This window comes from Aestuariivirga sp., assembly GCF_020252395.1.
Classification (GTDB): domain Bacteria; phylum Pseudomonadota; class Alphaproteobacteria; order Rhizobiales; family Aestuariivirgaceae; genus Aestuariivirga.
On the sequence record NZ_JADCDB010000001.1, the window covers coordinates 1 to 54559 of the forward strand.

Here is a 54559-nt window from a genome sequence, read left to right on the forward strand (position 1 = left end):
CGGCCAAAAACGCTCATGAACTTCATCATTCGCACAACCCTTCGGGCTTCCGTCCGGCTCATGCTGACCCCCAAAAAAGGGCCAGCCTACCGGACAGATCGTGTGCTACTTAAACCGGTCATATCGTGTGCTACCGACAGTCATGGCCCCCGTTCTAGCCGCTCGCGCGGCGGACTGCTATAGAGCCGGCATGGCCTCCCCCACCGACATCGAAGCCGCCGCACGGGCCCTGCGCGAGGGCCAGCTCGTCGCCTTCCCCACAGAGACCGTTTATGGCCTGGGAGCCGATGCCACCAATGGCGAGGCCGTGGCCCGCGTCTATGCCGCCAAGGGCCGCCCGAGCTTCAACCCGCTCATCGCCCATGTGCCCGATGCGGAGGCCGCCTTCGCACTGGGGGCCTTCAGCCCGGAAGCAAAGGCACTGGCATCGGCCTTCTGGCCGGGGCCTGTGAGCCTCGTCGTGCCGCGGGCCGCCGATTGCCCCGTCTCGCTGCTGGCCAGCGCCGGCCTCGACTCGATCGCCATCCGCGTGCCCTCCCACCCCGTGGCGCTGGAGCTGCTGAAAGCCACGGGCCGCCCCGTGGTGGCGCCCAGCGCCAATCCCTCCGGCAAGATCAGCCCCACCACGGCGGAGCATGTGCGCCGCCACCTCAAGGATAAAGTGGCCGTGGTGCTGGACGGTGGGCACTGCAAGGTGGGAGTCGAATCGACGGTGGTCAGCTTCCTCGCGGACGGACCGAGGCTGCTGCGCCACGGCGGCGTGCCGAAGGCCGAGATCGAGAAGGTGCTGGGCCACGCCATCGCGGCCCAATCCCACTCCGCCCGCCCCCACGCGCCGGGCCAGCTCCTGAGCCACTATGCACCCCACGCCGAACTCCGCCTCAATGCGCAAGCCCCGCGTGAGGGCGAGGCCTATCTGGGATTTGGCCCGCTGCACGCCTACGGTCCGTGGACGCTCTCGGCCACGGGCGACCTTGTGGAAGCCGCCGCCAGCCTGTTCCGCCTGCTGCACGAGATTGACGCCACCGGGGTCGCGCGCATCGCGGTGGCCCCTATTCCGCACCAGGGCCTGGGAGAGGCCATCAATGACCGGCTGATGCGCGCCGCTGCACCGAGGACGGCATGAGTGACGCTCTGAACCGGCTCGCCGCCGTGGCCGGCGAAAGATACGCAATCCGCGACCCCGCCCAGATGGACGGTTACATGCGCGAGTGGCGGCAGATCTGGACCGGCCGCTCGCCCCTCGTGCTGCGCCCAGGTTCGACCGAGGAGGTGAGCCACATCCTCGCCATCGCCAATGAGACGCGCACGCCCATCGTGCCGCAGGCCGGCAACACCGGGCTGTGCGGCGGGCAGATTCCCACCGAGGCCGGCAATGAGGTGGTGCTGTCGCTGGACCGCATGACCCGCATCCTCGACGTCGACCGGAACAACAACACGATCACCGTCCAGGCCGGCGCGGTGCTCAAGTCGGTGCAGGAGGCGGCGGATAAGGAGGACCGGCTGTTCCCCTTGAGCCTCGCCTCCGAAGGGTCCTGCCGCATCGGCGGCAATCTGTCGACCAATGCCGGCGGGCTCAACGTTCTCGCCTATGGCAATATGCGCGATCTCTGCTTGGGGCTGGAGGTTGTGCTGGCCGATGGCCGCATCTGGGACGGCCTCAGGCGGCTGCGCAAGGACAATACGGGCTATGACCTGCGCGACCTGTTCATCGGGGCGGAGGGCACGCTCGGCGTCATCACCGCCGCAGTGCTGAAGCTGTTCCCCAAGCCCAAGACCGTGGAGACGGCCTTCATCGCCGTTCCGTCGCCGCAAGCTGCAGTGGACGTGCTCTCGCTGGCGCAGGAGAAGAGCGGCAACCGCGTGGTGGCCTGCGAGTTGATCGCCAATATTGCCCTGCAGTTTGCCATCCGCCACGCCGGCGTGCGCCATCCGCTGGAAGAGGACTCACCGTGGTACGTGCTCATGGAGCTGGCCGACCCGCCACCCGGCGTCCTGATGGAGATTTTCGAGTCCGCCCTCGAAGAACGAATCATCTCCGATGGCGTGGTGGCCCACACGGAGGCGCAGCGCGCCGAATTCTGGGCGGCGCGCGAGCTGATCTCCGATTCCCAGAAGCCCGAGGGCGGCTCAATCAAGCATGACGTGTCGGTGCCGGTGTCAGAGGTGTCACGCTTCCTTGCCGAAGCGGACCGGGCCGTCGCGGACTTCATTCCGGGCGCGCGCTTCGTCACCTTCGGGCACCTCGGCGACGGCAACATCCACTATAATATCTCGCAGCCCGAGGGCACGGACAAGCAGGAATTCCTCGGCATGTGGGACGATGTGAACGACGTGGTCTTCGAGATCGTCCGGCGCTTCAACGGCTCGATCAGCGCCGAGCATGGCATCGGGCGGCTCAAGGCCCATCGCATGCCGGAAATCAAGTCGGATGTTGAACTCGACATGATGCGCGGGCTGAAGCGCATGCTGGACCCCAACAACATCCTGAACCCCGGCCGCGTCCTGCCAGAATGACGGGGTTTCGCGAGATTGCCGATGCGGATGTCGAGTCTGTCATCGCGCTGTGGCAGGCCTGCGGGCTCACCCGGCCGTGGAATGATCCGTATAAGGATATTTCCTTCGCCCGGGAGTCGGAAACCTCCACCGTGCTCGTAATGGAAAGGGACGGCCGCATCATTGCGAGCGTAATGGCAGGGCACGATGGGCACCGCGGCATGCTCTACTACGTCGCCGTCGATCCCTCGCAGCAGCGCCAGGGCCTCGGCAAGGCCGCAGTGCGCGCCGCGGAGGAATGGCTGGGGCAACGCGGTGCGTGGAAAGTGAACCTGCTGGTGCGCACCGAGAATGCCGCCGTGAAGGGCTTCTACGAGGCGCTGGGCTATGAGGTGAGCCCGGTGCTGTGCATGGCGCGGAAGATCGCGCCAGCTTAGAACAAACTCATCTGGTCCGGCTTCTTGCGGGGCGGCTTGGGGGCGGCGGCACGGCCAATCACCGTCGGCTCCATGACGAAGCTGCCATCCGGCGCGGGGCGGATCAGCTTCGCTGCGTCCTCGATCTCGCCTGTCAACCAGGTTTCGTAATCCTCCGGCGCGACGATGACCGGCATGCGGTCATGGATGGTGGCGAGTTCCGCATTTGGCGCGATGGTCATCAGCGTGGCGGTTTCGAGTTCGGAGCCGTCCGCCCCCATCCAGTGCTCCCACAATCCGGCGAACGCAAAGAGGCCCTTGTCCGGCCGCTGCACGAAGAACGGCGCCTTGCGGCCCTCCGCCCCCGACCATTCGTAATAGCCGTCAGCGGGCACGAGGCAGCGGCGGCGGCGCATGGCGTTCTTGAAGGAGGGCTTCTCCATCACCGTTTCGCCGCGCGCGTTGATCAGGGGCTTGCCCGGCTTCACCTCCTTGACCCAGGAGGGGATGAAGCCCCAGCGCACCAATGCGAAATGCCGCGCACCATTCTCCATTCGCACCACGGCGATGGGCTGGCCCGGCGCCACATGAGCGCGCGGCGGAAACTCCTCGTCTTCCGGGTATCCGAACCAGGCTTTGGTTTCCCGCGGGGTCTTCGACAGGCTATAAAGTCCGCACATGGGGCGGAGATAATCACGAATGGCGGGTGAGCAACAATGGCCGAAGCTCGGCGTCTCGGCCTCCGTCTGGCGCGGCGGCAAGGTGCTGCTGGTGGAGCGCGCGAAACCGCCCAGGGGCCTCTGGGCCTTTCCCGGCGGCCATGTGGAGCCGGGCGAGACGCTCGCAGAGGCCGCCGCCCGCGAGCTGCGCGAGGAGACCGGCATGAGCGCCAGTTTCCGCGGCTTGCTGGGCCTTTATGACGTGATCCGCAGGGACGACAGCGGTCTTCTCACGGCGCATTACGTGATCGCCTCCTACCTGGGCATTGCCGGCCCCGGAGAGCCCTTACCTGCGAGCGATGCGGCGGCGGTGACCTGGGCAGACCCGGAGCGGCTCGGCGGCTTCACGCTGGCTCCCAACATGCACGAGGCCATTGCCAGGGCGCGCCAAATGCTTAACGGCGATCAAGAACTGCCCCGCGGGGGTTAACCCTCCTTTAAGGAATGGCTGGCCCGTGCCGGACCGCTCGCTATTGTCGCTTCGGAGAGCGGCGTGATGCCGCGTGACGCTGGACAGCATGCTGAAGAATTCATCCCGCCCGATCGATGCCGGCGCCGCAGCCGAGAAGCAGCTGGCGCTGCAATTTCTGCGCGATGCCTGGGAAGAAGCTGCCTATGAAGGCGTGGACCGGGACTGCATCGCCACTGCCGCGATCTTCGCCGCGCTGTCCGAACTCGTCTCCACCTATGGCGAGGAGCCGGTGGCGGAGATGTGCGGGCGCCTGCCGGAGCGCGTGCGCAGCGGCGAGTTCTCGCTCGTCCGCGCCCGCCAATAAGTCAGACGAGCGCCTCCATCAGCAGCGAAGCCGAAGGCGGCGATCGGCGGCCGCGGCATAACGCACGTCCGCCGCCTCCAGGCCGACGAGAAAGGCCACGCCGAATCCGCGCCGGATCGCGTTGCGGATGACGAGGATGTTGACGGGCCCCAGCGGTGCGGTCACCGCCAGGCCAATGGCCACACCCATCAGGAGAAGAGTCAAGTCCATCGCTCAGGCAATGTCGACGACGACGCGGCCCTTCACCTTGCCGGCCACGATGTCGGCGGCGACCTGCGGCACGTCCTCCAGCTTCACATGCGTTGTGAGAGCATGGAGCTTCGAGAGGTCGAGGTCCTTCACCAGCCGCTCCCACACCTTCAGGCGGCGCGGCATGGGGGTCGACACCGAGTTCACACCGACCAGTTTGACGCCGCGCAGGATGAAGGGGGCGACATTGGTGGGAAGATCCATTCCCTGGGCATTGCCACAGGCGGCCACCGTGCCATCCGGGTTCATCTGCGAGATGACATTGGCCAGCGTGGTGGAGCCGACCGAATCGATGCAGCCCGCCCAGCGCGACTTGGCCAGCGCCTTCACCGGGCCGTTGAACTCGTTGCGGTCGACGATGCCTGTGGCGCCGAGGCTCTTGAGGAAGGGCTCCTCCGAGACGCGGCCCGTCGAGGCGATGACGCGATAGCCGAGCTTGGCGAGAATGACGATCGCCGTGGTGCCGACACCACCCGCAGCACCCGTGACGAGGATGTCGCCATCCGGCGGCTTCACACCCTGCTCTTCCAGCGCCATGACGCAGAGCATGGCGGTGTAGCCCGCAACACCCACCGACATGCAGTCGGCCGCCGTCCAGCCCTTCGGGACAGGAACCAGCCAGTCGCCGTTGAGGCGGGCCACTTCCGAGAAGCCGCCATGATGGCTTTCGCCCACGCCATAGCCGTTCAGCACCACATGGTCGCCCGCCTTCCAGCGCGGATGGGTGGAGGAGCGCACGACGCCGGCGAAGTCGATGCCGGGGATCAGCGGATAACGCCGCGCGATGGGCGCCTTGCCGGTGATGTTGAGGCCGTCCTTGTAGTTGACGGAGGAGTGCGTGACGTCGACGGTGACGTCGCCCTCCATCAGGCCGGACTCCTCGAGGCGCGTGAGTTCAGCCTTCTGACCGGCGTCGGTCTTGGTGATGAGAATGGCACGGAAGGACATGTCGTTTCCTCTTTAAAGAGCTTCCACGAAGCGGATGGGCTGGCCGTGGGCCTCCCCGATGATTTCGTCGTTCCACATCACCAGGCGGCCGCGGATCATGGTGCCGGCGGGCCAGCCGGTGACTGTGCGCCCGTCATGCGGCGTCCACTTGCAGCGGCTCTCGATCCAGCGATTGGTGATGGTGCGTTTCTTCTTCAGGTCGACGATGGTGAAGTCAGCGTCATAGCCCTCGGCGATGCGGCCCTTGGCCGCGAGCCCGAAGATGCGGTTGGGGCCATGCGAGGTGAGGTCGGCGAAGCGTTCGATGGTGAGGAGACCTTTGTTCACGCAGTCGAGCATGACGGGCACCAGTGTCTGCACGCCGGGCATGCCAGAGGGCGAGGCGGGATAGGGCTTGGCCTTCTCCTCCAGCGTATGCGGCGCATGATCGGAACCCAGCACGTCGACGAGACCGGACTGCAGGGCTTTCCAGATGCCCTGCTTGTGATGCGGCTCACGCATCGGCGGGTTCATCTGCAACAGATTGCCAAGCCGGGCGTAATCCTCAGAGGTGAAGACGAGGTGGTTGGGCGTCACCTCGACGGTCGCCACATCGCGCGCGCCCGCGAGAATCGGGAACTCGTCGGCAGTCGAAATGTGCAGCACATGGATGCGCTTGTGGGCCTCGCGCGCGAGGCGCACGAGACGCTCTGTGCAGAGCCGTGCGGCTTCCGCATCGCGCCAGACATAGTGGCTGGAGGGGTCGCCCTCGACGCGCAGGTGTTTCCGTTCGTTCAGCCGGTCCTCGTCCTCCGAGTGGAAGGCGGCGCGGCGGCGGATATTGGCGAGGATGCGGGCCACACCCTTGTCATCGTCGACCAGCAGCGAGCCCGTAGAGGAGCCCATGAAGACCTTGATGCCGGCGCAGCCGGGAAGGAGTTCGAGCTCGCCCAGCTGGTGGGCGTTCTCGCGCGTGCCGCCCATGTAGAAGGCGAAGTCACAATACATACGGTTGGTGGCGCGGGCCACCTTGTCGGCCAGCGCCTCGGCCGTGGTGGTGAGCGGGCTGGTGTTGGGCATTTCGAAGACGCCGGTGACGCCGCCCATCACAGCGGCGCGGCCGCCGGTCTCGAGGTCTTCCTTGTGCTCGGCGCCGGGTTCGCGCAAGTGCACCTGACTGTCGATGACGCCCGGCAGGATGTGGAGGCCGGTGCAGTCGATGGTCTCGCCGGCCTGCGACTTGTCGAAAGAGCCGATGGCGGCGATGCGGCCCCCGGAAACGGCGATATCGCGCTGGCCCACACCGTCATGGTTGACGACGGCGCCGCCCTTCAGGATCAATTCGGCGTTGAATGCCATGGTTTGGACCGGCTTTCCTTGAAGGTTGTTCCCGGTCTTCGTAAATGTGGAACGGGAACGAAGCAACAGCGATGCGTGACATTGAATTTCAGGCAGGAACCCTCCCCGGCCGGGCCGTGATTGCGGTCCGCGGGCCGGAGGCTGGCCATTTCCTGCACAACCTGCTGACGGCGGACATCGACCGCCTGGCCGAAGGCGAGGCCGCCTATGCGGCCCTTCTCACGCCCCAGGGCAAGATCCTGTTCGATATGCTGGTTCTCAGAGGGGCCGACAGCTACCTGATCGACTGCGCGGCGGGCCAGCGGGCGGACCTCCTGAAGCGGCTTTCCATGTACAAGCTCCGCGCCAAGGTGGAGATCGCGGCGCGTGACGACCTTGCGGCCGGCGCCTCGCCCATCGAACTGGCGGGCGGCTATCGCGACCCGCGCAGCCCGGGGATCGGCTGGCGCGTGATCGGCGCGCCGCAGGCCGAGGCCCGGGGCTATGACGCGGCGCGCATCGCGGCGGGGCTTGCCGATTCAGAAGCCGATCTCGGTTCGGGTGAGTTCTTCCCGCATGAGGCCAATCTCGACCAGTTGGGTGGCGTGAACTTCCGGAAGGGCTGCTATGTCGGCCAGGAAGTGGTCTCGCGGATGGAGCACCGAGGCACGGCGCGGAGCCGCATCCTGCCGGTCACGGTCGACGGCACCATGCCGCCCAAGGGCACCGAGATCCGCGCCGGCGAAAAGCAGGTTGGGACGCTCCTCTCATCGGCAGGCCAGAAGGCGCTTGCCCTCATCCGCCTCGACCGGCTGGCGGACGCCACTGCGCCGCTTGTGGCCGATGGTGCTACAGTGACGGTCAAGAAGCCCGCATGGGCGACATACGAGGTTCCAGGGGCGGCATGAGTGCTATGAAACACGAAGATGGCCTGTGCCGCTGCCACTGGTGCGGCACGGACCCACTCTATGTCGCTTATCACGACACCGAGTGGGGTGTGCCCGAACATGACTCGCGCGCGTTGTTCGAGAAGCTGCTGCTCGACGGCTTCCAGGCGGGCCTGTCCTGGATCACCATCCTCAGGAAGCGCGACAATTTCCGCAAGGCCTTCGACGGCTTCGATCCTGAGAAGATGGCGCGCTACAAGCCCGCGAAACTCGACAAGCTGATGCAGGACGCCGGCATCGTGCGGAACCGTCTCAAGATCGAGGCCAGCGTCACCAACGCCCAGGCCTATCTCGCGATCCCCGATTTCTCGGCCTACCTCTGGGACTTCCTCGATGGCGTGCCGCTTGACGGCAAACTCCGCAGCATGAAGGACATTCCTGCCAAGACGCCGCTTGCCGGGAAGATGTCGAAGGACTTGCAGAAGCGCGGCTTCCGCTTCGTCGGCCCCACCATCGTCTATGCCTTCATGCAGGCCTGCGGGATGGTGAACGACCATCTCGTCGACTGCCACCGGCATGAGGCGGTGAAGCGTGCCGCGCGCCGCTGAACCGCGCGCCTGGCAGCGCATGCTGTCCGGGCGCAGGCTCGATTTGCTCAACCCCTCGCCGCTCGACATCGAGGTAGAGGACATCGCGCACGGCCTGGCGCGCGTGGCGCGGTGGAACGGGCAGACCAAAGGCGACCATGCCTTTTCGGTGGCGCAGCATTGCGTGCTGGTGGAGGAGCTGGCGCTTCACCTGGAGCCGGCGCTCGACCGCAAGGCGCGGCTTGCCGCCTTGCTGCATGATGCGCCGGAATATGTGGTGGGCGACATGATCTCGCCCTTCAAGGCGGCGCTGGGTCTCGACTACAAGGCCTTCGAGCACCGGCTGCTGAGCGCCATCCACATTCGTTTCGGCTTGCCAGCGCAAGGCGCACAGATGCTCGAGGTGTTCATCAAGAAATGCGACCGACTCGCCGCCTATCTGGAGGCGACACAGCTTGCGGGCTTCGCGGTGGCGGAAGCGGAGAAATTCTTCGGCAAGCCGAAAGGACTCACGGGCGGCACCGCGCAGCGCTTCTTCCGGCTCAAGCCCCTGGAGCCCAATGATGCCGCGGCACTCTATCTCAAGACATTCAGGAAGCTCGCACCATGATCATCGTCGGCCCGCTCAACAAGGTTCAGCCCCTCATCGACCAGCATGGGGCGACGCACGTGGTGACGCTGCTGGCGCCCGGCACGCCGCATGATGCGCCGCAGGGCATTGCGCCGGAGCGGCACCTCAAGCTCTATTTTCACGACATCGTGCAGCCGATGGATGGCCATGTGCCGCCACGTGCGGCGGATGCCGGGAGGCTGATCGCGTTTTTCCAGGACTGGGACCGCAAGGACCCGATGCTGGTGCATTGCTGGGCCGGCATCAGCCGCTCCACGGCGGCGGCCTTTATCGCGCTGTGCATGTTTCGTCCGCAGGCGGATGAAGAAGAGCTGGCCTTCGAGCTGCGCGCCGCCTCGCCGTCCGCCACGCCGAACCGGCTGATCGTGTCGCTGGCCGACGAGGTGCTGGGGCGCAACGGGCGCATGGTGAAGGCGGTCGAAAAGATCGGGCGCGGCGCGGATGCGTTTGAAGGCACGCCGTTTGTGTTGCGGCCGTGAGCACGGACGTCATCTTCTCCCGCTTCAGCGGGAGAAGACCCCCGTTGCGCCAGCAACGGGGAGATGAGGGGGAGTCAGAGGACACGCGGTTCTGACTTCCCCTCACCTACCCCAACTTCGTTGGGGGCCCCTCCTCTCCCGCTGAAGCGGGAGAGGACGATATTCTTACTTCCCCGCCAGCGCATAGTCCCAGTACAGATCCCGCGCCTTCTGCATGATGGGGCCGGGCTGCAGGCTCTTGTGTTCGACCCGTGTGATGGGCGACACCTTGGAATAATTGCCGGTGGAGAAGACCTCGTCGGCCTCGAGGAACTCGCTCCACCTGATCGAGCGCTCATGCACCGTAATGCCGGCGTCGCGCAGGAGCTTCGCCACGCGCTGGCGGGTGACGCCGTTGAGGAAAGTGCCGTTGGGAATGGGCGTGTGGGCCTCGCCGTCCCTGGCGTACCAGATATTGGCGGTGGCGAGTTCCGCAACATGGCCCAGCGCATCGAGCATCACCGCATTGTCGAAGCCCCTCGACTTCGCCTCGCGGATGGCGCGGGCCGAGTTGGGATAGTGGCAGGCCGCCTTGGCGTCCGTCGGCGCATATTCATAGGACGGGCGGCGGAAGGGCGAGCAGGTGACCGAGAAGCCGGTGGGCTTGGGCAGCGGCGCGTCATAGACCGAGACCGAGAACTGGGTGGAGTCCGGGTCGACATCGACAAAGCCGTCCTCGGCCCAGAACATGGGGCGGAGATAGAGTTCCGCGTCACCGGGGAACTTGGCGATGCCCTCGCGGATCAGCGCCTCGATCTCGGGCGCGGTCTTGACGATCCTGAGGCCGAAGCTTTCGGCCGAGCGCACAATGCGCTGGCAGTGCCGGTCGAGGTCCGGCGCCACGCCTGCGAAGGCGCGCGCCCCGTCGAACACGCAGGAGCCGAGCCACGGCGCATGGGTCATGGTGCCCATCACCTGCGGGTTGCCCTTGTGCCACTCACCCTTGTACCAGGTCCAGGCGGCGCCGGTGGTTTCCTTCCAGCCCATCGTCGAATGCTCCAGTTATGGGCGTCATCCTAGCCAGCGTGAGCGGAAACACAAAGGGCGCCCGGAGGCGCCCTGCCGGACCCTGCCATGCGCGACGATCACCCCTCTTCATAGAAGACGTGGCGCCCGATCTTGATAAGCCGCTTCATGCTCTTGGCCCACTTCGGATTTACATAATCCGCGTGATAATTGGTGGCGGAGCCGATGGCGGCCACCTTGGCGTCGCCCGACATGGCCATCTGCGCGACGCGCTTGGCATTGGCCCAGGCGGCGGCACTGCGCACATCGTCCGGCAGGCCGTCGCAGGCGAAGGAGAACTGACAGGAGTTGCGCCTGCCCGAGCCCTGATAGACCACGCCGCAGATCGACTTCGGATATTCCGGATCCTTGACACGGTTGAGAATGACCTTGGCGACCGCCAGCTGGCCCAGCTGCGACTCCGAGCGTGCCTCGAAATAGACCGCGCGGGCGAGGCAGTTTTCCTCGGCCGCCTGAAATCGGCGCATGGCGATGGCTTTCTGCGCCGCCCGGTCGGCCGGCTTCCGGCTGGCGGTGACGGTGCGCTTGAGATGGATGCCTTGCACCACCTTCTGCGGCGACGGGCCCTTGACGATGACACTGGGGGTCTGCGTGTCGTCCTCGCTCATGTTGACGGAGGCGGGAACGATCCGGACCTGCTGCTTTTCGACGATGGTGGCTTGGAGGACGGCCGGGCGGTCGCCCTTGCCGTCGGAGGCGACCGTCTGCTCCGCATTGGCGAGCTGGGAGGAGAAAGCGGTCTTGTTGACGATCTCGATGGTGGAGACGCCCGGAACCAGCGATCCCTTGGCGAGTATGTTGGTGGCCGGGCCCGACAGGCTTTCGATCACGTCGCCGGGGTCGGCATTATGGGCCACGGCATTCTGGCCCATATAGTGACCAGCAAAGGCGAAGGCCAGAACCAGCATCACGCCGCCGGCAACCATCGGACCATAATCCGCGAAGAAGCTCGGCTCCTTCGATGTGGCGTGGTTCTCGATTTCCCAGAAGCTGACAGGCCCTGCTTTTTTTCGAAGCGCTTTTCTCTTCACTTCCCCTCGACACACCGTGGGCCGCAATTCTTACGGCGTTGTTAAGTTCGCGGTAGTCTAACGGGGTGACGTTTAACATAGGTTAACCATGCGGGCAACCCGGAAAGGCCTTTTCTGTGCCGGATTCGTGACACGGTGAAGACCTGGTTAACCCCTTGCCAAAATTCGAAAAACCTAGCGTTTCGAGAGGCTTGCCTGGGCTGCCGCAAGGCGGGCAATGGGCACCCGGAAGGGCGAGCATGACACATAGTCCAAGTTGACGGTTTCGCAGAAGGCGATGGAGGCCGGGTCGCCGCCATGTTCGCCACAGATTCCTGCCTTGAGTCCCGGCTTCACCCGCCGGCCCCGCTCGGTGGCGATGCGGATCAGCTCGCCCACCCCTTCGATATCGAGCGAGATGAAGGGGTCGGTCTTGAACACGCCCCTGGACGTATATTCGCCGATGAAACGCGCCGCATCGTCGCGGCTGATGCCGAAGGTGGTCTGAGTGAGGTCGTTGGTGCCGAAGGAGAAGAAATCCGCCGATTCGGCGATCTCGGCGGCGCGCAGCGCGGCGCGCGGCAACTCGATCATGGTGCCGACGGAATACTCGATGGTCACCCCAGTCTCCCTGGCGACCTGCTGGGCCACCGCCACGATCCGCTCCTTCACCAGGTCCAGCTCGTTGCGGGAGGCCACCAGCGGCACCATGACCTCCGGGATCGGCGCCTGGCCGGTGCGGCGGTGGATTTCGGCCGCCGCTTCGAAGATGGCGCGGGACTGCATCTCGGCAATTTCGGGATAGGAGATGAGGAGCCGCACGCCGCGGTGGCCCAGCATGGGGTTGAACTCCTTGAGCTCCGCCACGCGGGCGCGCAGCTGGTCCGGGTTCGCCCCCATCTGGTCCGCCACCTCCTCGATTTCATGCTCGGCCTGCGGCAGGAACTCATGGAGCGGCGGGTCGAGCAGGCGGATCGTCACTGGGAGCCCCGCCATGATCTCGAACAGCTCGATGAAGTCGTTGCGCTGCATCGGCAGGATCTTGGCGAGTGCGGCGCGGCGGGCCTCCAGCTTGTCGGCGATGATCATCTCGCGCACCGCCACGATGCGCTCGGAATCGAAGAACATGTGTTCGGTGCGGCACAGGCCGATGCCCTCCGCGCCGAAGTCGCGCGCCGTGCGGGCATCGAGCGGGGTTTCGGCATTGGCGCGGACACCCATGCGGCGGAAGCCATCCGCCCAGGCCATCAGTGTGGCGAAGTCGCCCGACAGCTCCGGCTTGATGGTGGCCACCTCGCCCTTCATCACCTGGCCGGTGGAGCCGTCGACCGTGATGGTCTCGCCCTTCTTGAGCGTGACGCCCATGACAGCAAGGGTGCCCGCGGCGTAGTCGATCCTCAGCGCACCCGCGCCCGAGACGCAGGGCTTGCCCATGCCGCGCGCCACGACGGCCGCATGGGACGTCATGCCGCCGCGCGTGGTGAGAATGCCCTCGGCGGCGTGCATGCCGTGAATGTCCTCCGGGCTCGTCTCGATGCGCACCAGAATGACGCGGCGATTGAGCGATTTGAGCCGCTCCGCCTCGTCGGCATCGAACACGATTTCACCGGAGGCGGCGCCGGGCGAGGCCGGCAAGCCGGTGGCGATCACGTCGCGCCTGGCCTTGGGGTCCAACGTGGGGTGCAGAAGCTGGTCGAGCGAGGCCGGGTCGATGCGCTGCACGGCTTCAGCCCTGGTGATCAGGCCTTCGGCGGCCATGTCCACCGCGATTTTGAGCGCGGCCTTGGCGGTGCGCTTGCCGGTCCTCGTCTGCAGCATCCAGAGCTTGCTGTCCTGGATGGTGAATTCCATGTCCTGCATGTCGCGGTAATGGCGCTCCAGCAGGTCGAAATTGGCCTGCAGCTCCCGGAACGTTTCCGGCATGATGTGCTCAAGCGAGGGGGCCTCGGAGTGCGCCTCGATGCGGGCCCTTTCGGTGATGTTCTGTGGCGTGCGGATGCCGGCCACCACATCCTCGCCCTGGGCGTTCACCAGGAACTCGCCATAGAGCTCCTTCGCCCCCGTCGCCGGGTTGCGGGTGAAAGCGACGCCAGTCGCCGAGGTTTCGCCCATGTTGCCGAACACCATGGCCTGCACGTTGACCGCCGTGCCCCAGTCTTCCGGAATGTTGTTGAGCTTGCGGTAGGTGATGGCGCGCGCGCCGTTCCACGACTTGAACACAGCGCCGATCGCGCCCCACAGCTGCTCATTGGGGTCCTGCGGAAAGGGCTTGCCCGCCGCCTCCTCGACGAACGCCTTGTAGCGCGCGATGAGGCCCTGCCACTCCTCCGCCGTCACTTCCGTGTCGAGCGTGTAGTTCCGCTGTTCCTTGAAGCCGCCGAGAATGTCCTCGAACTCGGCATGGTCGACGCCCAGCACCACGCCGGAATACATCGAGATGAAACGGCGGTAGCTGTCGAAGGCGAAGCGCCGGTCGCCTGAGCGCGTGGCGAGGCCTTCCACCGTCATGTCGTTGAGGCCGAGGTTCAGCACCGTGTCCATCATGCCGGGCATCGAGGCGCGCGCGCCGGAGCGCACCGAGACGAGCAGCGGGTTGGCGGCATTGCCGAACTCGGCGCCCGCGATCTTTTCGACGGTGGCCAGCGCCGAACGGATCTGCGCGTCGAGGCCTTGCGGATAGGCGCGGTTGTTCTTGTAGAAGGCGGTGCAGACTTCGGTCGAAATGGTGAAGCCGGGGGGAACCGGCAGGCCGAGATTGGCCATCTCGGCGAGGTTCGCGCCCTTGCCGCCCAGGAGCGCCTTCATTTCGGCGCGGCCCTCCGCCGAACCGCCACCGAAGGAATAGACGAACTTCGCGCTATCAGCCGCCATAACGGAATCTTCCCATGCTTGCGTTGTTCTTGTGAAAGCGTGTAGCGGGGTGTAGCGGGCGGCGGCCCGCGCACTAGACAATCACAGGACCGTGATGCGTGCAATGCAATATCGCACATGCGACATTGCGGCGGATGCTCGCCTCAGGCGACTGCCGGGGTCAGCGAGGGGCGGTGCGGGCGGCGGACATAGAGGATCCACAGCGCGATCGACAGGTTCAGAACGTTCCAGGCCACGCCATTGAGGAAGGCCATAGTGTAGGAGCCCGTCCAGTCATAGATCTCGCCGGACATCCAGCCGCCCAGCGCCATGCCGAAGACGGTGGCGGTGAGCACGGTGGAAATGCGCGTGCCCGCCTGGCGCGCCGGGAAGTGGTCGCGGATAATGAGCGCATAGCTCGGCACGATGCCGCCCTGGCTCAGGCCGAAGATGGCGGAGACGACATAGAGCGAGGCGAGGCCATCGAAGGGAATATAGGCAAGCAGCGCCAGCATCTGCATGGCGGAGCCGGCGATGAGCGTCGTCAGGCCGCCCAACTTGTCGGCGACGAGGCCGGAGACGAGGCGGCTCAGCACGCCGAAGCCCAGCATGATCGACAGCATCTCGGCCCCACGTGCCGGACCGTAACCCAAATCGGCGCAATAGGCGACGATGTGTACCTGCGGCATCGACATGGCCACACAGCAGGACAGGCCCGCCAGCACCAGAGCCGGAAACAGCAAGCGGTGCGTCGGCAGCAGGCCTTTCTGGCCGGCGCTGCGGCTGGCCGGGCTTGCCGTGTCATGGAAATGCGGGCGCTTCCTGAGGAACTGCGCCAGAGGGACCATCACCACGGCGCAGAGCACGCCGATCGCCATATAGGTCCAGCGCCAGCCGTAGCTCTGGATCGCGGCCTGCATGAAGGGTGGCCAGAGTGTGCCAGCGATGTAATTGCCGCTGGCCACGATGGCAATCGCAATGCCGCGGCGCTTGAGGAACCACTGCGAGGCATCGGCCACCAGCGGCCCGAAGGTGGCGGCGCTCCCAAGGAAACCGATGAAGACCGCCTGCACGACGACGAACTGCCAATAGCTCGCCGACCAGGCCGCGAGAAAGAAGCCGATGCCGAGAGAGACGCCCGCGATGGTGATGGGAACGGTGATGCCGAACTTGTCCGCCATTTTGCCCATCGCGAAGCCGCCGGCCGCGAAGCCGAGGAAAGTGGCGGTATAGGGGAAGGAAGCGCCCGCGCGGTCCACCCCGAACTCCGCCTGAATGGTCGGCAGCACCACGACGGCGAGCCACAGCCCGATGCCGCCGACGACGGCGAGGACGAGCGAGATGATCAAGCGGATCCAGGCATAGCGGCTGTCAGGGGTGTAGGCGGAAGCAGCGGTCATGGGACCTCCTTAGGCGGCATCGGCGCGCCGGTCAAAATGGCACCCATGCAAAATCGCAGGGTCCAGCCTGCGCCGGGCGTCCGGCCCTTCAGCCCGGCGGCCCGTGCGCCAGCAGATGGGCGCGGAAGGCGGCGGCGATGGGCGAAAGGTGCTTGGCCCGCGGGTGCACCACGTGCCAGCGCGACGAGATGGGGAAGCCCTCTACCGGCAACTCGCGCACGCCGCGGGCGCCCTGCAGCGCATGGCGCGATACGACGCCGATGCCGAGCCCGCCGGCCACCGCCTCCTTGATCGCCTCGTTGCTGCCGAGTTGAAGCCGCACGTCCGGTTTGAAACGGTGGCGGGCGAAGTGGCGGTCGGTGGCCATGCGGGTGCCCGAGCCTGGCTCGCGGAGGATGAAGCGCTGGTCCCGGAGCTGGGCCAGGGTCACCCGTGAGCCGAGCTTCGCTCCGCGCGCCGCGATCACCACCAGGGGGTTTTCCATGAACACGGCATCCTCAAGGTCAAGCTCGGGCGGCATGGACATGATGTAAATGTCATCGCGGTTGTCGCGCAGCCGTTCCACCACGCCATCGCGGTTCAAGACCTCGAGCGCCACGTCAATTTGCGGATGGAGCCGGCAGAAGCTGCCGACGAGACGGGGGATGAAATACTTCGCGGTGCTGACCGCCGCCACGCGCAGCCGCCCGCGCGACAGGCCCTTGACCAGGCCGACGTGCTGTTCGAAAGCTTCCCACTCGGCCAGCATGGCGCGCGCCGTCTGCGCCAGCTGGCGGCCCGCGTCGGTCAAATGCACGCGCTTCGAAATCACCTCGTAGAGCGGCAGGCCCACGGCCTCCGTCACTTCCTTCAGCTGGGCGGAGGCGGTGGGCTGAGTCACATGCATCGCGGCGGCCGCCTTGCTCACGCTGCCGGTGTCGGCGAGGGAGAGGAAGAGGCGCAGCTGACGGAATGTGACGTTCATAGATTTCAGTCTATGGATTATTGCCGAAAAATCAATTTTTATCAATTTATGGAGGCGGCTAGCAATCGGCCGGAGGAGGCAACCATGCAAAACTTCGTCGACCCCGCGATTCTGTTCTTCGTCTTCGGCGTCCTGGCCGGGGCGCTGCGCTCAAACCTGGAGATTCCCAAATCCATCGCCAAGTTCCTGTCGCTTTACCTGCTGATGGCGCTGGGACTCAAGGGCGGCTTCGCGCTGGCGCAGTCGGGCTTCACCGCCACGATCGCGCTGAGCCTGGGCGCCGCGCTGCTGATGGCCTTCATCGTTCCGACGATCGGCTATGCCTTTCTCAAGAACCGTGTGTCGCGCTTCGATGCCGCGGCGGTGGCGGCGGCCTATGGCTCGGTCAGCGCCGTCACCTTCGTGACCGCCATGCAGTACCTCGACAGCGCGGGGCTGGAGCCCGGCGGCCACATGGCGGTGGCCATGGTGATCATGGAATCGCCCGCCATCATCATGGCCGTGCTGCTGGCCAGTTCGATCCGCCACATGCAGGGCCTGGCCACCGCGTCCGGCACGCCGCGCAGTGCGGGTGCAGCCGCCGCACCGGCCATCGCCGCAGCGCCGCCGTCACTGGGCAAGATCCTGCATGAATCCTTCACCGACGGCGCGCATCTGCTCCTCCTCGGCTCCATGGCCGTGGGCTTCATCAGCGGCGAGGCGGGCAAGACCATGATGCAGCCCTTCTCGGGCGACCTGTTCAAGGGCATGCTGGCCTTCTTCCTGCTCGACATGGGCCTGATGGTGGCGAAGAATTTCCGCGACGCCGTGAAGGCCTCGCCGGCGCTGATCGGCTATGCGGCGGTAGGCCCCTCCGTGCATGCCGGCATTGCGCTCGCCCTGTCGATGCTGCTGGGGCTGCCGGTGGCGGATGCGGCCCTGCTGATGGTGCTGTCAGCGAGCGCCTCCTATATCGTGGTTCCCGCGGTGCTGCGCTATGCGATCCCCGAGGCCAACCCGGCCATCTATTTCGGGCTCAGCCTCGGCGTCACCTTCCCGATCAACATCCTGATCGGCATTCCGCTCTACACGGCCATGGCGGAGCGGTTCATTGCCGCGGGCTAAAGTGAGAGCCGCCTGCGCCCTTCAGCCCTCGATCTTCGAGAAGTCCGCCACCTCCGCTGTCGCGGCGCGCATGTGGTTGAGGAGGCGCAGGCGGTTTTCGCGGAAGGTGGCGTCCTTGTCGTTCACCGTCACGCGCTCGAAGAAGGCATCGACCGGCGCGCGCAGCTTGGCGATCGCCGTCATCGCCGCCTCGAAATCCTCCTCGCGCAGCGCGCGGCGCACCTGGCCCACGGCCTGGGTGATCGCCGTGTGCAGCGCCTTCTCCTCGCCCTTGATGAGCTGCGAGATGTTGACGTCGCCATCGTAAGAGCGGCCGTCCTTCTTCTCCTCAATCTTCAGAATATTGGAGGCACGCTTGACGCCGGCGAGCAGGTTCTTGCCGTCATCGGTTTCGAGGAACTTCGAGAGCGCCTCGACGCGCTTCGTGACCATGAGCAGGTCGTCCTGGTTGCCGAGCGCGAAGACGGCATCGATCAAGTCGTGGCGCTTGCCCTGTTCCTTCAGGTGCACTTTCAGGCGGTCGGCGAAGAAGGCGAGCAGGTCGCTACTACGGTTCATTTCCCACTCTTGCGGGGGGATGCTTTCCGGAGATTGCTCACGAAGAAGTTCTATGGCCTTCGCAGAATTTGCCGCGTTCTTAGAGATTGCTCCTTCAGTGTTTAAGTCTCCCGTCAGTCTTAGAAACTCGAGCCGACGATCGATTGGTTCCACTGCCTTTGAAAGTTGATCGGCCATAATGGAGCGCCCGGCGACTATTGCAATTCTCTTCAAAGGAATGCGAGCTTGAGTCTCAAGGATCATTCTGATTATGCCCAGAGCCGCACGACGCAAGGCATATGGATCTTTTGATCCCGTGGGCTTCTCATCAAGGGCCCAAAAGCCTACCAGCGTGTCGAGCTTGTCCGCGAGAGCCACGGCTCGGCCGGCTGTCGAAACCGGAATGGTGTCGGTCGGGCCCACGGGCTTGTAATGATCGCGTATCGCATCGGCGACCTCCGGATCGACTCCCTGATCCAACGCATAGTATCGCCCCATAAGACCCTGCAGCTCGGGGAACTCGCCCACCATGCCGGTGACGAGATCGGCCTTGGCGAGGCGCGCGGCGAGCTTGGCCTTCTCGACATCCGCGCCAATCGTCCTGGCGATTTCGGCGGCGAGCCGTTCGATCCGCTGCACGCGCTCGCCCTGGCTGCCGAGCTTGGCATGGAAGGTGATGGCGTCGAGCTTCTTCGCCCACTCTTCCAGCTTCACCTTGCGGTCCTGGTCCCAGAAGAACTTGGCATCCGACAGGCGCGCGGCGATGACCTTGTTGTTGCCGGCAACGATGGTCTTGCCGCCGTCCCTGGCGACGAGGTTCGACACCAGCAGATAGCGGTTGGCGAGTTTGCCCGTCGTGGCGTGGCGCAGCGCGAAGCACTTCTGGTGGGTCTTGATCGAGGTGGCGATCACTTCGGGCGGAACCGAGAGGAAGCTCTCGTCAAAACTCCCCATCAGCACCACGGGCCATTCGACCAGACCGGCCGTCTCCTTCAGCAGGCCCTCGTCCTCGATCAGTTCAAGGCCTTGGGCGAAGCTCAGGTTGCGGGCTTCGGCGCGGATCGTCTCGATGCGGGCATGGGCATCGACGATCACGAATTCCTTGTGCAGCTTCCGGGCATAATCCTCGAAGCGGCGCACCTCGATAGCTTGCGCGCCCATGACGCGGTGGCCGCGGGTGACGTTGCCGCTCTTGATGCCGTCGATCTCGAAGGGCACCACTTCGCCATCGAAGGTGCAGACGATCGAATGCAGCGGGCGCACCCAGCGCAGGGTGCCGGAGCCCCAGCGCATCGACTTGGGCCAGGGGAACTTGCGCACGATGTCCGGCACGGCGTCGGCGATCACCTCGGTCGCCGCGCGGCCGGTCCGCCGGATGACGGCGAGATAGAACTGCCCCTTCTTGTCGTCCTGCACCTTGAGTTCGCCGAGACTGAGGCCCGTGGATTTGAGGAAGCCCTCGATGGCCTGCTGCGGGGCATCGACGCGGGGGCCTTTGCGCTCCTCGTTGATGTCCGCCGCCTTGGCATCGAGACCTTCGACAGAGAGCACCAGGCGCCGCGCGCCGCCATGGGCCTGGGCGCCCTCATAGGTCAGCCCCGCCTCGACCAGCGCATTGGTCACCATCTGGCGCAGGTTCTCCGCCGCCCTGGCCTGCATGCCGGCGGGGATTTCCTCGGAAAACAGTTCGATCAGAAGTTCAGGCATCGGGCACTCCGGGCGGGACCGCCGATTAGCAGCCCCGTCCCGGCTTGTCATCCCTGAGGGTCAGAGCGCCTTGTGGCTGCCGTCGCAGAACACCGGGTTCTTGGTGTGCTTGCAGGCGCAGAAGAACTTGCGGCCCGAGGCCTCCGCTGTCCACTTCACCGGCGTGAATGACGAGCCCTTGTGGCTGCCGTCGCAGAAAGGCTGATTCTTGGACTGGCCGCAGGAGCACCACCAGTAATCCTTGCCGGCCTCAACCTCGACGGGGATCGGCGATTTCTGGGCGATGGCGGGTTCGGACATGGGATACTCCTGATTTGGTAATATGATAAGTTACAGTATATCCGCGCTTCGCAAGCCTGAGTCAACCGAGAGCAACTACGCGGTTGCGCCGCCGCCTGCCGTCTTGCTCCACGCTTCGCAGCAGCCTTTGGCAAGCTCCCGCACCCTCAGAATATAGGCCTGGCGCTCGGTGACCGAGATGACGCCGCGGGCGTCCAGAAGGTTGAAGAGGTGCGAGGCCTTGATGCACTGGTCGTAGGCGGGAAGCGCCAGAAGGTGGCGGCCTTCGGCGCCGCCGGCCTGCAGCAGCGCCTGGCATTCGGCCTCGGCGTCCGCGAAGTGGCGGAGCAGCGCCGCGGTGTCCGCGTGCTCGAAGTTATAGCGCGAATATTCCTGCTCGGCCTGGAGGAACACATCGCCATAGGAGATGCGCCGCGCGCCCTCCTGGCCGTTGAAGTTCAGCTCATAGACATTGTCGACGCCCTGCACATACATGGCCAGGCGTTCGAGACCATAAGTGAGTTCGCCCGAGACCGGCGCGCAATCGAGGCCGCCGACCTGCTGGAAATAGGTGAACTGCGAGACTTCCATGCCGTCGCACCAGACTTCCCAGCCCAGGCCCCAGGCGCCCAGCGTGGGGCTTTCCCAGTCGTCCTCGACGAAGCGGATGTCGTGCAGCGCGCGGTCGATGCCGATGGCTTCGAGCGACCCCAGATAGAGCTCCTGCAGGTCCGGCGGCGAGGGCTTGATGATGACCTGATACTGGTAATAGTGCTGCAGGCGGTTGGGGTTTTCGCCATAGCGGCCGTCCCTGGGGCGGCGCGAGGGCTGCACATAGGCGGCGGCCCACGGCTTCGGCCCCACCGAACGCAGCGTGGTGGCGGGGTGGAAGGTGCCGGCCCCCACCTCCATGTCATAGGGCTGCAAAATGACGCAGCCCTGGCGGCCCCAATATTCATGGAGCGTCAGGATCAGGTCCTGGAAGGAGCGGGAGGGATTCAATGCCATTCGGTCCGCCTCGGAAAAACGCGGCGGACCCTAGGGATGCTGACCCCGCGGGTCAACCCTCGGGGTAGTAAATGCCGGTGCGCGGGTCCTGGCGCAAGCGGCGCATCTGCTGGGGCTGGCGGTTCGAACGGTTCGCCTTGACCCGAACGGGTTGCAGATTGCGAACCATCAACATCTTGATGACAACGAACGACAGCACGGCCGCAGCGAGCAGTGACAAGAGCTTCAAGACAAGCATCGGGACCTCCAACGAGCCTCCATAGATACGATCATAAGCCGAAACGGGACCACAATGCACGCGTTTCGAGAACATCCATGGTGTTTTCAGCAATATCAGTTACTTCAATGCCAAAACCGAGCCTTTTGAGGCCCCAGCCTTGAGACGGCGTCACGTTCTTAACGACAAGTTTATCGCCGAAGCGGTCCTTGAGCACCTGGTGGAGGTGGCCAATGCCATCGACCAGGCCGCGGGCCAGCGCCTGGCGCCCGGCCCAGAAGGCGCCGGAGAAGATGTCCGGATCATCGGTCTTCAGCCTGGCGCCGCGCCGCGCCTTCACCAGGGTCTTGAAGGCGTCATGGATCTCGGCCTGAAGCGACTTCAAATGCTCAACGTCTTCAATGCGTTCGGGCTTGAAGGGGTCGAGGATTGACTTGTTTTCGCCCGCCGTGTGAACACGGCGCTCGATGCCGAGCTTGGCGATCGCGTCAACATAGCCGAAGCCTGCGTAGATGACGCCGATCGAGCCCACCACCGAACTTTCATCGGCATAAATCTGATCGCCCGCGCAGGCCAGCCAATAGCCGCCCGAGGCCGCAACGTCCTCGCAGAAGACCAGGACGGGAAGCTTCTTCTCCCCGGCAAGCTGCCGGATTCGCGTGTGAATCAGCGCCGACTGCACGGCCGAGCCGCCGGGCGAATTGACCGAGATGGCAACCGCACTGATGCCCTTCCTGCCGAAGGCGCGTTCGAGCGTGTCATTCACCGACTTGAGCGTCAGGGCTGGGCGCATGGGCGTGCCGATGCCGATGGCGCCATCGAGCCGCACATGGGTGACCACCGGCACCGATTTGCGGAATCGAAGCGGGATGATGGCGTCGAGAAAGCCGGAGCTGACCATAAACTCCAGATAGGTGTGCGGATGCCCTGAGACAAGGCGCGGATCACCTCAGGATGAAGGGCGCCCCACTCCGCAGCATGGCATTGGCCTCTCTCGTGAATTCGCTTCCGTCGCCATGCAGGACGAGGCCCGGCAAGATCTGCAGCGGCGCCTTCGAGCCCTTGATGCCCTGGACGAGAATGCGCGAGGCGGGCAGGCCTGGGCGGGGAAAGAGCGGTGCGATGTGGATGTCGCCGAAGCGGTTTTCCAGGGCCGCGAGGATCTGGCCGAGCGAATCCGGGCGATGCACCAGGGTGATGCTGCCGCGGGGGCTGAGCATGGCGTAAACAAGCTTGACCCAGAGATCGAGGTCCTCCGGCCCGAAAGCGTGGGCCTGGGACTTGAGCAGGTTCGGCGAGGACGTCGATTTCGCCTCGTCGAAGAAGGGCGGATTTAGCATGGCGTGGGCGAAGCCGCCGGGGGCCGGCATGCTGATATGGTCACGCCGCAGGGCGTCGCGCACGTCGGCATGGATGACGCGAAGCCGGTTCTGCATGCCGTTCCGTCTGGCATTTTCCTCGCAGATCATGACATAGCGCGCGGCGACCTCGATGCCGGTCACCTGCACCTCCGGGTTGCGGAAGAGCAGGCAGAGGGCGGCGACGCCGGGACCGATCCCCGCCTCGAACACGCTATCGCCGGGTTCGCAGGGGATGGCGGCGGCGAGAAGCACCGAATCGACGCCGGCGCGGAAGCCCTTCTCGGGCTGGAGGATACGGAGGCGGCCGCCGAGGAACTCATCCTCGGTGAGAGACGGCGGGACGGAATGGGAATCAGGGATCTGCATAAGGCGATTGTTGCTAGGTCCGGGTTAGCGTAGCGTTACCAAGGCTGAGACGGGCGCGGGCCAAATCCTCCGCCAGCACCATGATGCGGCGGGGTATGGCCCCGACAGAGCCCTCCAGAGCCGCCATGTGGCCGTCGAGCTGCAGGAAATCGATCCCCTCTTCCGACAGCACGTGGCGGACGAAGGACAGATAGACCGGGTCGTTGCTGCGCAGCAGTTCTTCCATACCGCAAGATTGCCGGATCGGAGGGTGGCGGGCAAGGGCGGGCGTGGCGTTGCGTCATATTGGCCTCGTGGACCCACTGTGCTTTAAGGGCGCAAAGAATGAACGAATGTTGGAAGGCAGGCAGCCCCGATGGGAGTCGTCATTCCGCTCGACGGAGCGGGCAACAAGAAGCGCGCCAGCATCGAACCGCTGGTGAAGCTCACCCAGGCCGATATGGAGCGGGTGAACGAAGCGATCCTCAGCCATGCGCGGAGCCACGTGGAGCTGATCCCCGAGATCGCCAACCACCTGATCAATTCCGGCGGCAAGCGCATCCGCCCGATGCTCACGCTGGCCGCGGCCCGCATGGCGGGCTATGAGGGCGATCATCACCTGAAACTCGCAACCGCGGTGGAATTCATGCACACCGCAACCCTGCTCCATGACGACGTGGTCGACGAGAGCGACCTGCGGCGCGGCAAGCAGGCGGCCCGCGTTATCTGGGGCAATCAGGCCAGCGTGCTGGTGGGCGACTATCTACTCGGCCAGGCCTTCAAGATGATGGTGGAGACAGGCTCGCTCGACGCGCTGCGGATTCTCTCCAATGCCGCCTGCGTCATCGCCGAGGGCGAGGTGCTGCAGCTCTCCGTGTCGCAGGACACCTCGACCACCGAGGACGCCTATATGCAGGTGATCGTGGCCAAAACGGCGGCTCTGTTCTCGGCCGCGGCGGAGGTAGGCGCGGTGGTGGCGAAGCGTCCCTCCAGCGAACAGGCGGCGCTCGAATCCTATGGCCGCAACCTCGGCGTCGCCTTCCAGCTGATCGACGATGCGCTGGACTATTCGGGCTCGACCGAGAAGCTGGGCAAGGGCGTCGGCGACGACTTCCGCGAGCGCAAGATCACGCTGCCTGTAGTTCTGTCCTACCGGCGCGGCGCTGTGGAAGAACGGAACTTCTGGAAGCGCACGCTGGAGGACGGCGATCAGACAGCGGACGATTTCACCTACGCCAGGAGGCTGATGGAACGCCACGGCGCGCTAAAGGACACCATCGACCGCGCCAACCACTATGGCGACATCGCCCGCGATGCACTGGCGATTTTTCCGGGTTCGAGCCTGAAGGACGCGCTGCTGGAAGCCGTGGAATTCTGCGTGGCGCGGGCTTATTAGCAACAGACCCGCAGGGACGGTTTTCCTAAGACAGCACCGTTCGGGCAACCCACCAGGCCGGATCGAGGTCGGGTGCGACGTGCTCGTCCCTGCACAGGGCCACGCATGTGGCGCCGGAGCCGGACATGAAGGCTCTGGTAACGCCGGGCGTGGCTGCAAGGCGTTCGAGGACCTCGCCGATCGATGGCGCGAGGGCGATGGCCGGAGCTGCGAGATCGTTACGCCAGAGCGCGGGGTCGCGGGCATCGGCGATGGGGGCGCCGCAGGACTGGCCCTTGTCCAGCGCAAGGCCCCTGAAAACCGCAGCCGTGGAGACTTCGACCAGCGGATTGACGAGAATCGCCGGGAGCGGCGCAAAACCGGCAATCGGCGCGATGCGTTCGCCCACGCCCCGCATGCGGCAGGCAACGCCGGAGAGACAGACCGGGACGTCGGCGCCGATGGCAAGACCGGCGGCGGCGATCTCCCGATTGATCCCGTCGATCCCCGCGAGGCTGAGGAAGCCTTTCAATGCCGCCGCGGCATTGGCGGAGCCGCCGCCGATGCCGGAGGCGACCGGCAGATTCTTCTCGAGATGCACGCTGACGGCCGGCAGCGCCCTGCCCCGGGTCCGCGCGATGGCCTGTGCGGCAACCCATGACTTGGCGATGATATTGTCCGCGGCCTGCGGCAGGGCCGCCGCGAAGGGGCCGCTGGCGGCGATGGAAAATTCATCCGCGGGGGTGAAGGTGAGACGGTCGCCGACATCGGCGAAGGCGACAATCGAATCGAGTTCGTGATAGCCGTCCGCCCGGCGCCCCAGCACGTGGAGCGCCAGGTTCACCTTGGCGGGCGCGAAGAGCGAGAGAGGCCGCATAATGCGCTCTGGCGCGTCAGCCGTTGGTTTTGGGCGCGGCGGTCTGCGCGGGTGTCACCGGCTCGACCGGCGGCAGGCCGTTCTTGAGCTTCTCCTCGATCTTCCTGAGGTCCTCGGGCTCGGGCTTGTTGTCCTTGGCGTGCTGCCACTGGAACTTCGCTTCGAGCGTGCGGCCGACGCGCCAATAGGCATCGCCCAGATGATCGGCAATGGTGGGGTCCGCCGGGAGCAGCTCCACCGCCTTCTCGCAATAGGCGACGGCCTGCTCATAGTCGCCAAGCTGGTAATAGGCCCAGCCGAGGCTGTCGGTGATGTAACCGTCGTTGGGCTTCAGCTCGACGGCCTTTTTCACCATCTCGAGGGCTTCCTGAAGATTGATCTTCTTCTCGATCATCGAGTAGCCGAGATAGTTGAGAACGCTCGGCTCGTTGGGCGAAAGCTCCAGCGCCTTGCGAAACTGTTTTTCGGCCGCGTCCCACTGCTTCAGGCGCTCGTGCGAGATGCCGTCGAAATAGAAGACGCGCCAATCGGAGGGGCCGGGCTTTTCGATGAGCGCGATGGCCTGATCATAGCTGGCGGCGGCATTGGCGAAGTCCTCGTTGGCGCGGTAGAGGTTGCCGAGCGTGACGATTGCGTCATAGTTCTTCGGGTCCGCCGCGACGATGGCCCTGAGCTTGGCCAGCGCCTCGTCCTTGCGGCCGAGCTGCTGCAGCGAGACGGCCTCCTCCACCTCGGCATTGACGCGGAGCGGCGAGGAGGCCGCCACCTTCAGATAGGCTGCAAGCGCCTTGTCATAGCGCTTCATGCTCTCGTAGGTGTCGCCCAGCAGCGTGTACATGATGTCGGAATCCGCGCCGAGCGAAATGCCTAGCTGGATATAGAGCAGCGCCACATCGATCGACTGCTCGCCGTTCATCGAGGTGGCGAGCGAGAACAACGCTTCCGCCGCGCCATCGGCGGGAGACGAAATGAAGGGCTGCGGCGCCCGGCCCTTCAGCGAGGATTCGAGCGCGGCCTGGATCAGCGGGTTATCGTCGCCTTCGAGATAGCCCCGGTAAAGCGCATGGGCCTCGGCGGCACGGCCGTGACGCTCGAGGAAATTGCCGTAGGCCTGGACGATGCGCAGCGAGTTTCCCGCGGCCTCATAGGCTTTCTTGAAGGCGCCCTCGGCGCGCATCGCGTTGCCGAGATAGTCGGCGATCAGCGCCTCGTGGAAGGTCTTGAAGTTGGCGAAGCTCTCGTTCGAGTCCAGCCGGTCCAGCGTCTTGAGCGCGGGGTTGAGATCGCCCTCGCCGGCATGCGACCAGGCGGTGAGGAGCCATGAGGTGAGCTCGCCCACCGGCGTATAGGCCGACTGCTCGAAGTTCCTGCGGGCCGCCCCGTATTGGCGGGCCTTGAAGTCCTTGAGGCCGAGCACGATGCGGGCCATGCGCTGCTGGCTGTTGAACTTCAGCACTTCCGTGGCGAATTCTTCCGCCCTCGGCATGTTGCCTTCGGAGAGTTCGAGCAGGAAGATCTTTTCGGTGAGGACAGGGTTGCCGGTATCGAACTTCAGCGCATTGCTGAGATAGCCCGATGCCATGTCATTGTCGCGCAGCTTGGCGGCCGAGCGGCCCGCCAGATAATTGCCCGAGACCGAGGCCGAGGGATCATAGGCAAGTGCGGCGGTGGCGGGGATGGAGGCGAGCAGAAGCGAAGTGAGTGCGGTGCGCAGAAGTGCCGTCATCATCGTCCATTTCAGCAGGCTGGCGAAAAGCGCCCGCCCACGTTTCGGTATGATTTGGTTGTTGCCGCAAAATGCGGTGTTTTTTGGATGAGGGCAAGGGCGGCGGTGGACGGCGGGAATTGCGGGAGCAAGCCCTCATCCGGCTTGCCGGCCACGAGCCCGGTCACAGCACGCCCAGCGCCGCCAGTTGCCGGCGCAGTGCTTCCGGCGTGGTGAAGTGAACGCCCTTCATCCCCACCGTTCTCGCACCCTCGACATTCTTTGCGCTGTCGTCGATGAACACGCAGTCCGCTGCCGCAAGTCCGTTCCGCTCCAGCAGCAGACGGTAGATCGCGCCGTCCGGCTTCAGCACCCGCTCGTCGCCGGAGACGACGATATCGCGGAAGGCCGAAAGGAAGGCAAAGCGCTGCAGCGTTTCCCGGAACTTGTGCTGGTTGAAGTTGGTGATGGAATAAAGCGGCACGCCTGCCGCGCGCAGCTCCTCGAGGATTGCCACGCTCCCGTCGATCGGCCCCAACACCGTCTCGTGCCAGCGCAGGTCATAGGCCGCAATCGCCTCGGCATGCTCGGGAAAGCGCGCGGTGAGCGCGGCAACACCCTCGGCGAAGCTGCGGCCGCGGTCCTGCTCCAGGTTCCAGTCATGGGTGCAGACATTGGCGAGGAACCACGCGGCCTCCGTCTCGCTTGAAAAGATCTTGCGGTAGAGGGCGCGCGGATCCCATTGGACCAACACATTGCCGATGTCGAAGACAACGTTCATGGCGACGGCTTATGCTGCCGACTTGCCGTCCACCAGCGTTTCCGCCTCTGCGAGGTTGACCGACACAAGCTGCGACACGCCGCGTTCCAGCATGGTGACGCCGAACAGGCGGTGCATGCGGGCCATGGTGAGCGCGTGGTGGGTGATGATCAGGAAGCGCGTTTCGGTGCGCTCCAGCATCGCGTCGAGCAGGTTGCAGAAGCGTTCCACATTGTGGTCGTCGAGGGGTGCGTCGACTTCGTCGAGCACGCAGATCGGCGAGGGGTTGGTGAGGAATACCGCGAAGATCAGCGCCATGGCGGTGAGCGTCTGCTCGCCGCCCGACAGCAGCGACAGAGTGGTCGGCTTCTTGCCGGGCGGATTGGCGATCAGTTCGAGGCCGGCTTCGAGGGGATCATCCGACTCGATCAGCTGCAGTTCGGCCTTGCCGCCGCCGAACAGCGTGGTGAAGAGTTCGCCGAACTTTTGGTTCACGGTGCCAAAGGCGTCGAGCAGGCGCTGGCGGCCCTCGCGGTTGAGGCTGGAGATGCCGCCGCGCAGCTTGTTGATGGCCTGGATCAGGTCATCGCGTTCCTTGATCAAGCCCTCGAGCTGCTTCGCCACTTCCTCCGATTCCTCGTCGGCGCGCAGGTTCACGCCGCCGAGGCGCTCGCGGTCTTCGCGCAGTCCCTGCAGCTTGCGCTCGATGTCATGCCATTCCATCAGCTGCCCGAGGTCGAGGCCGGTGGCGGAGACGACCTCGCCGGGTGCGCAGTTCAACGCTTCAGCGATGCGCTGCTCGCATTCGGCGAGACGCGCGGTGCTGGCGTCAAGCCTTGCACCGAGGCGGGCATGCTCCTCTCGCGCGGCGGAGAGCAGTTCCTGCACGGCGCGCAGCTCCTGGTCGGCCTGGCGCACCTCGTTCTCCGCCGTCTGCAGCGCGTCCGAGGCCGCCTTCTTCTCCTGTTCGGCTTCCGCCAGCGTGTTCGTCAGCTTCAGGCGGCGGCCGGCCAGCAGCTGCGGCAGCTGGGAAAGTTCGGCGATGGCGGCGCGGGTTTCCTCCGCACGCGCGGTGAGCTGACCGGTCTGCTCATTGGCGCGCGCCGCGCGGCCGGTCCATTGGGCGATCTCCGCCTCAATGGCGCGGATACGGCCGGTGCGGGCGCGCGCTTCGCGCTCAAGCCCGTCATGCGTGGCCCGCGCCTCGGCATAGGCGGCGCGTTCGCTGTTCACCGCATTGCGCAGCGCGTTGAGTTCGAGCTGAAGATCGTCGAGCATGGGCAGCCCGGCGGCCTCTGCGGAAGCTTCCTCAAGACGCGCGCAAGACTCTTCGAGAGCTTCCTCGATGCGGCGCTGGGCTTCGTCCAGCGCACTGGTCTGGGCGAGGCGCTCGGAGACCTGACGCTCATGCTGGGTGAGCGCGCGGCGCGCAAAATCGACGGCGGAGACCGCGGCGCGGTGGCCTTCGCGCTTCTCGCGCTCGAAGCGGGCCGCCGTTTCGATGGCGGCGCGGGATGCCTCGAAATGGCCCTGGGCCTCTTGCGCTGCGGCGATGGCCTGTTCCATCTCGACCTCGAGCGAGGCCAAGCGGTTCTTTTCAGCCAGACGCTTGGCGGCAGCGCTCGGCGCATCGGCGGCGGCGGTGAAGCCGTCCCAGCGCCACACGTCGCCCTCACGCGAGACCAGCCGCTGGCCGGGTTTCAACTGCGGCTGCAGCGCCTGACCAAGGGCCTTCGATACAACACCGATATGGCTCAGGCGGCGCTGCAGCGCCGGCGGAGCCAGCACGAAGCTGATCAGCGGCTCGGCGCCATCGGGAAGGGAAGCCGTGCCGGCGAGCGGCGGCAGGCCGCGCCAATGCACCGGCGCACCCTCGTCGCCCGAGGCGTCGAGGTCGTCGCCCAGCGCGGCGCCGAGCGCCGTCTCAAATCCGGTCTCGACGCTGATCTGGTCGATGAGCGAGGGCCACAGGTCGCCACCGCCGGCCTTCAGCAAATTCGTCAGCGTGCGGACTTCCGTCTGCAGCCGGTCGGCCTTGCGGCGGGCATCGTCATGGGCGGAACGGGCATCGCCTTCCGCGGCGCGCGCGGCGCGCACAGCGGCTTCCGCCTCGGCGACACGGAATTCGAATTCCGCCGCCTGTTCGACGGCGTGTTCCACCGCGCCTGTCAGCTTGCCGGCGTCGCCCTCGACGTTGTAGCGGGCCAGCAGGCCGTTGCGCTTGGCCACCGTCTCCGCCAGTTCGCGGTCAAGCCGCGCCACGCGATTCTTATGTTCCTCGATGGCGCGGAGAATAGCATTGCGGCGCGCCAGGAGTTCCGAGAGGCGCGAGGCCGCCTGGTCGGCGGCTTCCTGCGCGCGCGCCAGGGCATCGGCGGCAGACTGCAGCGCCACGGCGGCTTGCGCCCGGATGTCGTCATCCGAACCCTGCGATGCCTTCAGCGTCTCGCCTTCCTCGGCAAGGCGGGTGAGCACGCGGCTGGTGTCGTTCAGAAGCTCCTGCTCGCGCTGCAGGTCGGAATTGATCTGCGCGATGCGCTGATCGAGTTCCTTGCGGCGTTCGCCGGCGCGGCGCTCTTCCTCGTCCAGCACGTTGCGTTCGTGGCTCACGCGCTGAAGCACCGCGGCGCGCACCGCTTCCTGCTCGCGCAGGGACGGCAGCTTTTCGCCCAAGTCGTCGCGCAGCCGCAGCTTCCCGGAGGCCGCGCGCGTGTGCTCGGCCAGCACGCGCGTGGCCTCGTCAAGCGCTGCCGCATCACGCTGCGAGGCTTCCGCCGTCTCGCGCCAGTTGACATAGAGTCCCATGGCCTCGAGCCGGCGGATCTCGGCGGACAGGCTCTTGTACTTCGCCGCCTGCCGCGCCTGGCGCCTCAGGCTGCTGAGCTGCGTCTCGAGCTGCGAGGTCACGTCGTCGAGGCGGGTGAGGTTGGTCTCCGCCGCCTTCAGCTTCAGCTCCGCCTCGTGGCGGCGCGTGTGGAGGCCCGTGATGCCCGCCGCCTCCTCGAGGATCAGGCGCCTGGCCTGCGGCTTCGAATTGATGATCTCGGCAATCTGCCCCTGGCGCACGAGTGCAGGAGAGCGCGAGCCGGTGGAGACATCGGCGAAGAGCAGCTGCACGTCACGCGCGCGCACGTCCTTGCCGTTGATGCGGTAGGCCGAGCCTTCGTCGCGCTCGATGCGGCGCGAGATTTCCAGCGTGTCCTGGTCCCGGTACTGCGGCGGCGCGGCGCCGTCGTCATTGGCCATGGTGACGGTGACTTCCGCCATGTTGCGGGCCGGGCGCTCGGTGGTGCCGGAGAAGATCACGTCGTCCATGCCCGAGGCGCGCATCGACTTATACGAGCTTTCGCCCATCACCCAGCGCAGGGCTTCCAGCAGGTTCGACTTGCCGCATCCGTTGGGGCCGACCACGCCGGTGAGACCGGGCTCGATCAACAGGTCGGTCGGCTCAACGAAGGATTTGAACCCCGAAAGCCTCAGCCGTGTGAACTTCATCTTGAGCCCGTGCCCCTTCTTCCATGCGCGCAGCTCCTCAGAGCTGCTTGTCGATCTCGGCTTTCATGGCGTCGTAGGTGATTTCGCCCTCGAACGGCACGCCGTTGATGAAGAAGGTCGGCGTGCCCTTGACGCCGAACTTCACGCCGCCATCCCGGATTTCCATGATGCCCTTGGCCAGATTCACGTCCTTCAGCGTGGCGTCGAACTTCTCCTGGCTGAAGCCCGCCTGCTTGGCGATGTTGAGGAGGCCCGTGGCCGGGTCCTGCGCCCAGGTCTGCAGCGTGTCGAAATAGACGCCGATCAGCGGGAAATAGGACTCCTTCGGCGCGGCGCGGGCGATCATGAAGGCGGCGAGTGCCGGGTCATTCAGCGGGAATTCGCGGAAAATGAACCGGATCTTCTTGGTGTCGACATAGTCCGCCTTGAGCTTCGGCCACACGTCCTTGTGGAATGCGGCGCAATGCGGGCAGGTGGCGGAGGCATATTCGACGATCGTCACCTTGGTGGCGCCCTCGTCGGCGCCCAGCGCCATGTCGCCCAGCGCGGGGGGCTTCAGCAGCTCGGCGGGGTCCACGGGCTTGGCCGCTTCTTCCGCAAGGGCGGGGACAATGGCGAGCCCCGCGAGGGCGGCTCCGGCCAGGAGAATCAAGCGTCGCGACAGCGTCTTCATGATGCGTTTACCTACTAGATGTTGGGAGTTGAAACAAAAGGGAATTATTTGCCTTGTGGAGAACTTGAGGAGCCCGCCACCCCCCGCCCAAGGCGCACCAGCGCCGCCCGGAGGGAAGGATCATCAACAGTATTAAGCTCTTGTTCGTGAACAGGTTTGACGGGCAGAGCAGGAGGCTTCGGGCGGGACTTGCCAAGCTCCGCCGCCTGCATCACCTTGAGGTTCGCGACTGCGCCATAACCAAAAAAGCTGTTGATGCGCGAAATGATGCGGGACGCTTCATATTGTAGCTCCAGCGCACGGCCGGGGGCTGCCCGGATGACCAGCGTGCCGCCCTGCTTGCTCGCCTCCTCGCCCGACCCCCGGGGCCATTTGATGCGTTCGGGGGCGGAAACGGCCGCCAGCTCCCCGCCAACGATTGCATCCCAGTTCGCCACCACATCCGCCTGGGCGAAGCCATAGCGCGCGAAGGCGGCCTTGGTGATCTCGCGGAAGTGCTTGGAGAGGGTTTCCATGGACGGGCCGGTGGGTTGATCGCTATAGAGGTCTATCAGGAACCGCTTGTTTGCGAGAGCAGCATGGCCAGAAAAGGGCCGGAAACCAACGCTTCTTCACAACTTCTTGCCTGGTACGACGCCCATGCCCGGGTGCTGCCCTGGCGCGCGCGGGGGGCTGAGGTGGCCGACCCCTACCGCGTCTGGCTCTCCGAGATCATGTTGCAGCAGACCACGGTGCAGGCGGTGAAGGCCTATTTCGAGAAATTCGTCGCGCTCTGGCCAACGGTGCAGGCGCTGGCCGCTGCGCCCCTCGATGACGTGCTGAAGGCCTGGGCGGGGCTCGGCTATTACGCCCGCGCCCGCAACCTCCATGCCTGCGCCAAGGAGGTGGTGGCCCGATTTGGCGGCCGCTTCCCGTCAACCGAGGAGGAGCTGCGCAGCCTTCCCGGCATCGGCCCCTATACGGCCGCCGCCATCGCCGCCATTGCCTTCGGCGGACGGCACGCCGCTGTCGACGGCAATGTCGAGCGCGTCATCAGCCGCATCTACGCCATCGAAACGCCGCTGCCCGGTTCGAAGCCCGATATCCGCGCGCGCGCGCAGGCGCTGGTGCCCGAACGGCGCGCGGGCGATTTTGCCCAGGCCATGATGGACCTCGGCGCCACCATCTGCACGCCCCGCGATCCCAACTGCCTGATCTGTCCGTGGGCGGAGCATTGCCGGGGCCGCATCGCCGGCCTCGCATCCTCGCTGCCGCGCAAGACTCCGAAGAAGGCTGTGCCCACCCGCCGCGGCGTGGCCTTCTGGATCGAGCGCAAGGATGGCGCGGTGCTGCTGCGCCGCCGCCCGGAAAAGGGCTTGCTTGGCGGCATGATGGAAGTGCCCTCGACGGATTGGGGGGTCAGGGTTTCAGGCGCCGAAGCGCAGGCCCCGCTTGGCGCCGAATGGAACAAGATGAAGGGCATGGTGGAACACACCTTCACGCATTTCCATCTTGAGCTCACCGTGTGGAAGGCCGAAGCCATCAGCGGTGGCGTGCTGCGTGATGGTGGCGACTATCGCTGGACGAAGCGCGAAGAGCTTGCGGGCGCGGCGCTGCCCACGGTAATGCGCAAGGTGGTGGCGCATGTGCTCCGCGAAATGCCATCCCCAACACCTCCCGTGCCGCCGTTACTCCAACCAACTGGGACGCTGCACTTTCGCCGGGATGACCAAGGATAGCGGAAGCTACCGCCGCCCGCCCACCTCGTCGATATGCGCCAGCAAATCCGCCGGGTCCTCATACACGCGGTAGGCCCCGGCGCGTTCCAGCTCTTCCATGCCATAGCCGCCGGTGAGCAGCCCGATGCCCAGTGCCCGCGCGCGCCGTGCTGCCAGCATGTCCCAGATCGCATCGCCCACCACGCAGGCCGTCCCGATGTCGCAGCCGAGCTTCTCGGCCGCAGCGAGGAACAGGTCCGGGTCGGGCTTGGCATAGCGCACCAGGTCGCGCGTGATCACCACATGCTTCGCAGGATCGACGCCGAGAATTTTCAGCACCGGCCCCGCCGTTTCGATCCTGCCCGAGGTGGCGATGGCCCAGGGAATCCCGTTCCCGCTCAGATAGGCGAGCAGTTCCCGCGCTCCCGGCAAGGCCTGCGTGCGGTGCGAGCGCGCGGTGTAATACTTGAGGTGCAGCTGGCGCAGCCGCTCCAGCATCTCCGGCGCGAACTCGCGCCCCGTCTCGCGCGCAAGCGCCTTGGTGAACAGCCCGCCGGACATGCCGATCTTGCGGTGCAGCCGCCAGACGGACACCTCGACCCCCTCTTCCCGCAGCGCATCGTGCCAGGCCAGCACATGGTCATAAACGCTGTCGACCAGCGTGCCGTCGAGATCGAACAGAAAGGATGTCTGCTGGCGGGCCTTCATGCGGCCGCGGCCATCTCCGCGCGGAGCTGCTGGCGCAGCATGTCGATGGGCATGAGGTTCGGGCCCTTCTTCACGTGCCAGAAGGTCCAGCCGTTGCAGGCTTCCGCCCCCTGCACATGAGCGCCGATCTTGTGGATGGAGCCCGAGGCATCCTTGATGGCGATCGAGCCATCGGCGCGCACGCGCGCCGCGATGCGGGTTGAGGGGTCGAACAGCATGTCGCCCGCCTGCACGAGGCCGCGCTCGATCAGCGAGCCGAAGGGAATGCGCGGCTCGGCGCGCTTGCTGGTGGTCACCTGCAGCGCCTCCTGTGGCAGGCGCTCGGTGGCGTCGATGCGGGCAAGAGCCGCCCGGGCATAGTCTTCCTCGCGTTCGATGCCGATGAAGTGGCGGCCAAGCTGCTTGGCTGCCGCGCCTGTGGTGCCGGTGCCGAAAAAGGGGTCGAGCACCGTGTCGCCGGGCTTGGTCGTCGACAGCAGCACGCGGTTCAGCAGGGCTTCCGGCTTCTGCGTCGGGTGCAGCTTGCCGCCGCCGGCGTTCTTCAGCCGCTCCGCGCCAGTGCAGAGGGGGAGCGTCCAGTCGGACCGCATCTGCAGATCGTCGTTGAACACCTTCATGGCCTCGTAGTTGAAGGTGTACCTGGCATTGGCTCCGCGCGAGGCCCAGATCATCGTCTCATGCGCATTGGTGAAGCGGCGGCCGCGGAAATTCGGCATCGGGTTGGTCTTGCGCCAGACGACGTCGTTCAGGATCCAGAAGCCCATGTCCTGCAGGATTGCGCCGACGCGGAAGATGTTGTGATAGGAGCCGATCACCCACAGCGCGCCATCGGGCTTCAGCACGCGGCGGCATTCGCGAAGCCAGCCCTTGGTGAAACGGTCATAGGCCTCGAAGCTCTCGAACTGGTCCCAGTGATCGTCGACCGCATCGACCTTGCTCTGGTCGGGCCGCGTGAGTCCGCCGGAGAGCTGGAGATTGTAAGGCGGATCGGCGAAGACGAGATCGACGCAGGCCGCCGGAATCTTCTTGAGCTCCGCAAGGCAATCGCCCACCAGAATCCGATCCTGCAACGGCCGAATATCCGGCCGGGTCTGATAGCCCATCCCACACCCCCTGAACGCAAACGCAACTGACTCACGAACCGGCACCATGAATCGCGCGGAGTCCGCTGTGAATCGCATTCGGGAAGAATGGTTAACGCTCCGCCAAAAGCGCTGCGATGGGCGCGAAACTCCGGCGGTGGACCGGCGAAGGGCCGAGGCGCTGCAGCGCCGCCCGGTGGAAGGCCGTGCCATAGCCCTTGTGCCGCGCGAAGCCATAGCCGGGCCAGCTTGCGTCGTGCCCCACCATGATGCGGTCGCGCGTCACCTTGGCAACGATCGAGGCGGCGGCGATGGAGAACGATTTGGCATCGCCCGCGACGATGGTCTCGACCGGGCAGGGGAGGGGCGGCGCGCGGTTGCCGTCGATCAGCGCCAGCGCCGCGCCCCCGATCTGGCCGAGCGCCTGCGCCATGGCCCACAGTGTTGCCTGGAGTATGTTGTCGCGGTCGATGCGGTCCACCTCCGCAATGCCGATGCCGACTTTCGCGGAGGCCATGATCGGCGCGAACAGCGCCGCGCGCCGCGCCTCGGTGAGCTTCTTCGAATCGTCGAGCCCGGCGGGAATGCAGGCGGGGTCCAGCACCACGGCGGCGGCCACCACCGGCCCTGCCCAGGGTCCGCGTCCAGCTTCGTCGATGCCGCACACGGGTCTGGCGCCCTTGCGCATCGCCGCCAGCTCGATTGTGAAGTCAGGCCCTGTTTTCCCCATGCCGGCGTTAGAGCATGCTCCAGCGCGTCCGGGAAGCGGCCGGCGCACGGTTCGGTTTGTCCCCAAATGGCTACCGCCCGGCCCCGATCTTCCCAAGAATCACCACAAATCGAAGCGAATGTTCAGCTCGCACAACTGGAGAAGAAAATGAACGTCACGCGTCGCAGTCTGCTGTCCAGCGCCGGGCTTCTGTCCATGTCCGCTTTCGCCGGAAAAGCGCTCGCGCTCGGAGATCCGGTCGCCAGGCTGGAGGATGTCACTGACGATCTTGCCCTTGCCTCCGATGCCTATATTTACGGCTATCCGCTGGTGACCATGGAGATGACGCGCCGCGTCGTCACCAATGTCGTCCACGGCAGGGGCACGCGCGGGCCGATGGGCAGCCTCATCAAGCTGCGGCAGTATCCGGACGCGACCTTCCGCGATGTGACCGCGCCCAATGCCGATACGCTCTATACCACCGCCTTCTTCGACGTCGGCGACGAGCCCTGGGTGCTCGACCAGCCGGACATGGGAGACCGTTATTTCCTGCTGCCGCTGATCTCGGGCTGGACCGACGTGTTCGAGGTTCCGGGATCGCGCACCACCGGCGGGGCGAAGCAGACCTTCCTCGTCACCGGCCCAGGCTGGAACGGCACGGTGCCCGCCGGCATGAAGCAGCTGAAGTCGCCCACCGCCTTGGTCTGGCTGCTCGGCCGCATCTACTGCACGGGCACGCCGGAGGATTATGCCGCCGTGCACGCGCTTCAGGATGCCTTCAAGCTGCAGCCGCTCAGCACCTGGGGCAAGGACTGGACGCCGCCCGCCGGCAAGGTCGATCCGTCGATCGACATGAAGACGCCGGTGCGCGACCAGGTGAACGCCATGCCGCTGAAGGACTACTTCATGCTGCTCGGCGAGCTGATGAAGCGCAATCCGCCGGCAGGGGCCGATGCGCCGGCACTCGCACGCTTTGCAAGGATCGGCCTCATGGCCGGCAAGGACTTCGATCCCTCGCCGCTCGGACATCGCGGCGCCAAGGAGGTGCCGAAGCTCTCCTTCGACCGCATGAAGCTGCACTTCATCGATTCCGGCGACATGAGCCGCGTCAATGGCTGGAACTACACCCTGAAGGCCGGTGTTTATGGCGCCGACTACCTGCAGCGCGCGCTGGTGACGGCGATCGGGCTCGGCGCGAACCGCCCGCAGGATGCGGTCTATCCCACATCGCTCAGGCCCAGCCTGCTCGAGGACTATGACGGCAGGCACAAATACGTCATGCGCTTCCCGAAAGGCCAATTGCCGCCGGTCAGGGGTTTCTGGTCGCTGACCATGTATGATGAACAGATGTTCTTCGTGGCCAACCCGATCAACCGCTACTCGATGAGCATCCGCACCAACCCAGCCTACGAGGCGGACGGGTCGCTGGTCATCTACATCCAGCACGAGAGCCCCGGTAAAGACAAGGAAGCCAACTGGCTGCCCGCGCCCAAAGGCAAGTTTCACCTCATGCTGCGCCTTTACTGGCCGTCCGAGGACAAGCCCTCGATCATCGGCGGCTCGTGGGTCATACCGCCAGTGGCGAAGGCCTGAGCGCGAAGCGCGGCGATGGCCTGAAGCCCGGCCCGCCGCGCACCGCCTAAAGCAGGCTCAGCTGCTCGCCCGGCTGCGGCGGCCTTCGGAACTGGCTCACATCCAGTTTCAGTTTGCGGCGGTTGAGGCCCAGGCGCTGGCAGGAGAGTTCGAAGCGCCGGCCGATGGTCCAGGCATAAGGTCCGGTGCCGGTCTGGCGCACTCCGAAGTCATGGTCATAGTCCTTGCCGCCACTCGATGACTTCACCAAGGACATCACCCTCGCCGCGCGGTCCGGCATGGCGGTGGCGAGCCAGTCCTTGAACACCTCCTTCACCTCGTGCGGCAGGCGCAGCATCACATAGCCCGCCTCCCGCGCGCCGGCCGTCTTCGCGGCGGCGAGGATGGCCTCGATCTCGGCATCGTTCACAGCCGGGATGATGGGCGCCACCATGACGACGGTCGGGATGCCCGCCGCCGAAAGCTGCTCGATGGCGCCAAGCCGCTTGGTGGGAGTCGAGGCGCGCGGCTCCATGGCGCGGGCCAGCCTGGAGTCTAGCGAAGTGACGGAGACGGCGACTTTGACCAGACCCTTCCTAGCCATGGGGGCGAGGACGTCGATGTCGCGCGTCACCAGCGCCGACTTCGTCACGATGCCGACCGGGTGGTTGAACTCGGAGAGCACCTCGAGGATTGACCGTGTGATCCGCCGCTCGCGCTCGATCGGCTGGTAGGCATCGGTATTTGCGCCGAGAGCGATGGTCTTGGGCGCGTAGTTCCTGGCGAGCAGTTCGGCGCGCAGCAGCTTCGCCGCATCGGGCTTGGCGAACAGCTTCGACTCGAAGTCGAGGCCGGGGGAGAGGCCCATGAAGGCATGCGCCGGCCTGGCATAGCAGTAGGAACAGCCATGCTCGCAGCCGCGATAGGGGTTGATCGACTGGTCGAAGCCGACGTCGGGCGAGTCATTCCTGGAAATGATGGACTTCGGCTTTTCCTCGAAGACCGTGGTCCGGAAAGCCGGGAGCTCCTCCAGCCCCTGCCAGCCGTCGTCGAACAGCGAGCGGGTATGGGCCTCGAAGCGGCCGGACATGTTGACGCCGGCGCCGCGGCCGTGCGCCTGGTGGGCGAGCGCCGTCATCCGCCCTTCGCCGAGAGCGGCAGGATCGGCCTCACGGACCCGGCGTCTGTCGATCAGAGTGGACATGCAGCCAATATAGTTAATTATTCGGAACAAAACAAGAACAATCTTGTGACAAGTTGGAAAGCCCGGCATGGGAGAGCGCGATGACCCGCCGCCAGATTCTCTTAGCCCTGTTGCCGCCGCTGTTCTTCGGAACCGGCTTCACCATCGCCAAGCCGGCGGTCACCCATTTCCCGCCGCTGTTTCTGATCCTCATCTGCTATGCGTCGATCGCGCTGCTGCTGTCCGTCACCCGGCGCGAGAAGCTGAAGACGCCCTGGCCCTCCATCATCCTGATCTCGGCCTTCGCGGTGACGATCCAGGGCGCGCTCCTTTTCTGGGCCATCAGGAGCCCCGCAATGCCGGCGACCGCGGCCAACCTCATCCTGCAGATCCAGATCCCCTTCGCCGTGCTGCTCGACTGGCTGCTGATGAAGGAGCGCCCCGATGGCCGTAAGATGCTGGGCACGGCGCTGGCCATTCTTGGCGTGGCCCTTGTCATCGGCCTGCCCGAGACGCCGCCGGGCCTCGTGCCCACGGCGATGATCATCGTCTCCGCCGCCTGCTGGTCGCTGGGTCAGGTGCTTGTGCGGAAGCTCGGGCGGGACAACGGCGTCGGGGTCCTCAAGGGCAATGCCATCGGCTCCGTGCCGCAGCTGGCGCTGGCGACACTGCTGTTCGAGCAGGGCCAGTGGCAGTCGGTGGTCACCGCCACCTGGCTCGAATGGGCCATGCTCGGCTTCGTTGCGGTGGTGGGCTTCTACTTCGCCTATATCTCGTGGTTCACGCTGCTGAAGCAGTGCCGGCTGGACGAGGCGAGCCCCTTCCTGCTGCTCATGCCGGTGGTCGGCATCGCCACCGCCGCATTGGCGCTGGGCGAGAGCGTGTCCGCCGCACAGCTCGTGGGAGGCGGGGTGATCCTGTTCGGCCTCGCCATTGTGTCGGGCCTCGGCCTGCCGAAATGGAAAACAGCTTAGGCCTTCTTGCGCTGCAGGTGCTCTTCCAGCCGCGGCATGATCTCGACGAAGTTGCACGGCTTGTGCGTATAGTCGAGCTGCGGCTTGAGGATCAGGTCCCAGCCGTCCCGGCAGGCGCCGGGCGAGCCCGGCAGGCAAAAGATGTATTTCCCCTTCATCACGCCCGCGGTGGCGCGCGACTGGATGGTGGAGGTGCCGATCTTGGGAAAGCTCACCATATGGAACAGCGTGCCGAAGCCCTCGATCTCTTTTTCGAACAGCGGCCGCACCGCCTCGATCGTCACGTCGCGGCCGGTGAGCCCGGTGCCGCCCGTGGTGATCATGGCGTCGACGTCCGCGCGGTTGGCCCAGTCGCGGATGACGTTGCGGATCGCGCGCACGTCGTCCCTCACGATCTTGCGGGCGGAGAGCTGGTGGCCGTCCCCGGCCACGCGGCCGGCCAGGGTCTGGCCGGAGACGTCGGTGTCAAGCGTGCGGGTATCGGACACGGTGAGGACTGCAATCCTAACCGGGATGAACTGACGCGCCTCGCTCATGCCAAAACCCTGATGCCCTTCGTTTCACGCCGGCCATGAAACACCATCCGCATTTGCCGGACAAGAGAAAGCGGAAAATGCAACCGAAAGCCCTTGCGGCTCTCAGTGTGCATCCAGCATCTGGCGGAGCGACAGCAGGTCGCGCCATGCCAGCCGCTTCTGGGCGGGCTGGCGCAGCAGATAGGCGGGGTGCAGGGTGGGCAGCAGCGGGATGTTCCGCCCACTGACAGCCGCCGTCACCCATTTGCCGCGCAGCTTCAGGATGCCGTCGCTCCGGCCCGTCAGCCGGTGGGTGGGCACCGCGCCGAGGCAGACGATCACGTCCGGCGTCAGCAGCTCGATCATGCGGAACAGAAAGGGCAGGCACATCAGCGTCTCGGCTTCCGTCGGGTTGCGGTTGCCTGGCGGCCGCCAGAACACGGTGTTGGAGATGAACACCGCGCTCTCGCGGTCCTGGGACGTTCGCGACAGGCCAATGGCCGCCAGCATGCGGTCGAGCAACTGGCCCGAGCGCCCGACGAAGGGCCGGCCCTCGATGTCCTCCTCGCGCCCCGGCGCCTCGCCGATCAGCATCACGCGCGCCGCCGGGTTGCCGTCAGCGAAGCACAGCCTGGTCGCGGTCTTCTTCAGCGGGCAGGCGTCGAAGCCCTCCAGCGCCTGCTCGATCTCCTGGAGCGAGTGGTACTGCGCGGCCGATGTGCCCGGCGCGGCGGCGGCTGGCGCTGCCGCAGGGGCAGGGACGGCGCGCGCCACCGCCAGCGCCGGCTTCGGCGCTGGCGCCACCAGCCGGTTCACCGGCGTGTCACCGATGATCTCGTCCGCCCCCATCTCGGAGAGCCAGCGCAGCGCCTCCGCGGCATCATGCGGCGTCATGTCGTTGTGCTTCGATTCCATGTTCAATAGGCTGGGCTTGTGCGGCTGTGGCCTGCCACTATAAAGACGCGTCGAATGGGAAGATAGACGGGAGTTCAGGCTGTGGAACAGCTCCGGCGCGAGGCGATGGAATATGACGTGGTGATCGTCGGCGCGGGCCCCGCCGGCCTCTCCGCCGCGATCCGCCTGAAGCAGATCGACCCGCAGCTTTCCGTCTGCATCCTCGAAAAGGGCTCGGAAGTGGGCGCCCACATCCTGTCCGGCGCGGTGATCGATCCCGTGGCGCTCAACGAACTCATACCGGACTGGAAGCAACGGGGCGCTCCTCTCAACACCCCTGTCACCGAGGACCGCTTCTACATACTGGGCCCCTCGGGCGCGTTGCGGCTGCCCAACGCGCTCATGCCGCCCTTAATGAACAACCATGGCAACTACGCCGTCTCGCTGGGCAATGTCTGCCGCTGGCTGGCCCAGCAGGCGGAAGCCTCGGGCGTCGAGATCTATCCGGGCTTCGCCTGCTCGGAGGTGCTTTACCGCGAGGATGGTTCGGTGAAGGGCGTGGTCGCCGGCGTCATGGGCATCGCCAAGGACGGAACGAAGAAGCCGGATTACCAGCCCGGCATGGAACTCCTCGGCAAATATGTGCTCATCGCCGAAGGCGTTCGCGGTTCGCTGGCGAAGGAGATCATCGCCAAGTACAATCTCTCCGAAGGCCGCGAGCCGCAGAAATTCGGCCTCGGCATGAAGGAACTCTGGGAGGTGCTGCCGGAGAACCACCGCCAGGGCCAGGTCACCCACACCATGGGCTGGCCACTCGGCGCCAGGACCGGCGGCGGCGCCTTCATGTATCACCTGGAGGACAATCTCGTCTCCATCGGCCTGGTCGTTCACCTCAACTATCAGAACCCGCACCTCTTCCCCTACATGGAGTTCCAGCGCTTCAAGCACCATCCTGTGATCGAGCCGGTGCTGAAGGGCGGCCGCCGCATCGCCTATGGCGCGCGGGCGATCACCGAAGGCGGCTTCCAGTCGGTGCCAAAGCTCTATTTCCCCGGTGGTGCGCTCATCGGCTGCTCGGCGGGCTTCGTCAACGTGCCGCGCATCAAGGGCTCTCACAACGCGATGAAGACCGGCATGATGGCGGCGGAAGCGGCCGCCGCGGCGCTGGCCGCTGGCCGCTCGGGCGACGAGCTGCGCGAATACGAGGAGGCTTACGAAAGCAGCTGGGTCTATGAGGACCTGAAGCGGGTGAAGAACGTCAAGCCCATGTGGTCGAAGCTCGGCCTCGCCGGCGGCCTCGCTCTGGGCGGCCTCGACATGTGGCTGAACCAGCTCTTCGGCTTCGGGCTCGGCACATGGAAGCATGGCAAGCCCGACTATGCGGCGCTGAAGCCGGCTGGTCAGGCCAAGCCCATCGACTATCCGAAGCCCGACGGCGTGATCTCCTTCGACCGCCTCACCAATGTCGCCTTCTCGGGCACCAGCCATGAGGAGGACGAGCCGGTCCACCTCCGCCTCAGGAACCCGGAAGTGCCGATCGGCGAGAACCTGCCGGTCTATGACGAGCCCGCCCAGCGCTATTGCCCGGCCGGCGTTTACGAGGTGGTGATGGAGAATGGCAAGCCCCCGCGCTTCCAGATCAACCACCAGAACTGCGTCCACTGCAAAACCTGCGACATCAAGGACCCGGCCCAGAACATCACATGGGTGGCGCCGCAGGGCGGCGAAGGGCCGAACTACCCGAACATGTGAGCCCGGGGCCGGCAGGCCGGGTCAGGGCTGGTTCCGCGCGGCAGGGCGCGTGACTGCAAACAGCGCACGTGCAAAGATAGCTCTCTCCCGGGAGATGGCCATGCTCGAACTCCGCCCCAATTGCGAACTCTGCGACAAGGATCTGCCGCCGCAGTCGAAAGACGCGCGCATCTGCAGTTATGAATGCACTTACTGCGCGGAGTGCGTGGAAAAGGTGCTTCAGAATGTGTGCCCGACCTGCGGCGGCGGCTTCGCGCCGCGGCCGATCCGGCCCATTCGGTCCTGGCGGCCGGAAGAGAAGCTGGGGCTGATCAACAACCCCGCCTCCGCCATCCGCGTGCACAGCAAGTACACGATGGACGACACTGCGGCGCATGTGGCGCGCATCCGGCATCTGGCGCCCGAGGAGCGGTGAGGCAACGAACACGCGGCCGGCAGGCCGGATGAAGGCCGGGTCGGCGCGGCAGGGCCCTACTGGCCCAGCCTCTGCTTCACTTCGGCAAGCTTTTTCTGGACCGCTTTGTTGGAGGGCGCGTATTTGGCGGCTTCCGCGTAGCCCGCGAGGGCCTGTTTCAGGTCGCCCTGCTCCTCATAGACGCGGGCGCGGGCATAAAAGGCGCGGGCGAAGTCCGGTTTCAGCGCGATGGCGCGGGTGAAATCGGCGATGGCGTTCTGGTAATCCTTTTTGTCGAAATAGGACAAGCCGCGATTGAGATAGGAGTCGACGTAGTCCGCCTTCAGCTTGATTGAGGCGGTGTAGTCGGCGATGGCGGCGTCATGCTCGCCCTTGTCGTCCAGCGCATTGGCCCGGTTGAAATAGGCGATCGCAAGCGCGTCGTCGCTGGCCTTGCCGCCGTCAATGAGCTTGGTGCAACCGTCGATTATGTAGTCGGGCGTGTTGCTGTTACAGTCTTCGATGGGATCGGCGAAGACCGGTGGGGCCAGCAGAACGAGCGAGGCAAAGGCAATGGCAAGCGTGGTGACGCGCATGAAGGTCGGTTCCTCTGTGGTGAAGCCGGAGCTTCCGCGCGGCTTATAGACCGTCCGCCGGGACATGCGCAGGAAATGTGGCGGCCAGTGGGCGAGGTCTGCGGCTTTCGCAGGCGGCCCCGCGGCGCGAATCGACGCAGCCCTGCTCCAGGTCATATACATCATTATTATCAATTACTTAAAAGGCAAATCCACATCTTGACACAGTTTTGGCCCGCAACTATGGTGCGCCCGCTTTGGAGGGGAAGAACTTCCGAGCGCGCCCGCCGTTTGTCCGGAGGTCTGTCTCATGACGAAACCGAACGACGAGAGGCCGAACTCAAGTTCTTCCGATCCCGAGCTGGGCGACCTCTCGGCACGACTCAAGGATCTCTCCAGCCGCATCGCGGCGGAGCGCCGTGAGCACTCCGAAAGCACGAAGCCGCAGACCAGCCTTCAGCACGCCTCGGACTATGCGAGGGGCTACAAGCTGATCAGCGAATTCGCGGCAGGGACGCTGGTCGGCGGCCTCATCGGCTATGGCATCGACCGGATGTTCGGAACGTTGCCCTTCGGCCTGATCATTTTCCTGCTCCTGGGATTCGGAGCCGGCTTCCTGAACTTGGCCCGCGCGGCCAACAGGGTGCCCCCGGCCCAGGCGCGGCTTGGTTCAACACCGCCGCCCAAAGCGGCCCACGACGACGAAGAAGAGGACTGACCTTGGCGCAAGGCATCGACCCGATCCATCAGTTCCAGCTGCATGATCTCGCCGGCCCCTGGAACATTGCGGGCCACGAGATCAGCTTCACCAATTCGGCGCTGTTCATGGGCATTGCGGTGGCCCTGGTCACAGGGACCATCCTGGCCGCAGCCGCCCGCGGCGAGTTGGTGCCGGGCCGTCTGCAGTCGATCGGCGAGCTGTGGTACGAATTCGTGCACAACATGGTGAAGAACGTGCTGGGGCACGAGGGCAAGGCCTTCTTCCCGCTCGTTTTCACCATCTTCTCCTTCGTGCTCGTGGCCAACATGCTGGGCATGTTCCCGTATTTCTTCACCGTCACCAGCCACGTGGTGATCACGGCGACACTCGCGGTGTTCGTCGTGGCGCTCGTTGTCGTGGTGGGCATCGCCCGGCACGGGCTCGGCTGGTTCAAGCTCTTCGTCCCGTCGGGCGTGCCGATGGTGATCCTGCCCTTCATCTCGCTGATCGAGGTGATCTCCTTCCTGTCGCGCCCCGTGTCGCTCGGGCTGCGTCTGTTCGGCAACATGCTGGCGGGCCACATTGTGCTGAAGGTGTTCGCGGGCTTCGTCGTGCTGCTTGGCTCCATGGGCTTCGGCGGCATCATCGGCTCCATCGCGCCGCTCGGCATGGCTGTGGCTCTCACGGCGCTCGAATTCCTGGTGGCGTTCCTGCAGGCCTTCGTTTTCGCCATCCTGACCTGCGTCTACCTCAACGACGCGCTGCATACCCATCACTAAACACTCAACATCCACACAACGCTCAAGGAGAGACTCATGGATCCGCTCGCAGCTAAGTACATCGGCGCAGGCATTGCTTGCATCGGCATGGGTGGCGCCGGTATCGGCGTAGGCCACATCTTCGGCAACTTCCTGGCAGGCGCGCTCCGCAACCCTGCCGCGGCGGGCGCCCAGTTCACCAACGCGCTGATCGGCGCCGCTCTGGCAGAAGGCCTCGGCATCTTCTCGCTGGTCGTCGCCCTCCTCCTCCTGTTCGCCGTCTAGTCTTTCTCGCGGCAAACCGAACGGAAGCCTGGCGGGTCTGAAGCTCCGCACAGGCTTCCCCATTTGAGGCTCAAGACATGTCGCAATCGACGCTCGCCGTCGCTGAGGCCACCACCACCGAAGCCCCTGCCCCGGCAGCGGCGGAGGAGGGCGCAGCGCCGGCCACCACCGAGGGCACGGGCGCGGAAGGCGGCCACGGCGGCTTCCCGCCGATGGACGCGCATACCTTCCCCTCCCAGATCTTCTGGTTGGTGATCTTCTTCGGCCTGCTCTACCTGCTGATGAGCAAGCTAGCGCTGCCGCGGATGGAAGCCGTTTTGACGAAACGCCACAAGGCGATCGAGAGCGATCTCTCCAAAGCCTCGGCGCTGAAGCACGAGACCGAGGCGGCGATCCGGCACTACGAAAAGTCGCTGGCGGATGCCCGCGCCAATGCGCAAGGCATCGCCACCGAAACGCGTGCGAAGATCGCGGCCGAGATCGAAGCGGAGCGTTCGGCTCTCGAGAAGACGCTGTCGGCGAAGCTCGCCGAAGCGGACGCCCGCATTTCCGCCACCAAGGCGAAGGCCATGCAGGACGTGAACGAAGTCGCCGCCGAGACCGCCGCCGAAATCGTCTCGGCACTGACGGGCGCTCCGGTCAGCAAGGACCAGGCCGCCAGGGCCATCGCCGGGCTCAAGGGCTGAGGGAGAAGAGAGATGCATTTCGACGCAACATTCTTCGCCCTGGTGGCGCTGATCATCTTCCTCGCCATCGCAGCCTATGCCGGCGCTTTCAAGAAGATGGGCGCGGGCCTCGACAGCCGCGCCGGCCGTATCCGCAAGGAGCTTGAGCACGCCACGCAGCTCAGGAAGGACGCCGAAGCGCTTCTCGCCGAATACAAGCAGAAGCGGCTTGACGCCGAGAAGGAGGCCGCCTCGATCATCTCCGCCGCCAAGGCCGATGCCGGGGAATATGCCGCGGAGACCCGCCGCAAGCTGACCGAATCGCTGGAGCGGCGCTCCCGTCAGGCCGAACAGAAGATCGCCCAGGCCGAAGCCGCCGCGATCAAGGAGGTGCGCAACGCCGCCACCGACCTCGCCATCGCCGCCTCCCACCACCTCGCCGCCGAAGCCGCCAGGGGCTCCAGGGGCGCGGAGCTGATCGCGCAGTCGATCAGCGCGGTGAAGACCCGGCTGAACTGAACGGACAGCCCAGAACGAATGGAAACTCCCGGCCATTGGCCGGGCTTTTTTGTTTACCCCGGCCGTGGCGGTTCCATGCCGGCCGGCAGGCTCAGCTCAGGCAGCACTTCTTGAATTTCTTGCCTGAACCGCAGGGACACGGATCGTTGCGGCCCACATGGCGATGGGGGTTATAGGCGATGTCCGCCAGGTCCCAAGGAAAGTCTGAGCCGGCGGCGCCCGACGCTTTGGCGCTCTTCTCTCGGATGTAGGCTTCCGAATAGCAATACCAGCGCGAGACGTCTTCGATCGCGTCGATCCGATGCGGATGGATGAAGCACTTGCCATACCAGCCGTCATCCGAGAGATCACTTGGCCGGCCCTGATCGATGGCGTCGAAATCGTCCAGCCCGTAAATCGCTTCACGGCGCGGGACCGCGGCGATCACGGCGCGGGCTTCCGGCAGCCACTCGCCAACGCCCAGCATGGCGACGGCGGCGGCCCACTCGCTCGTCACCACCATGTGGGCGCCAGGTTCGAGCTGCGGCTTGATGCTGCCAATGAGGGCGATGGCGTCCTGCCGCTGTTCCGGCCGGTCAATGCCGATGCGGACGACGGCGGAGATCGCCTGGCTGCGCGCGAAGATATAGGCTTTGCGATCGAGGATGATGTCGCGCAGCGGCGTCAGGTCGCCGTCTGCCACGCTGGCGAGCACGCGGTCTCCGATCTCCGTCAGGCAATCGCCCAGCAGGTATTCGAGAGTCTCCTCGTCGAGGCGCAGAAATGCGGCGATCGGGCGGTAGCTGCGCGGGTCGCCCCATTGGCCGAGAATCTCCAGCATCAGGCCATAGGCGTCGCGATATGGCAGGTCCTCATAAGGCGTCTGCGCGGCCTGCTCGAATGCCTGCAGAAACACCGGCAACATCGCCTCCCGGCCGGCAAGCGCCGCCTCAATGGCGGCAAGCGGCGCGGTCTTGCTTGTTTGAAGGTCTTGCAGGACTTGGTTTGGCGTCATGGCTCGCGAATCCTCATCGGAGCAATAGGCTAGCGCAAACAATCCAGCGCAGGAACGGGTTTGCGGTCGGCGTCAATACCTCCTTCCGTCATCCCCCGTGAAGGCTTGGCCCCGCTTCAGGCCTCCGCCCATCGGAAAGCGGGGTCCCGGCTTTCGCCGGGATGGCGGGCGCGAAAAGACCTACTCCGCCGCCTCCATGTAATTCGCCATGGGCGGGCAGGTGCAGACGAGGTTGCGGTCGCCGAAGACATTGTCGACACGGGCCACCGGCGGCCAGTACTTGTCGTTCGGATAGCCCTTCAAGGGGAAGAAGGCCTTCTCCTTCGAGTAGGGGTGCTTCCAGTCGCCCAACAGCAGGCGGTGGGTGTGGGGCGCGTTCTTCAGCACGTTGTCGAGCTTGTCGGCTTTCCCCTCCTCCACCTCGGCGATCTCCTTCCTGATCTCGATCATCGCGTCGCAGAAGCGGTCGAGTTCGCGCTTTCCTTCCGACTCGGTGGGCTCGATCATCAGCGTATCGGGCACCGGGAAGGACATGGTGGGCGCATGGAAGCCATAATCGACGAGGCGCTTGGCCACGTCCTCCACCGAAAGCCCCGTGCGCTCCTTCAGCCAGCGCAGGTCGATGATGCACTCATGCGCCACGAAGCCGCCGGGCCCCTTGTAGAGCACCGGGAAATGCGGATCGAGGCGCTTCGCAATGTAGTTGGCGTTGAGGATCGCCATCATCGTCGCCTTGGTCAGTCCCGGCCCGCCCATCATGGCGATGTAGGTCCAGGAGATCGGCAGGATCGAGGCCGAGCCCCACGGCGCTGCCGAGACCGCACCCTGCGACTGGTCCTTGCCCGCCGCGGGGTTCACACCCATGACGACGCCATGGCCCGGCAGGAAGGGTGCGAGATGCGCCTTCACGCCGATCGGACCAACACCAGGGCCCCCGCCGCCATGCGGGATGCAGAAGGTCTTGTGCAGGTTCATATGGCAGACATCGGCCCCCAGCTCGGCGGGGCGTACGAGGCCAACCTGCGCATTGAGGTTGGCGCCGTCCAGATAGACCTGCCCGCCATGGGCATGGACGATGCCGGTGATCTCCTTGACCGCCGTCTCGAACACGCCATGCGTCGAGGGATAAGTGATCATCAGCGCGGCAAGATGATCCTTGTGCTCGGTGGCCTTTTTCCTGAGGTCGGCCACATCGACATTGCCCTGCTCGTCGCAGGCCACGACCACCACCTTCATGCCCGCCATGACGGCGGAGGCCGGGTTGGTGCCGTGCGCCGAGACGGGAATGAGGCACACATCGCGCTGCCTGTCACCGCGTGAGTCGTGATAGCCGCGAATGGCGAGGAGGCCCGCATATTCGCCCTGGCTGCCGGCATTGGGCTGGAGCGACACGGCGTCGAAGCCGGTGATCTCCGCCAGCATCTCCTCCAGCTCCTCGAAGAGCTGCTGGTAGCCCTGCGCCTGCTCCAGCGGCGCGAAGGGATGCAGCATCGAGAAGCTGCGCCAGGTGACGGGGATCATCTCCGTCGTGGCATTGAGCTTCATGGTGCAGGAGCCGAGCGGGATCATCGCCTGGTCCAGCGCCACGTCCTTCATCTGCAGGTGGCGGAGGTAGCGCAGCAACTCGGTTTCCGAATGATACATCGAGAAGACCGGATGCGTGAGGTAGCTGGACGTGCGGCGCAGCGGCTCGGGGATCGCCTCCTTCACCTTGGCATCGACCTCGTCGATCGATATGCGCTCCAGCGCGTCGGTCTTGAACACGGTGAGCAGGCGTTCGAGTTCCTGACGGCGCACCGACTGGTCGAAGGCGATGCCGAGACTATCGGCGTCGACAAAGCGCAGGTTGATGCGCTGCTCCTTGGCCTTTGCCCACAGCGCGTGCGCCCGGCCCGGCGCGTGGATCGTCACCGTGTCGAAGAACGACTTTGTCGCCACCTCGTAGCCGAAGCCGGTGACGGCCTCAGCGAAGATTTCCGCCATGCGGTGGACGCGCTCGGCGGTCTTTCGGATGCCCTTGGGACCATTGTAGACCGCGAACATGCCGGCAATGACGGCAAGCAAGACCTGTGCGGTACAGATGTTGCTCGTCGCCTTTTCGCGGCGAATGTGCTGCTCGCGCGTCTGCAGCGCCATGCGCAGCGCGCGGTGGCCCTCAGCATCGACCGAGACGCCGATGACGCGGCCGGGCATGGAGCGCTTGTATTCGTCCTTCGTCGCGAAGAAGGCGGCATGCGGGCCGCCATAGCCCATGGGCACGCCGAAGCGCTGCGCCGAGCCGATGGCGATGTCGGCGCCGAGTTCACCGGGCGGCGTCAGCAGTGCGAGTGCCAGCAGGTCAGTCGCCATGATGGCCAGCGCGCCCGCGCCATGGAGCTTCGAAATCACGCCCCGGAAGTCGCGCACCTCGCCCGAGGAGCCGGGATAGGAGAGGAGTGCGGCGAAGACCGTCTCGGGCTTCAGGTCCTTCATCGGATCGCCGATGACGACGTCATAGCCGAAAGCCCGCGCGCGGGTCTCGATCACGCCGATGGTCTGCGGGTGGGTGTCCTTGTCGACGAAGAAGCTGTTGGCCGCGGTCTTCACCACACGCTTCGCCATGCTCATGGCCTCCGCCGCCGCGGTGCTCTCGTCCAAGAGCGAGGCATTGGCGATCTCGAGCCCGGTCATGTCGATGATCATCTGCTGGAAGTTCAGGAGCGCCTCGAGGCGGCCCTGGCTCACCTCCGCCTGGTAGGGCGTATAGGCGGTGTACCAGCCCGGGTTCTCCAGCACGTTGCGGAGGATCACCTTGGGCGTGACGGCGCCATAGTAGCCCATGCCGATCATGGAGACATAGACGTCGTTCCGCTCCGCCATGGCGCGGAGATAGGACAGCGCCGTGCGCTCCGGCATGGCCTTCCTCAGTTCCAGCGGGCGCTTGGTGCGGATGTTCTCTGGCACCACGTGCGCGATGAAGTCCTCGAGCGACTTGGCGCCGAGGCTCTGCAGCATCTCGGCGGTGCTGGCTTCATCGGGGCCAATGTGGCGGGGAATGAAGTTTGCGCCGGGTTCAAGCTCGGCGAAAGTGGGGCGGGTGGCCATGTGCGTTATCCATTCACCAGCTTGTCATAGGCGGCCTTGTCCATCAGCTCGTCGAGTTCGCCGGGGTTCGAGAGCTTCACCTTCATGAACCATGCGCCGCTTTCGGCATCGCGGTTGACCAGCGCCGGGTCGCCCTCAAGTTCCTTGTTCACTTCGACTACTTCACCGGACACCGGCACATAGACTTCGCTCGCGGCCTTGACGCTTTCGACAACGGCGGCCTGCTCATGGGCTGCCACCTTCTTGCCGATGGCGGGGAGTTCGATGAAGACCACGTCGCCCAGCTGCTCCTGCGCGTGGTTGGTGATGCCGATGGTGGCGATGCCGTTCTCGACAATCACCCACTCATGGTCCTTGCTGTACTTGGCAGTCATGTGGAGAGGCTCCTAGCGTTTGAAGCGGTTGGGGATGAAGGGAAGGGAGACGATCGCGGCGGGCATCGCTGTGCCACGCACGACAAGATTGATTTTCGTTCCGGGCACGGCCGAGGCAGTCTCGACATAGCCCATGGCGATGGGTCCGCCGACCGAGGGGCCGAAGCCGCCCGAGGTGACCTTGCCGATCTCGCGGCCTGCGCTGTCGGTGATCACGGCGCCATCGCGCGCCGGTGCGCGGCCCTCCGGCCTGATGCCGACGCGCTTCCTTGCCGTGCCGTTGGCCAGTTCCTTCTGCACGCGGGCAGCGCCAATGAAGCCGCCTTGCGCGCGGCGGCGCTTCTGAATCGACCAGACGAGATCGGCCTCGACCGGCGAGATGGTTTCGTCCAGCTCATGGCCATAGAGGCAGAGGCCGCCTTCGAGGCGCAGCGAATCACGCGCGCCGAGGCCTACGGGCTTCACCAGCGGATCGGAGAGCAACAGGTTCCAAAGCTTCGGCGCATCGGCATTCGCCACCGAAATCTCGAAGCCGTCCTCGCCGGTGTAGCCCGAGCGCGAGACCTGGGCCTTGATGCCGCCGATCCCGGCATCGGCATAATGCATGAAGGGGATGTCCTTCACCGCGGGCGCGAGCTTCGCCAGCGCCTCTTCCGCCTTCGGGCCCTGCAGGGCCACGAGCGAGAGGTCATCGCGCCGCGTGAGCGTCACGCCCTCGGCCAAGTGCTGCTGCATCCAGCCATAGTCGTGCTCCTTGCGCCCGGCGTTGACGACGACGTAGAGCGTACCGTCTTTCACGTGCCGGGTGATCATCAGATCATCTAGCGTGCCGCCCTCTTCGTTCAGGAATTGCGAGTAGCGCTGCTGGCGCGGCTTGAGGCTCAGCACGTCCGCCGGCACCAGCGCCTCCATGGCCTTCGCCACCGTCTCGAAGTTCTTCCCCGCGATCAGGCACTGGCCCATGTGGGAGACGTCGAAGAGCCCTGCGTTCTGGCGCGTCCAGTTGTGCTCGGCGAGAATGCCTGCGGGATATTGCACCGGCATGTCGTAGCCGACGAAGGGCACCATGCGGGCGCCCAGCTTCACGTGATCATCATAAAGGGATGTTCGTTTGGGAGCGTCGTCGCTCATACTTCAAGTCTCCGGACAAAGTTTGGCCAGACCCGGCGAAACCGGATCTGCCCCCTCTGTACGAGACCTGAGAGATTTCACATCCGGTCACCCACGTTCCGGATGTTTGCTCCTTCGGTGAGCGGGCCCTGTCGTGTGGCCCGCTGCTCTCCAGAGTTCGACCTTACGCCCTGCCGGTCCTTTTGCCTGAGAGTTTCCGGGGCGGTTGCTCCTTCGGCGCCGGGCTCTTCAGCCCGGTCTCTTCCGCACAGGGCGCTGTGCTGAACGCAAAGCAACCTATGCTCTTCCGCACCTAAGTCAAGCAGCCCTGACGTCAGAGCTGCTCTGTGGAAAAGACACCGGGCAGGCTGACCTCCAGCAACTCGAGATCGCCCGAGGCTCCGGAATAGCGGCTCTTCAGCCCCGGCGGGATGACGAAGGCATCGCCCGCCGACAAGGTAAACGGTTCCCTACCCTCGCCTTCCAGCACCATCGCCCCCTTCATCACAAAGGTGAAAAGGATATCACCATGGTGCACCGTCCAGCGCGTCTCGCCGCCATCCGGACGAGCCACCATCACGGAAGCCACGCCCTTGGTATTGGAATTTATGGTCGTGTCCCGCGCCACGAAGCCGGGCAGGCGGAAGGGCCGGAATTCACCCTTGGCCCCGACATTGTAGACGAAGCGCTGGCCCTGCCATTCGCGCTCAGGGCGAAGCTGCGGCGTGGGCAGAGTCATCTCGTGGTCGATCTGGGTCACGTGCTCGGCCGGAACACCGATCTCGATCACCTCGATCCCGTCACCCGCTTCCAGCACGCGGTGGCGGATTTCCGGGGGCTGGATGAAGCAATCCCCGGCCGTCAGCCGGATCGGCCCGCCCTGGTCCTCGTAGACCACGTCCACCCAGCCATTGATGCAAAAGATCAGCTGGAAGCCCACCTTGTGGAAATGCACCATGTCCGGCACCGGCCCGCCATCGGGGATGCGGATGTGCGAGGCAATCATCGCGCCGCCCAGCCTGGAGGGCACGAGGTCGCGGTAAAGCATCCCGGCCCTCCCGATCACCCAGGGCGCCTGGTCGGCGAGCTTCCGGACGACGAAAGCATGCTCGGTCCTGGGCAGCACCAGCGGCGGGTTCAGCCCGTCGATCTCGACCCTTGTGCCGTTGGGGGCAATGAGCACGCGCTGGCCGCCGGCGAAGCCATCCGGGTCCTCGGTGAGAATCCGGATCGTGCCGGCAGGCTCCGCCGCCCCCTTCTCGATCCGCAGCCGGAGGCCATGCCCTGAGAGCACGGCCACCTCCGGGTTATCGGCGGGGTAGATCATGTCCAGCCGCATCTTCAGTACCTTGGTGAAGAAGGGCAGGTCGTCACGGAGTTCGGCGGTGGGCAGGCGGATTTCGGCGCGGGTCCCGGTCATGGAGGGATTTGAGGGACCTGGTGGGCAGGCGTCAAGCGCGGCATGGCAGTTGACATCGCCCGCCGCCCCTCGCATCTCTTGGAGCATGAAGAAGCCCCCTCTCAAGATCCTTCTCGCCGCGCCCCGCGGCTTCTGCGCCGGGGTGGTGCGGGCGATCGACATCGTGGAGCGGGCGCTCGCCCTTTACGGTGCACCCGTCTATGTGCGCCACGAGATCGTGCACAACAAGTTCGTGGTCGATGACCTGAAGGCCAAGGGCGCCATCTTCGTCGACGAGTTGGACCAGATCCCCGATGGCGGCCGGCCGGTGGTCTTCTCCGCCCATGGCGTGCCAAAGTCGGTGCCGGCCGCCGCCACC

The 54559-nt window shown here is 65.4% G+C and carries 56 protein-coding genes and 2 riboswitches (1 of these 58 cut by a window edge); of the genes, 22 read left to right on the forward strand and 34 right to left on the reverse strand.

Annotation, left to right across the window (positions count from 1 at the left end; all coding sequences use genetic code 11):
• Positions 1-190 precede the first annotated feature (190 nt).
• From IOC82_RS00005 to IOC82_RS00015, 3 genes are read left to right on the forward strand one after another with little or no spacing between them, the layout of a single operon-like run.
• Positions 191-1126, forward strand: coding sequence for an L-threonylcarbamoyladenylate synthase (locus IOC82_RS00005; RefSeq protein WP_290544113.1), 936 nt, complete (start codon positions 191-193; stop codon positions 1124-1126).
• Entirely contained in the window at positions 1123-2517 is a 1395-nt protein-coding gene (locus IOC82_RS00010) for an FAD-binding oxidoreductase (RefSeq protein ID WP_290544114.1), read from the forward strand. Before IOC82_RS00005 ends, IOC82_RS00010 begins: the two co-directional genes overlap by 4 nt.
• The gene (locus tag IOC82_RS00015) at positions 2514-2933 is read left to right on the forward strand and encodes a GNAT family acetyltransferase (protein ID WP_290544115.1); all 420 of its coding nucleotides are present in this window, start codon (positions 2514-2516) and stop codon (positions 2931-2933) included. Before IOC82_RS00010 ends, IOC82_RS00015 begins: the two co-directional genes overlap by 4 nt.
• Here the strand turns inward: IOC82_RS00015 and IOC82_RS00020 are convergent.
• Complete coding sequence (locus tag IOC82_RS00020) at positions 2930-3592, reverse strand: SOS response-associated peptidase (RefSeq protein ID WP_290544116.1); 663 nt, start codon at positions 3590-3592, stop codon at positions 2930-2932. The two genes, IOC82_RS00015 and IOC82_RS00020, sit on opposite strands and share 4 nt — an antisense overlap.
• A 19-nt stretch (positions 3593-3611) precedes the next feature.
• Between IOC82_RS00020 and IOC82_RS00025 the strand changes: the two genes are divergently transcribed.
• Positions 3612-4061 (forward strand): NUDIX hydrolase, encoded by a 450-nt coding sequence (locus IOC82_RS00025; RefSeq protein ID WP_290544117.1) that lies wholly within the window; start codon positions 3612-3614, stop codon positions 4059-4061.
• 88 nt (positions 4062-4149) lie between these two features.
• On the forward strand, positions 4150-4407 hold the full coding sequence (locus tag IOC82_RS00030; RefSeq protein WP_290544118.1) for a hypothetical protein: 258 nt from the start codon (positions 4150-4152) through the stop codon (positions 4405-4407).
• Between the two features lie 18 nt (positions 4408-4425).
• Here the strand turns inward: IOC82_RS00030 and IOC82_RS00035 are convergent, their stop codons facing one another.
• Genes IOC82_RS00035 through IOC82_RS00045 form a run of 3 tightly spaced genes read right to left on the reverse strand, consistent with a single transcriptional unit; the run spans position 4426 to position 6942 of the window.
• Positions 4426-4611 carry a hypothetical protein gene (locus tag IOC82_RS00035; protein ID WP_290544119.1) on the reverse strand — a complete coding sequence of 62 codons (186 nt, stop codon included), beginning with the start codon at positions 4609-4611 and terminating at the stop codon, positions 4426-4428.
• Between the two features lie 9 nt (positions 4612-4620).
• Positions 4621-5604: an MDR family oxidoreductase gene (locus IOC82_RS00040; RefSeq protein ID WP_290544120.1), complete on the reverse strand. Its 984-nt coding sequence runs from the start codon at positions 5602-5604 to the stop codon at positions 4621-4623.
• Between the two features lie 12 nt (positions 5605-5616).
• The gene (locus IOC82_RS00045; protein WP_290544121.1) at positions 5617-6942 is read right to left on the reverse strand and encodes a dihydroorotase; all 1326 of its coding nucleotides are present in this window, start codon (positions 6940-6942) and stop codon (positions 5617-5619) included.
• A 71-nt stretch (positions 6943-7013) separates the two neighbouring features.
• On the opposite strand from IOC82_RS00045, the gene IOC82_RS00050 reads away from it, so the two are divergent.
• Genes IOC82_RS00050 through IOC82_RS00065 form a run of 4 tightly spaced genes read left to right on the forward strand, consistent with a single transcriptional unit; the run spans position 7014 to position 9505 of the window.
• Positions 7014-7829 carry a folate-binding protein YgfZ gene (locus IOC82_RS00050; RefSeq protein ID WP_290544122.1) on the forward strand — a complete coding sequence of 272 codons (816 nt, stop codon included), beginning with the start codon at positions 7014-7016 and terminating at the stop codon, positions 7827-7829.
• A complete protein-coding gene (locus IOC82_RS00055; protein WP_290544123.1) occupies positions 7826-8416 on the forward strand; it encodes a DNA-3-methyladenine glycosylase I in 591 nt (196 codons plus the stop codon). The genes IOC82_RS00050 and IOC82_RS00055 overlap by 4 nt, the downstream gene beginning before the upstream one ends.
• Before the next feature lie 19 nt (positions 8417-8435).
• Positions 8436-9005 (forward strand): HD family hydrolase, encoded by a 570-nt coding sequence (locus tag IOC82_RS00060; RefSeq protein WP_290544356.1) that lies wholly within the window; start codon positions 8436-8438, stop codon positions 9003-9005.
• Positions 9002-9505, forward strand: coding sequence for a protein-tyrosine phosphatase family protein (locus IOC82_RS00065; RefSeq protein ID WP_290544124.1), 504 nt, complete (start codon positions 9002-9004; stop codon positions 9503-9505). The genes IOC82_RS00060 and IOC82_RS00065 overlap by 4 nt, the downstream gene beginning before the upstream one ends.
• A 165-nt stretch (positions 9506-9670) precedes the next feature.
• Here IOC82_RS00065 and IOC82_RS00070 read toward each other — a convergent pair whose 3' ends face one another.
• The 5 genes from IOC82_RS00070 to IOC82_RS00090 all read right to left on the reverse strand — a co-directional run bounded on the left by IOC82_RS00070 (position 9671) and on the right by IOC82_RS00090 (position 16794).
• The gene (locus tag IOC82_RS00070) at positions 9671-10531 is read right to left on the reverse strand and encodes a branched-chain amino acid aminotransferase (protein ID WP_290544125.1); all 861 of its coding nucleotides are present in this window, start codon (positions 10529-10531) and stop codon (positions 9671-9673) included.
• Positions 10532-10629: 98 nt separating this feature from the next.
• Positions 10630-11601: a cell wall hydrolase gene (locus IOC82_RS00075; RefSeq protein WP_290544126.1), complete on the reverse strand. Its 972-nt coding sequence runs from the start codon at positions 11599-11601 to the stop codon at positions 10630-10632.
• A gap of 174 nt (positions 11602-11775) precedes the next feature.
• Complete coding sequence (ppdK, locus tag IOC82_RS00080; RefSeq protein ID WP_290544127.1) at positions 11776-14451, reverse strand: pyruvate, phosphate dikinase; 2676 nt, start codon at positions 14449-14451, stop codon at positions 11776-11778.
• Positions 14452-14594: 143 nt separating this feature from the next.
• The gene (locus tag IOC82_RS00085) at positions 14595-15830 is read right to left on the reverse strand and encodes an MFS transporter (RefSeq protein WP_290544128.1); all 1236 of its coding nucleotides are present in this window, start codon (positions 15828-15830) and stop codon (positions 14595-14597) included.
• 88 nt (positions 15831-15918) lie between these two features.
• The gene (locus IOC82_RS00090; protein ID WP_290544129.1) at positions 15919-16794 is read right to left on the reverse strand and encodes a LysR family transcriptional regulator; all 876 of its coding nucleotides are present in this window, start codon (positions 16792-16794) and stop codon (positions 15919-15921) included.
• Positions 16795-16878: 84 nt separating this feature from the next.
• Here IOC82_RS00090 and IOC82_RS00095 point away from each other — a divergent pair, with 84 nt between their 5' ends.
• Positions 16879-17898 (forward strand): sodium-dependent bicarbonate transport family permease, encoded by a 1020-nt coding sequence (locus IOC82_RS00095; protein ID WP_290544130.1) that lies wholly within the window; start codon positions 16879-16881, stop codon positions 17896-17898.
• Positions 17899-17919: 21 nt separating this feature from the next.
• On the opposite strand, the gene glyS is transcribed toward IOC82_RS00095, so the two are convergent.
• The 7 genes from glyS to IOC82_RS00130 all read right to left on the reverse strand — a co-directional run bounded on the left by glyS (position 17920) and on the right by IOC82_RS00130 (position 23599).
• A complete protein-coding gene (glyS, locus tag IOC82_RS00100; protein WP_290544131.1) occupies positions 17920-20142 on the reverse strand; it encodes a glycine--tRNA ligase subunit beta in 2223 nt (740 codons plus the stop codon).
• Between the two features lie 60 nt (positions 20143-20202).
• The gene (locus tag IOC82_RS00105) at positions 20203-20442 is read right to left on the reverse strand and encodes a CDGSH iron-sulfur domain-containing protein (protein ID WP_290544132.1); all 240 of its coding nucleotides are present in this window, start codon (positions 20440-20442) and stop codon (positions 20203-20205) included.
• A 75-nt stretch (positions 20443-20517) separates the two neighbouring features.
• On the reverse strand, positions 20518-21429 hold the full coding sequence (locus IOC82_RS00110) for a glycine--tRNA ligase subunit alpha (RefSeq protein ID WP_290544133.1): 912 nt from the start codon (positions 21427-21429) through the stop codon (positions 20518-20520).
• A 52-nt stretch (positions 21430-21481) separates the two neighbouring features.
• The gene (locus IOC82_RS00115; protein WP_290544134.1) at positions 21482-21667 is read right to left on the reverse strand and encodes a hypothetical protein; all 186 of its coding nucleotides are present in this window, start codon (positions 21665-21667) and stop codon (positions 21482-21484) included.
• A 31-nt stretch (positions 21668-21698) separates the two neighbouring features.
• Entirely contained in the window at positions 21699-22547 is an 849-nt protein-coding gene (locus tag IOC82_RS00120) for a S49 family peptidase (RefSeq protein ID WP_290544135.1), read from the reverse strand.
• A gap of 43 nt (positions 22548-22590) precedes the next feature.
• Entirely contained in the window at positions 22591-23373 is a 783-nt protein-coding gene (locus IOC82_RS00125) for a methyltransferase (protein WP_290544136.1), read from the reverse strand.
• Positions 23374-23386: 13 nt separating this feature from the next.
• On the reverse strand, positions 23387-23599 hold the full coding sequence (locus IOC82_RS00130; protein ID WP_290544137.1) for a DUF2007 domain-containing protein: 213 nt from the start codon (positions 23597-23599) through the stop codon (positions 23387-23389).
• Positions 23600-23728: 129 nt separating this feature from the next.
• Here IOC82_RS00130 and IOC82_RS00135 point away from each other — a divergent pair, with 129 nt between their 5' ends.
• Positions 23729-24748, forward strand: coding sequence for a polyprenyl synthetase family protein (locus tag IOC82_RS00135; protein WP_290544138.1), 1020 nt, complete (start codon positions 23729-23731; stop codon positions 24746-24748).
• 25 nt (positions 24749-24773) lie between these two features.
• Here IOC82_RS00135 and IOC82_RS00140 read toward each other — a convergent pair whose 3' ends face one another.
• The 6 genes from IOC82_RS00140 to IOC82_RS00165 all read right to left on the reverse strand — a co-directional run bounded on the left by IOC82_RS00140 (position 24774) and on the right by IOC82_RS00165 (position 32752).
• The gene (locus IOC82_RS00140) at positions 24774-25604 is read right to left on the reverse strand and encodes a 4-(cytidine 5'-diphospho)-2-C-methyl-D-erythritol kinase (RefSeq protein ID WP_290544139.1); all 831 of its coding nucleotides are present in this window, start codon (positions 25602-25604) and stop codon (positions 24774-24776) included.
• A 16-nt stretch (positions 25605-25620) separates the two neighbouring features.
• Positions 25621-27333, reverse strand: coding sequence for a tetratricopeptide repeat protein (locus IOC82_RS00145; RefSeq protein WP_290544140.1), 1713 nt, complete (start codon positions 27331-27333; stop codon positions 25621-25623).
• Between the two features lie 160 nt (positions 27334-27493).
• A complete protein-coding gene (locus IOC82_RS00150; RefSeq protein WP_290544141.1) occupies positions 27494-28090 on the reverse strand; it encodes an HAD family phosphatase in 597 nt (198 codons plus the stop codon).
• Positions 28091-28099: 9 nt separating this feature from the next.
• Positions 28100-31564, reverse strand: a complete 3465-nt coding sequence (locus IOC82_RS00155; RefSeq protein WP_290544142.1) for an AAA family ATPase — start codon at positions 31562-31564, stop codon at positions 28100-28102.
• A gap of 37 nt (positions 31565-31601) precedes the next feature.
• Entirely contained in the window at positions 31602-32237 is a 636-nt protein-coding gene (locus tag IOC82_RS00160; protein ID WP_290544143.1) for a DsbA family protein, read from the reverse strand.
• A 44-nt stretch (positions 32238-32281) separates the two neighbouring features.
• Positions 32282-32752: a DciA family protein gene (locus tag IOC82_RS00165; RefSeq protein WP_290544144.1), complete on the reverse strand. Its 471-nt coding sequence runs from the start codon at positions 32750-32752 to the stop codon at positions 32282-32284.
• 63 nt (positions 32753-32815) lie between these two features.
• Here IOC82_RS00165 and mutY point away from each other — a divergent pair, with 63 nt between their 5' ends.
• A complete protein-coding gene (mutY, locus tag IOC82_RS00170; protein WP_290544145.1) occupies positions 32816-33955 on the forward strand; it encodes an A/G-specific adenine glycosylase in 1140 nt (379 codons plus the stop codon).
• 6 nt (positions 33956-33961) lie between these two features.
• Here mutY and IOC82_RS00175 read toward each other — a convergent pair whose 3' ends face one another.
• The 3 genes from IOC82_RS00175 to IOC82_RS00185 form a co-directional block, all read right to left on the reverse strand.
• Positions 33962-34642 (reverse strand): HAD family hydrolase, encoded by a 681-nt coding sequence (locus IOC82_RS00175; protein WP_290544146.1) that lies wholly within the window; start codon positions 34640-34642, stop codon positions 33962-33964.
• Positions 34639-35745, reverse strand: a complete 1107-nt coding sequence (locus tag IOC82_RS00180; protein ID WP_290544147.1) for a site-specific DNA-methyltransferase — start codon at positions 35743-35745, stop codon at positions 34639-34641. The genes IOC82_RS00175 and IOC82_RS00180 overlap by 4 nt, the downstream gene beginning before the upstream one ends.
• 91 nt (positions 35746-35836) lie before the next feature.
• Complete coding sequence (locus IOC82_RS00185; RefSeq protein WP_290544148.1) at positions 35837-36454, reverse strand: ribonuclease HII; 618 nt, start codon at positions 36452-36454, stop codon at positions 35837-35839.
• 147 nt (positions 36455-36601) lie between these two features.
• Here IOC82_RS00185 and IOC82_RS00190 point away from each other — a divergent pair, with 147 nt between their 5' ends.
• Positions 36602-38026, forward strand: coding sequence for a DUF1254 domain-containing protein (locus tag IOC82_RS00190; RefSeq protein WP_290544149.1), 1425 nt, complete (start codon positions 36602-36604; stop codon positions 38024-38026).
• A 46-nt stretch (positions 38027-38072) separates the two neighbouring features.
• On the opposite strand, the gene IOC82_RS00195 is transcribed toward IOC82_RS00190, so the two are convergent.
• Complete coding sequence (locus IOC82_RS00195; RefSeq protein WP_290544357.1) at positions 38073-39143, reverse strand: PA0069 family radical SAM protein; 1071 nt, start codon at positions 39141-39143, stop codon at positions 38073-38075.
• A gap of 146 nt (positions 39144-39289) precedes the next feature.
• Here IOC82_RS00195 and IOC82_RS00200 point away from each other — a divergent pair, with 146 nt between their 5' ends.
• On the forward strand, positions 39290-40162 hold the full coding sequence (locus tag IOC82_RS00200; protein WP_290544150.1) for an EamA family transporter: 873 nt from the start codon (positions 39290-39292) through the stop codon (positions 40160-40162).
• On the opposite strand, the gene moaB is transcribed toward IOC82_RS00200, so the two are convergent.
• Positions 40159-40698, reverse strand: coding sequence for a molybdenum cofactor biosynthesis protein B (gene moaB / locus IOC82_RS00205; RefSeq protein WP_290544151.1), 540 nt, complete (start codon positions 40696-40698; stop codon positions 40159-40161). The genes IOC82_RS00200 and moaB overlap by 4 nt on opposite strands.
• Positions 40699-40800: 102 nt before the next feature.
• The gene (locus IOC82_RS00210; protein ID WP_290544152.1) at positions 40801-41592 is read right to left on the reverse strand and encodes a uracil-DNA glycosylase; all 792 of its coding nucleotides are present in this window, start codon (positions 41590-41592) and stop codon (positions 40801-40803) included.
• Between the two features lie 105 nt (positions 41593-41697).
• On the opposite strand from IOC82_RS00210, the gene IOC82_RS00215 reads away from it, so the two are divergent.
• Both IOC82_RS00215 and IOC82_RS00220 read left to right on the forward strand, forming a co-directional pair.
• A complete protein-coding gene (locus tag IOC82_RS00215; RefSeq protein WP_290544358.1) occupies positions 41698-43323 on the forward strand; it encodes an electron transfer flavoprotein-ubiquinone oxidoreductase in 1626 nt (541 codons plus the stop codon).
• Between the two features lie 100 nt (positions 43324-43423).
• Positions 43424-43738, forward strand: a complete 315-nt coding sequence (locus IOC82_RS00220) for a DUF1272 domain-containing protein (protein ID WP_290544153.1) — start codon at positions 43424-43426, stop codon at positions 43736-43738.
• Between the two features lie 56 nt (positions 43739-43794).
• Here IOC82_RS00220 and IOC82_RS00225 read toward each other — a convergent pair whose 3' ends face one another.
• The gene (locus tag IOC82_RS00225) at positions 43795-44313 is read right to left on the reverse strand and encodes a tetratricopeptide repeat protein (RefSeq protein ID WP_290544154.1); all 519 of its coding nucleotides are present in this window, start codon (positions 44311-44313) and stop codon (positions 43795-43797) included.
• A gap of 289 nt (positions 44314-44602) precedes the next feature.
• Here IOC82_RS00225 and IOC82_RS00230 point away from each other — a divergent pair, with 289 nt between their 5' ends.
• From IOC82_RS00230 to IOC82_RS00250, 5 genes are all read left to right on the forward strand, one after another.
• The gene (locus tag IOC82_RS00230; protein ID WP_290544155.1) at positions 44603-45010 is read left to right on the forward strand and encodes an AtpZ/AtpI family protein; all 408 of its coding nucleotides are present in this window, start codon (positions 44603-44605) and stop codon (positions 45008-45010) included.
• A 2-nt stretch (positions 45011-45012) separates the two neighbouring features.
• Positions 45013-45771 (forward strand): F0F1 ATP synthase subunit A, encoded by a 759-nt coding sequence (locus IOC82_RS00235; RefSeq protein ID WP_290544156.1) that lies wholly within the window; start codon positions 45013-45015, stop codon positions 45769-45771.
• A gap of 36 nt (positions 45772-45807) precedes the next feature.
• Entirely contained in the window at positions 45808-46035 is a 228-nt protein-coding gene (locus IOC82_RS00240; protein WP_290544157.1) for a F0F1 ATP synthase subunit C, read from the forward strand.
• A 77-nt stretch (positions 46036-46112) separates the two neighbouring features.
• On the forward strand, positions 46113-46721 hold the full coding sequence (locus IOC82_RS00245; protein WP_290544158.1) for a F0F1 ATP synthase subunit B: 609 nt from the start codon (positions 46113-46115) through the stop codon (positions 46719-46721).
• 12 nt (positions 46722-46733) lie between these two features.
• The gene (locus IOC82_RS00250) at positions 46734-47219 is read left to right on the forward strand and encodes an ATP F0F1 synthase subunit B (protein WP_290544159.1); all 486 of its coding nucleotides are present in this window, start codon (positions 46734-46736) and stop codon (positions 47217-47219) included.
• Between the two features lie 91 nt (positions 47220-47310).
• Here IOC82_RS00250 and IOC82_RS00255 read toward each other — a convergent pair whose 3' ends face one another.
• From IOC82_RS00255 to IOC82_RS00275, 5 genes are all read right to left on the reverse strand, one after another.
• Positions 47311-48213, reverse strand: coding sequence for a DUF1186 domain-containing protein (locus IOC82_RS00255; protein WP_290544160.1), 903 nt, complete (start codon positions 48211-48213; stop codon positions 47311-47313).
• 180 nt (positions 48214-48393) lie between these two features.
• Positions 48394-51297, reverse strand: a complete 2904-nt coding sequence (gene gcvP, locus IOC82_RS00260) for an aminomethyl-transferring glycine dehydrogenase (RefSeq protein WP_290544161.1) — start codon at positions 51295-51297, stop codon at positions 48394-48396.
• A 5-nt stretch (positions 51298-51302) separates the two neighbouring features.
• Positions 51303-51671, reverse strand: a complete 369-nt coding sequence (gene gcvH / locus IOC82_RS00265) for a glycine cleavage system protein GcvH (protein ID WP_290544162.1) — start codon at positions 51669-51671, stop codon at positions 51303-51305.
• 12 nt (positions 51672-51683) lie between these two features.
• The gene (gene gcvT / locus IOC82_RS00270) at positions 51684-52802 is read right to left on the reverse strand and encodes a glycine cleavage system aminomethyltransferase GcvT (protein ID WP_290544163.1); all 1119 of its coding nucleotides are present in this window, start codon (positions 52800-52802) and stop codon (positions 51684-51686) included.
• A gap of 46 nt (positions 52803-52848) precedes the next feature.
• Positions 52849-52966: riboswitch (glycine riboswitch) on the reverse strand.
• Positions 52967-53059: riboswitch (glycine riboswitch) on the reverse strand. It abuts the riboswitch before it with no gap.
• A 56-nt stretch (positions 53060-53115) separates the two neighbouring features.
• A complete protein-coding gene (locus IOC82_RS00275) occupies positions 53116-54201 on the reverse strand; it encodes a cupin domain-containing protein (RefSeq protein WP_290544164.1) in 1086 nt (361 codons plus the stop codon).
• Between the two features lie 85 nt (positions 54202-54286).
• Between IOC82_RS00275 and ispH the strand changes: the two genes are divergently transcribed.
• Positions 54287-54559: the beginning of a 4-hydroxy-3-methylbut-2-enyl diphosphate reductase gene (gene ispH / locus IOC82_RS00280; protein ID WP_290544165.1), read on the forward strand. It continues 690 nt past the right edge of the window; the window shows 273 of its 963 coding nt (coding positions 1-273); the start codon lies at positions 54287-54289; its stop codon lies beyond the right edge, outside the window.

What these genes read in the sequence shown, in the direction of transcription:
- IOC82_RS00055 (WP_290544123.1), top strand. Translation starts at nt 7,826, where the DNA reads ATGAGTGCTATGAAACACGAAGATGGCCTGTGCCGCTGCCACTGGTGC.
- IOC82_RS00225 (WP_290544154.1), bottom strand. Translation starts at nt 44,313, where the DNA reads ATGCGCGTCACCACGCTTGCCATTGCCTTTGCCTCGCTCGTTCTGCTG.
- IOC82_RS00275 (WP_290544164.1), bottom strand. Translation starts at nt 54,201, where the DNA reads ATGACCGGGACCCGCGCCGAAATCCGCCTGCCCACCGCCGAACTCCGT.
- glyS (WP_290544131.1), bottom strand. Translation starts at nt 20,142, where the DNA reads ATGCCTGAACTTCTGATCGAACTGTTTTCCGAGGAAATCCCCGCCGGC.
- IOC82_RS00050 (WP_290544122.1), top strand. Translation starts at nt 7,014, where the DNA reads ATGCGTGACATTGAATTTCAGGCAGGAACCCTCCCCGGCCGGGCCGTG.
- IOC82_RS00105 (WP_290544132.1), bottom strand. Translation starts at nt 20,442, where the DNA reads ATGTCCGAACCCGCCATCGCCCAGAAATCGCCGATCCCCGTCGAGGTT.
- IOC82_RS00215 (WP_290544358.1), top strand. Translation starts at nt 41,698, where the DNA reads ATGGAATATGACGTGGTGATCGTCGGCGCGGGCCCCGCCGGCCTCTCC.
- IOC82_RS00065 (WP_290544124.1), top strand. Translation starts at nt 9,002, where the DNA reads ATGATCATCGTCGGCCCGCTCAACAAGGTTCAGCCCCTCATCGACCAG.
- IOC82_RS00120 (WP_290544135.1), bottom strand. Translation starts at nt 22,547, where the DNA reads ATGGTCAGCTCCGGCTTTCTCGACGCCATCATCCCGCTTCGATTCCGC.
- IOC82_RS00220 (WP_290544153.1), top strand. Translation starts at nt 43,424, where the DNA reads ATGCTCGAACTCCGCCCCAATTGCGAACTCTGCGACAAGGATCTGCCG.
- IOC82_RS00200 (WP_290544150.1), top strand. Translation starts at nt 39,290, where the DNA reads ATGACCCGCCGCCAGATTCTCTTAGCCCTGTTGCCGCCGCTGTTCTTC.
- IOC82_RS00210 (WP_290544152.1), bottom strand. Translation starts at nt 41,592, where the DNA reads ATGGAATCGAAGCACAACGACATGACGCCGCATGATGCCGCGGAGGCG.
- IOC82_RS00255 (WP_290544160.1), bottom strand. Translation starts at nt 48,213, where the DNA reads ATGACGCCAAACCAAGTCCTGCAAGACCTTCAAACAAGCAAGACCGCG.
- IOC82_RS00245 (WP_290544158.1), top strand. Translation starts at nt 46,113, where the DNA reads ATGTCGCAATCGACGCTCGCCGTCGCTGAGGCCACCACCACCGAAGCC.
- IOC82_RS00250 (WP_290544159.1), top strand. Translation starts at nt 46,734, where the DNA reads ATGCATTTCGACGCAACATTCTTCGCCCTGGTGGCGCTGATCATCTTC.
- IOC82_RS00190 (WP_290544149.1), top strand. Translation starts at nt 36,602, where the DNA reads ATGAACGTCACGCGTCGCAGTCTGCTGTCCAGCGCCGGGCTTCTGTCC.
- ppdK (WP_290544127.1), bottom strand. Translation starts at nt 14,451, where the DNA reads ATGGCGGCTGATAGCGCGAAGTTCGTCTATTCCTTCGGTGGCGGTTCG.
- IOC82_RS00070 (WP_290544125.1), bottom strand. Translation starts at nt 10,531, where the DNA reads ATGGGCTGGAAGGAAACCACCGGCGCCGCCTGGACCTGGTACAAGGGT.
- IOC82_RS00150 (WP_290544141.1), bottom strand. Translation starts at nt 28,090, where the DNA reads ATGAACGTTGTCTTCGACATCGGCAATGTGTTGGTCCAATGGGATCCG.
- IOC82_RS00090 (WP_290544129.1), bottom strand. Translation starts at nt 16,794, where the DNA reads ATGAACGTCACATTCCGTCAGCTGCGCCTCTTCCTCTCCCTCGCCGAC.
- IOC82_RS00020 (WP_290544116.1), bottom strand. Translation starts at nt 3,592, where the DNA reads ATGTGCGGACTTTATAGCCTGTCGAAGACCCCGCGGGAAACCAAAGCC.
- mutY (WP_290544145.1), top strand. Translation starts at nt 32,816, where the DNA reads ATGGCCAGAAAAGGGCCGGAAACCAACGCTTCTTCACAACTTCTTGCC.
- IOC82_RS00140 (WP_290544139.1), bottom strand. Translation starts at nt 25,604, where the DNA reads ATGCGGCCTCTCTCGCTCTTCGCGCCCGCCAAGGTGAACCTGGCGCTC.
- IOC82_RS00025 (WP_290544117.1), top strand. Translation starts at nt 3,612, where the DNA reads ATGGCGGGTGAGCAACAATGGCCGAAGCTCGGCGTCTCGGCCTCCGTC.
- IOC82_RS00240 (WP_290544157.1), top strand. Translation starts at nt 45,808, where the DNA reads ATGGATCCGCTCGCAGCTAAGTACATCGGCGCAGGCATTGCTTGCATC.
- IOC82_RS00155 (WP_290544142.1), bottom strand. Translation starts at nt 31,564, where the DNA reads ATGAAGTTCACACGGCTGAGGCTTTCGGGGTTCAAATCCTTCGTTGAG.
- IOC82_RS00165 (WP_290544144.1), bottom strand. Translation starts at nt 32,752, where the DNA reads ATGGAAACCCTCTCCAAGCACTTCCGCGAGATCACCAAGGCCGCCTTC.
- IOC82_RS00195 (WP_290544357.1), bottom strand. Translation starts at nt 39,143, where the DNA reads ATGACGGCGCTCGCCCACCAGGCGCACGGCCGCGGCGCCGGCGTCAAC.
- IOC82_RS00180 (WP_290544147.1), bottom strand. Translation starts at nt 35,745, where the DNA reads ATGGGCTATCAGACCCGGCCGGATATTCGGCCGTTGCAGGATCGGATT.
- IOC82_RS00110 (WP_290544133.1), bottom strand. Translation starts at nt 21,429, where the DNA reads ATGGCATTGAATCCCTCCCGCTCCTTCCAGGACCTGATCCTGACGCTC.
- IOC82_RS00175 (WP_290544146.1), bottom strand. Translation starts at nt 34,642, where the DNA reads ATGAAGGCCCGCCAGCAGACATCCTTTCTGTTCGATCTCGACGGCACG.
- IOC82_RS00015 (WP_290544115.1), top strand. Translation starts at nt 2,514, where the DNA reads ATGACGGGGTTTCGCGAGATTGCCGATGCGGATGTCGAGTCTGTCATC.
- moaB (WP_290544151.1), bottom strand. Translation starts at nt 40,698, where the DNA reads ATGAGCGAGGCGCGTCAGTTCATCCCGGTTAGGATTGCAGTCCTCACC.
- IOC82_RS00095 (WP_290544130.1), top strand. Translation starts at nt 16,879, where the DNA reads ATGCAAAACTTCGTCGACCCCGCGATTCTGTTCTTCGTCTTCGGCGTC.
- IOC82_RS00125 (WP_290544136.1), bottom strand. Translation starts at nt 23,373, where the DNA reads ATGCAGATCCCTGATTCCCATTCCGTCCCGCCGTCTCTCACCGAGGAT.
- IOC82_RS00060 (WP_290544356.1), top strand. Translation starts at nt 8,436, where the DNA reads ATGCTGTCCGGGCGCAGGCTCGATTTGCTCAACCCCTCGCCGCTCGAC.
- gcvT (WP_290544163.1), bottom strand. Translation starts at nt 52,802, where the DNA reads ATGAGCGACGACGCTCCCAAACGAACATCCCTTTATGATGATCACGTG.
- IOC82_RS00045 (WP_290544121.1), bottom strand. Translation starts at nt 6,942, where the DNA reads ATGGCATTCAACGCCGAATTGATCCTGAAGGGCGGCGCCGTCGTCAAC.
- gcvP (WP_290544161.1), bottom strand. Translation starts at nt 51,297, where the DNA reads ATGGCCACCCGCCCCACTTTCGCCGAGCTTGAACCCGGCGCAAACTTC.
- gcvH (WP_290544162.1), bottom strand. Translation starts at nt 51,671, where the DNA reads ATGACTGCCAAGTACAGCAAGGACCATGAGTGGGTGATTGTCGAGAAC.
- IOC82_RS00005 (WP_290544113.1), top strand. Translation starts at nt 191, where the DNA reads ATGGCCTCCCCCACCGACATCGAAGCCGCCGCACGGGCCCTGCGCGAG.
- IOC82_RS00085 (WP_290544128.1), bottom strand. Translation starts at nt 15,830, where the DNA reads ATGACCGCTGCTTCCGCCTACACCCCTGACAGCCGCTATGCCTGGATC.
- IOC82_RS00185 (WP_290544148.1), bottom strand. Translation starts at nt 36,454, where the DNA reads ATGGGGAAAACAGGGCCTGACTTCACAATCGAGCTGGCGGCGATGCGC.
- IOC82_RS00030 (WP_290544118.1), top strand. Translation starts at nt 4,150, where the DNA reads ATGCTGAAGAATTCATCCCGCCCGATCGATGCCGGCGCCGCAGCCGAG.
- IOC82_RS00160 (WP_290544143.1), bottom strand. Translation starts at nt 32,237, where the DNA reads ATGAAGACGCTGTCGCGACGCTTGATTCTCCTGGCCGGAGCCGCCCTC.
- IOC82_RS00040 (WP_290544120.1), bottom strand. Translation starts at nt 5,604, where the DNA reads ATGTCCTTCCGTGCCATTCTCATCACCAAGACCGACGCCGGTCAGAAG.
- IOC82_RS00010 (WP_290544114.1), top strand. Translation starts at nt 1,123, where the DNA reads ATGAGTGACGCTCTGAACCGGCTCGCCGCCGTGGCCGGCGAAAGATAC.
- IOC82_RS00145 (WP_290544140.1), bottom strand. Translation starts at nt 27,333, where the DNA reads ATGATGACGGCACTTCTGCGCACCGCACTCACTTCGCTTCTGCTCGCC.
- IOC82_RS00130 (WP_290544137.1), bottom strand. Translation starts at nt 23,599, where the DNA reads ATGGAAGAACTGCTGCGCAGCAACGACCCGGTCTATCTGTCCTTCGTC.
- IOC82_RS00115 (WP_290544134.1), bottom strand. Translation starts at nt 21,667, where the DNA reads ATGCTTGTCTTGAAGCTCTTGTCACTGCTCGCTGCGGCCGTGCTGTCG.
- IOC82_RS00230 (WP_290544155.1), top strand. Translation starts at nt 44,603, where the DNA reads ATGACGAAACCGAACGACGAGAGGCCGAACTCAAGTTCTTCCGATCCC.
- IOC82_RS00135 (WP_290544138.1), top strand. Translation starts at nt 23,729, where the DNA reads ATGGGAGTCGTCATTCCGCTCGACGGAGCGGGCAACAAGAAGCGCGCC.